The 55,746-nt window shown below is 65.1% G+C and carries 56 protein-coding genes and 1 tRNA gene (1 of these 57 running past the window's edge); 23 read left to right on the top strand and 34 right to left on the bottom strand.

Annotated elements, in window-relative coordinates:
* Window positions 1-126: 126 nt before the first annotated feature.
* A complete protein-coding gene (locus XH83_RS06235) occupies window positions 127-471 on the bottom strand; it encodes a hypothetical protein (RefSeq protein WP_194406160.1) in 345 nt (114 codons plus the stop codon).
* Window positions 472-814: 343 nt separating this feature from the next.
* Here XH83_RS06235 and XH83_RS06230 point away from each other — a divergent pair, with 343 nt between their 5' ends.
* Complete coding sequence (locus tag XH83_RS06230; protein WP_194406159.1) at window positions 815-1,981, top strand: CaiB/BaiF CoA-transferase family protein; 1,167 nt, start codon at window positions 815-817, stop codon at window positions 1,979-1,981.
* A 2-nt stretch (window positions 1,982-1,983) separates the two neighbouring features.
* Window positions 1,984-2,907 (top strand): CoA ester lyase, encoded by a 924-nt coding sequence (locus XH83_RS06225; RefSeq protein WP_194406158.1) that lies wholly within the window; start codon window positions 1,984-1,986, stop codon window positions 2,905-2,907.
* A gap of 48 nt (window positions 2,908-2,955) precedes the next feature.
* Here the strand turns inward: XH83_RS06225 and XH83_RS06220 are convergent, their stop codons facing one another.
* Window positions 2,956-4,095, bottom strand: coding sequence for a helix-turn-helix transcriptional regulator (locus XH83_RS06220; RefSeq protein ID WP_194406157.1), 1,140 nt, complete (start codon window positions 4,093-4,095; stop codon window positions 2,956-2,958).
* Window positions 4,096-4,212: 117 nt separating this feature from the next.
* Here XH83_RS06220 and XH83_RS06215 point away from each other — a divergent pair, with 117 nt between their 5' ends.
* The 3 genes from XH83_RS06215 (at window position 4,213) to XH83_RS06205 (ending at window position 5,849) form a co-directional block, all read left to right on the top strand.
* Complete coding sequence (locus tag XH83_RS06215) at window positions 4,213-4,362, top strand: hypothetical protein (RefSeq protein ID WP_194406156.1); 150 nt, start codon at window positions 4,213-4,215, stop codon at window positions 4,360-4,362.
* Window positions 4,363-4,422: 60 nt separating this feature from the next.
* Window positions 4,423-5,361 carry an AEC family transporter gene (locus XH83_RS06210; RefSeq protein WP_194406155.1) on the top strand — a complete coding sequence of 313 codons (939 nt, stop codon included), beginning with the start codon at window positions 4,423-4,425 and terminating at the stop codon, window positions 5,359-5,361.
* A gap of 101 nt (window positions 5,362-5,462) precedes the next feature.
* A complete protein-coding gene (locus XH83_RS06205) occupies window positions 5,463-5,849 on the top strand; it encodes a nuclear transport factor 2 family protein (protein WP_246776484.1) in 387 nt (128 codons plus the stop codon).
* 37 nt (window positions 5,850-5,886) lie between these two features.
* Here XH83_RS06205 and tenA read toward each other — a convergent pair whose 3' ends face one another.
* Complete coding sequence (gene tenA / locus XH83_RS06200) at window positions 5,887-6,570, bottom strand: thiaminase II (RefSeq protein WP_194406153.1); 684 nt, start codon at window positions 6,568-6,570, stop codon at window positions 5,887-5,889.
* 353 nt (window positions 6,571-6,923) lie between these two features.
* On the opposite strand from tenA, the gene XH83_RS06195 reads away from it, so the two are divergent.
* The gene (locus XH83_RS06195) at window positions 6,924-7,679 is read left to right on the top strand and encodes a DUF5131 family protein (RefSeq protein ID WP_194406152.1); all 756 of its coding nucleotides are present in this window, start codon (window positions 6,924-6,926) and stop codon (window positions 7,677-7,679) included.
* Here the strand turns inward: XH83_RS06195 and tcmP are convergent.
* From tcmP to XH83_RS06180, 3 genes are all read right to left on the bottom strand, one after another.
* Entirely contained in the window at window positions 7,646-8,536 is an 891-nt protein-coding gene (gene tcmP / locus XH83_RS06190; protein ID WP_194406151.1) for a three-Cys-motif partner protein TcmP, read from the bottom strand. The genes XH83_RS06195 and tcmP overlap by 34 nt on opposite strands.
* A gap of 287 nt (window positions 8,537-8,823) precedes the next feature.
* Window positions 8,824-8,900 (bottom strand) — tRNA-His (locus XH83_RS06185).
* Window positions 8,901-9,251: 351 nt separating this feature from the next.
* Window positions 9,252-9,686, bottom strand: a complete 435-nt coding sequence (locus tag XH83_RS06180; protein WP_194406150.1) for a phasin — start codon at window positions 9,684-9,686, stop codon at window positions 9,252-9,254.
* A 578-nt stretch (window positions 9,687-10,264) separates the two neighbouring features.
* On the opposite strand from XH83_RS06180, the gene XH83_RS06175 reads away from it, so the two are divergent.
* Entirely contained in the window at window positions 10,265-13,708 is a 3,444-nt protein-coding gene (locus XH83_RS06175; protein WP_194406149.1) for a PAS domain-containing protein, read from the top strand.
* Window positions 13,709-13,758: 50 nt separating this feature from the next.
* On the opposite strand, the gene XH83_RS06170 is transcribed toward XH83_RS06175, so the two are convergent.
* From XH83_RS06170 to XH83_RS06115, 12 genes are all read right to left on the bottom strand, one after another.
* Window positions 13,759-15,732: a methyl-accepting chemotaxis protein gene (locus XH83_RS06170; protein WP_194406148.1), complete on the bottom strand. Its 1,974-nt coding sequence runs from the start codon at window positions 15,730-15,732 to the stop codon at window positions 13,759-13,761.
* Window positions 15,733-15,935: 203 nt separating this feature from the next.
* Window positions 15,936-17,108 (bottom strand): thiolase family protein, encoded by a 1,173-nt coding sequence (locus XH83_RS06165; protein WP_194406147.1) that lies wholly within the window; start codon window positions 17,106-17,108, stop codon window positions 15,936-15,938.
* Window positions 17,109-17,333: 225 nt separating this feature from the next.
* Window positions 17,334-18,923, bottom strand: coding sequence for a phosphoglycerate dehydrogenase (gene serA / locus XH83_RS06160; protein ID WP_194406146.1), 1,590 nt, complete (start codon window positions 18,921-18,923; stop codon window positions 17,334-17,336).
* A 166-nt stretch (window positions 18,924-19,089) separates the two neighbouring features.
* A complete protein-coding gene (locus XH83_RS06155; RefSeq protein WP_194406145.1) occupies window positions 19,090-20,262 on the bottom strand; it encodes a phosphoserine transaminase in 1,173 nt (390 codons plus the stop codon).
* Window positions 20,263-20,341: 79 nt separating this feature from the next.
* On the bottom strand, window positions 20,342-20,548 hold the full coding sequence (locus tag XH83_RS06150; RefSeq protein WP_194406144.1) for a hypothetical protein: 207 nt from the start codon (window positions 20,546-20,548) through the stop codon (window positions 20,342-20,344).
* A gap of 246 nt (window positions 20,549-20,794) precedes the next feature.
* Window positions 20,795-21,259, bottom strand: coding sequence for a GNAT family N-acetyltransferase (locus tag XH83_RS06145; protein WP_194406143.1), 465 nt, complete (start codon window positions 21,257-21,259; stop codon window positions 20,795-20,797).
* Window positions 21,260-21,276: 17 nt separating this feature from the next.
* Window positions 21,277-21,867 (bottom strand): glutathione S-transferase family protein, encoded by a 591-nt coding sequence (locus tag XH83_RS06140; protein ID WP_194406142.1) that lies wholly within the window; start codon window positions 21,865-21,867, stop codon window positions 21,277-21,279.
* A gap of 75 nt (window positions 21,868-21,942) precedes the next feature.
* Window positions 21,943-22,701 (bottom strand): outer membrane protein, encoded by a 759-nt coding sequence (locus XH83_RS06135; protein ID WP_194406141.1) that lies wholly within the window; start codon window positions 22,699-22,701, stop codon window positions 21,943-21,945.
* 169 nt (window positions 22,702-22,870) lie between these two features.
* Complete coding sequence (locus XH83_RS06130) at window positions 22,871-23,719, bottom strand: outer membrane protein (RefSeq protein WP_246776420.1); 849 nt, start codon at window positions 23,717-23,719, stop codon at window positions 22,871-22,873.
* A 237-nt stretch (window positions 23,720-23,956) separates the two neighbouring features.
* Window positions 23,957-25,216: an MFS transporter gene (locus XH83_RS06125; RefSeq protein ID WP_194406140.1), complete on the bottom strand. Its 1,260-nt coding sequence runs from the start codon at window positions 25,214-25,216 to the stop codon at window positions 23,957-23,959.
* A gap of 140 nt (window positions 25,217-25,356) precedes the next feature.
* Window positions 25,357-26,700, bottom strand: a complete 1,344-nt coding sequence (gene glmM / locus XH83_RS06120; protein ID WP_194406139.1) for a phosphoglucosamine mutase — start codon at window positions 26,698-26,700, stop codon at window positions 25,357-25,359.
* Window positions 26,701-26,922: 222 nt separating this feature from the next.
* On the bottom strand, window positions 26,923-27,090 hold the full coding sequence (locus tag XH83_RS06115) for a hypothetical protein (RefSeq protein ID WP_194406138.1): 168 nt from the start codon (window positions 27,088-27,090) through the stop codon (window positions 26,923-26,925).
* 131 nt (window positions 27,091-27,221) lie between these two features.
* Between XH83_RS06115 and XH83_RS06110 the strand changes: the two genes are divergently transcribed.
* On the top strand, window positions 27,222-28,358 hold the full coding sequence (locus XH83_RS06110) for an alpha-hydroxy acid oxidase (protein ID WP_194406137.1): 1,137 nt from the start codon (window positions 27,222-27,224) through the stop codon (window positions 28,356-28,358).
* Window positions 28,359-28,428: 70 nt separating this feature from the next.
* Here the strand turns inward: XH83_RS06110 and XH83_RS06105 are convergent, their stop codons facing one another.
* The 4 genes from XH83_RS06105 to XH83_RS06090 all read right to left on the bottom strand — a co-directional run bounded on the left by XH83_RS06105 (window position 28,429) and on the right by XH83_RS06090 (window position 32,167).
* The gene (locus XH83_RS06105) at window positions 28,429-29,007 is read right to left on the bottom strand and encodes a hypothetical protein (protein WP_194408180.1); all 579 of its coding nucleotides are present in this window, start codon (window positions 29,005-29,007) and stop codon (window positions 28,429-28,431) included.
* A gap of 104 nt (window positions 29,008-29,111) precedes the next feature.
* On the bottom strand, window positions 29,112-29,951 hold the full coding sequence (locus XH83_RS06100) for a shikimate dehydrogenase (protein WP_194406136.1): 840 nt from the start codon (window positions 29,949-29,951) through the stop codon (window positions 29,112-29,114).
* A 98-nt stretch (window positions 29,952-30,049) separates the two neighbouring features.
* The gene (locus XH83_RS06095) at window positions 30,050-31,792 is read right to left on the bottom strand and encodes a SulP family inorganic anion transporter (protein WP_194406135.1); all 1,743 of its coding nucleotides are present in this window, start codon (window positions 31,790-31,792) and stop codon (window positions 30,050-30,052) included.
* Window positions 31,793-31,894: 102 nt separating this feature from the next.
* Window positions 31,895-32,167: a helix-turn-helix domain-containing protein gene (locus tag XH83_RS06090; RefSeq protein ID WP_026201995.1), complete on the bottom strand. Its 273-nt coding sequence runs from the start codon at window positions 32,165-32,167 to the stop codon at window positions 31,895-31,897.
* 368 nt (window positions 32,168-32,535) lie between these two features.
* Here XH83_RS06090 and XH83_RS06085 point away from each other — a divergent pair, with 368 nt between their 5' ends.
* Complete coding sequence (locus XH83_RS06085) at window positions 32,536-33,477, top strand: IS110 family transposase (RefSeq protein ID WP_194404488.1); 942 nt, start codon at window positions 32,536-32,538, stop codon at window positions 33,475-33,477.
* 111 nt (window positions 33,478-33,588) lie between these two features.
* Here XH83_RS06085 and XH83_RS06080 read toward each other — a convergent pair whose 3' ends face one another.
* From XH83_RS06080 to XH83_RS06070, 3 genes are all read right to left on the bottom strand, one after another.
* On the bottom strand, window positions 33,589-35,637 hold the full coding sequence (locus XH83_RS06080) for an elongation factor G (RefSeq protein WP_194406134.1): 2,049 nt from the start codon (window positions 35,635-35,637) through the stop codon (window positions 33,589-33,591).
* A gap of 200 nt (window positions 35,638-35,837) precedes the next feature.
* Window positions 35,838-36,317, bottom strand: a complete 480-nt coding sequence (locus XH83_RS06075) for a DUF992 domain-containing protein (protein ID WP_194406133.1) — start codon at window positions 36,315-36,317, stop codon at window positions 35,838-35,840.
* A gap of 281 nt (window positions 36,318-36,598) precedes the next feature.
* Window positions 36,599-37,801: a pyridoxal phosphate-dependent aminotransferase gene (locus tag XH83_RS06070; protein WP_194406132.1), complete on the bottom strand. Its 1,203-nt coding sequence runs from the start codon at window positions 37,799-37,801 to the stop codon at window positions 36,599-36,601.
* A 670-nt stretch (window positions 37,802-38,471) separates the two neighbouring features.
* Here XH83_RS06070 and XH83_RS06065 point away from each other — a divergent pair.
* The 6 genes from XH83_RS06065 (at window position 38,472) to XH83_RS06040 (ending at window position 42,360) form a co-directional block, all read left to right on the top strand.
* The gene (locus XH83_RS06065) at window positions 38,472-39,122 is read left to right on the top strand and encodes a glutathione S-transferase family protein (RefSeq protein ID WP_194406131.1); all 651 of its coding nucleotides are present in this window, start codon (window positions 38,472-38,474) and stop codon (window positions 39,120-39,122) included.
* A 159-nt stretch (window positions 39,123-39,281) separates the two neighbouring features.
* Window positions 39,282-39,458: a hypothetical protein gene (locus XH83_RS06060; RefSeq protein ID WP_194406130.1), complete on the top strand. Its 177-nt coding sequence runs from the start codon at window positions 39,282-39,284 to the stop codon at window positions 39,456-39,458.
* 37 nt (window positions 39,459-39,495) lie between these two features.
* Complete coding sequence (locus tag XH83_RS06055; protein ID WP_194408512.1) at window positions 39,496-39,687, top strand: hypothetical protein; 192 nt, start codon at window positions 39,496-39,498, stop codon at window positions 39,685-39,687.
* A 128-nt stretch (window positions 39,688-39,815) separates the two neighbouring features.
* Window positions 39,816-40,625 carry a PAS-domain containing protein gene (locus XH83_RS06050; RefSeq protein WP_194406129.1) on the top strand — a complete coding sequence of 270 codons (810 nt, stop codon included), beginning with the start codon at window positions 39,816-39,818 and terminating at the stop codon, window positions 40,623-40,625.
* Window positions 40,626-40,711: 86 nt separating this feature from the next.
* Window positions 40,712-41,167 (top strand): GNAT family N-acetyltransferase, encoded by a 456-nt coding sequence (locus XH83_RS06045; RefSeq protein WP_194408179.1) that lies wholly within the window; start codon window positions 40,712-40,714, stop codon window positions 41,165-41,167.
* 251 nt (window positions 41,168-41,418) lie between these two features.
* Window positions 41,419-42,360 (top strand): aldo/keto reductase, encoded by a 942-nt coding sequence (locus XH83_RS06040; protein ID WP_194406128.1) that lies wholly within the window; start codon window positions 41,419-41,421, stop codon window positions 42,358-42,360.
* 29 nt (window positions 42,361-42,389) lie between these two features.
* Here the strand turns inward: XH83_RS06040 and XH83_RS06035 are convergent, their stop codons facing one another.
* From XH83_RS06035 to XH83_RS06025, 3 genes are all read right to left on the bottom strand, one after another.
* The gene (locus XH83_RS06035) at window positions 42,390-42,713 is read right to left on the bottom strand and encodes an antibiotic biosynthesis monooxygenase (protein ID WP_194406127.1); all 324 of its coding nucleotides are present in this window, start codon (window positions 42,711-42,713) and stop codon (window positions 42,390-42,392) included.
* 86 nt (window positions 42,714-42,799) lie between these two features.
* The gene (locus XH83_RS06030; protein ID WP_194406126.1) at window positions 42,800-44,017 is read right to left on the bottom strand and encodes a DUF1501 domain-containing protein; all 1,218 of its coding nucleotides are present in this window, start codon (window positions 44,015-44,017) and stop codon (window positions 42,800-42,802) included.
* 2 nt (window positions 44,018-44,019) lie between these two features.
* Window positions 44,020-45,567, bottom strand: a complete 1,548-nt coding sequence (locus XH83_RS06025) for a DUF1800 domain-containing protein (RefSeq protein WP_194406125.1) — start codon at window positions 45,565-45,567, stop codon at window positions 44,020-44,022.
* 114 nt (window positions 45,568-45,681) lie between these two features.
* On the opposite strand from XH83_RS06025, the gene XH83_RS39645 reads away from it, so the two are divergent.
* Complete coding sequence (locus tag XH83_RS39645; protein WP_246776419.1) at window positions 45,682-45,906, top strand: cysteine-rich CWC family protein; 225 nt, start codon at window positions 45,682-45,684, stop codon at window positions 45,904-45,906.
* 52 nt (window positions 45,907-45,958) lie between these two features.
* Here XH83_RS39645 and XH83_RS06020 read toward each other — a convergent pair whose 3' ends face one another.
* The 4 genes from XH83_RS06020 to XH83_RS06005 form a co-directional block, all read right to left on the bottom strand.
* Window positions 45,959-46,900 carry an IS110 family transposase gene (locus tag XH83_RS06020; RefSeq protein ID WP_194404488.1) on the bottom strand — a complete coding sequence of 314 codons (942 nt, stop codon included), beginning with the start codon at window positions 46,898-46,900 and terminating at the stop codon, window positions 45,959-45,961.
* A 287-nt stretch (window positions 46,901-47,187) separates the two neighbouring features.
* A complete protein-coding gene (locus XH83_RS06015) occupies window positions 47,188-47,886 on the bottom strand; it encodes a glutathione S-transferase family protein (protein ID WP_194406124.1) in 699 nt (232 codons plus the stop codon).
* 111 nt (window positions 47,887-47,997) lie between these two features.
* On the bottom strand, window positions 47,998-48,228 hold the full coding sequence (locus XH83_RS06010; protein WP_194406123.1) for a hypothetical protein: 231 nt from the start codon (window positions 48,226-48,228) through the stop codon (window positions 47,998-48,000).
* Window positions 48,225-49,004: a sulfite exporter TauE/SafE family protein gene (locus XH83_RS06005; protein ID WP_194406122.1), complete on the bottom strand. Its 780-nt coding sequence runs from the start codon at window positions 49,002-49,004 to the stop codon at window positions 48,225-48,227. Before XH83_RS06005 ends, XH83_RS06010 begins: the two co-directional genes overlap by 4 nt.
* 35 nt (window positions 49,005-49,039) lie before the next feature.
* Between XH83_RS06005 and XH83_RS06000 the strand changes: the two genes are divergently transcribed.
* The 5 genes from XH83_RS06000 to uvrB all read left to right on the top strand — a co-directional run bounded on the left by XH83_RS06000 (window position 49,040) and on the right by uvrB (window position 53,811).
* Window positions 49,040-49,201 carry a hypothetical protein gene (locus XH83_RS06000; protein WP_194406121.1) on the top strand — a complete coding sequence of 54 codons (162 nt, stop codon included), beginning with the start codon at window positions 49,040-49,042 and terminating at the stop codon, window positions 49,199-49,201.
* A 10-nt stretch (window positions 49,202-49,211) separates the two neighbouring features.
* Window positions 49,212-50,129 carry a LysR substrate-binding domain-containing protein gene (locus XH83_RS05995; protein ID WP_194406120.1) on the top strand — a complete coding sequence of 306 codons (918 nt, stop codon included), beginning with the start codon at window positions 49,212-49,214 and terminating at the stop codon, window positions 50,127-50,129.
* A 109-nt stretch (window positions 50,130-50,238) separates the two neighbouring features.
* Complete coding sequence (locus tag XH83_RS05990; RefSeq protein WP_028134417.1) at window positions 50,239-50,463, top strand: hypothetical protein; 225 nt, start codon at window positions 50,239-50,241, stop codon at window positions 50,461-50,463.
* A gap of 57 nt (window positions 50,464-50,520) precedes the next feature.
* Window positions 50,521-50,751: a hypothetical protein gene (locus XH83_RS05985; RefSeq protein WP_194406119.1), complete on the top strand. Its 231-nt coding sequence runs from the start codon at window positions 50,521-50,523 to the stop codon at window positions 50,749-50,751.
* Window positions 50,752-50,844: 93 nt separating this feature from the next.
* Window positions 50,845-53,811 carry an excinuclease ABC subunit UvrB gene (uvrB, locus tag XH83_RS05980; RefSeq protein WP_194406118.1) on the top strand — a complete coding sequence of 989 codons (2,967 nt, stop codon included), beginning with the start codon at window positions 50,845-50,847 and terminating at the stop codon, window positions 53,809-53,811.
* Between the two features lie 104 nt (window positions 53,812-53,915).
* Here uvrB and XH83_RS05975 read toward each other — a convergent pair whose 3' ends face one another.
* Both XH83_RS05975 and XH83_RS05970 read right to left on the bottom strand, forming a co-directional pair.
* Window positions 53,916-54,302: a hypothetical protein gene (locus XH83_RS05975; protein ID WP_194406117.1), complete on the bottom strand. Its 387-nt coding sequence runs from the start codon at window positions 54,300-54,302 to the stop codon at window positions 53,916-53,918.
* Window positions 54,303-54,442: 140 nt separating this feature from the next.
* Window positions 54,443-54,682: a hypothetical protein gene (locus tag XH83_RS05970; protein WP_194406116.1), complete on the bottom strand. Its 240-nt coding sequence runs from the start codon at window positions 54,680-54,682 to the stop codon at window positions 54,443-54,445.
* 280 nt (window positions 54,683-54,962) lie between these two features.
* On the opposite strand from XH83_RS05970, the gene XH83_RS05965 reads away from it, so the two are divergent.
* The gene (locus tag XH83_RS05965) at window positions 54,963-55,409 is read left to right on the top strand and encodes a nuclear transport factor 2 family protein (RefSeq protein WP_194406115.1); all 447 of its coding nucleotides are present in this window, start codon (window positions 54,963-54,965) and stop codon (window positions 55,407-55,409) included.
* A 233-nt stretch (window positions 55,410-55,642) separates the two neighbouring features.
* On the top strand, window positions 55,643-55,746 hold the 5' portion of the coding sequence (locus XH83_RS05960) for a nuclear transport factor 2 family protein (RefSeq protein ID WP_194406114.1). The gene runs 337 nt beyond the window's last position; 104 of the gene's 441 nt are visible here — the first part of the coding sequence; its start codon is at window positions 55,643-55,645; its stop codon lies beyond the right edge, outside the window.

Here is a 55,746-nt window from a genome sequence, read left to right as displayed (position 1 = left end):
AGCGGCACCCGACTCTTTTCCGTTGCGCCTGTCCGTCAACGCCGCAAGCCTCGCGCCAGTCTGCGCGAACAAAAGGAGTCCGTTACCTTACGAGGTTTCGAAAGAGGAACGCAGGCCCCCCCGCGCTCAGCCGTCGCTGGTCTTCTTCTTCTTGCTCGCCGGCTTGGTGGTCTTCTTCGCCGTTTTGGGCGCGATGTTGGTCGGCCTGCCGGCACGCTGCTCGCCCGGCTCCGGTCCGCGGCGGAAGAACACCGCGCATTGCGGCGAGAGCTGCGCCTTCTTCTTGATCATGCAGGCGGTGATGGCATCGACGTTCGGCACGAACTCGCCGCACAGTCGCATCGCATCCGGCGTGCAGGCCTGCTGCTCCTCCTGGGTGTAGGCGAAGCCGGCACCGGGCTGGACCAGCACGGCCAGGGCCATCCCAAAGGTGACAGCAGCCAAGGATGTCTTGAAGCGAAGCGCCGGCATCTCGTCCCCCACAGGTCGAACAGGAAGCGGATAGTGGGTGAACCGCGGTTGGTTGGCAACCGATGGGAGATGCGAAAGGTCGGAGCTGTGCGGTCTCGGCAACAGGCGGACAGCCTGGCACCAGCAATCGACGGTTCCTGAAGGCCAACCCCAAAAAACGCGAAAACAACCCCATGCACAGTAGCCAAGTGCCGGTAATCCCTCAGCAATTTTTAGGATTAAACGAAGCCACGTTTGACTTGTCGGGCAAAACAGGGGCATCATGTCACATCCAAGAAGATGCGCGTGGGGTGGCTGGCTTGTCTCCTGCGCCGGTCGACAAGCGCACGTGAGGAGAAGTCACATGGAGGGGAATGAGGCGGAGCTGCCGCTCTCGGGCGTCACGGTGGTCTCGCTCGAGCAGGCCATCGCAGCGCCGCTGGCGAGCCGTCATCTGGCCGACTGGGGCGCGCGGGTCATCAAGATCGAGCGGCCTGGCGCGGGCGATTTCTGCCGGGACTACGACCATGTGATGAACGGGATGTCGAGCCAGTTCGTCTGGACCAACCGCTCCAAGGAGAGCCTTGCCATCGACATCAAGAGCGAGGGCGGCCGCAAGGTGCTCGACGCCCTGCTGCCGCAGGCCGACGTGTTCATCCAGAACCTCGCGCCGGGCGCGGCTGAAAGACTCGGCCTCGATGCGGCGTCGCTCCTCAAAAAGCATCCGCGCATCATCGCCTGCGACGTCTCGGGCTATGGCACCGGCGGTCCCTACAGCGACAAGAAGGCCTATGACCTGCTGGTGCAGTGCGAGGCCGGCGTGCTCGCCATCAACGGCACCGAGGCGGAGCCGGCCAAGGTCGGGCTGTCCGTGGTCGACATTGCCACCGGCATGTACATCCTCAACGGCGTGTTGATGGCGCTGTACCGCCGCGAGCGGACCGGCAAGGGCACCGCCTTCCAGGCCTCGCTGTTCGATTCCATCACCGACTGGATGAGCTATCCCGCCTTCTACACACAGAGTACCGGCCGGCCGCTGCCGCGCACCGGCGCAAGGCACGCCACGATCGCGCCCTACGGCCCGTTCCGGGTCGGCGACGGCGCGACCGTCTTCTTCGGCATCCAGAACGACCGGGAATGGCGCTCGCTCTGCCGCATCGTGCTCGGCGATGCCGCATTTGCCGACGACCCGCGCTTCCGCACCAATCCGCTGCGCATGCAGAACCGCGACGAGCTGCAGGCCCATATCGAGCAGCGCTTTGCGTCCATGACCGGCGAAGAGGTGCTGCGGCTGCTGGATGAGGCCGGGGTCGCCAACGCGCATCTGAACTCGGTCGAGGCGTTCCTCGCGCATGAGCAGCTCCATGCGCGCTCGCGCGTGCAAAGCGTGGGCTCGCCCTGCGGGCCGGTGATGAGCTTCCTGCCCGCTCTGACCATTCCCGGCCTCACGCCGCGGATGGATCCGGTGCCCGATGTGGGGCAGCACAACGAGGCCATCATCAGCGAACTTGGCCTTGAGAAGGACGCGTGACGATGGCGCATCAGCAGCCCGTGCGGGCCACCCTCGCCGTCCCCGCGCATCGCGCCCGTCTCGTCGCCAAGGCAGCTAGCTCCATGGCGGATGCGGTGTTCATGGACCTCGAGGACGCGGTGCCGCCGTCCGAGAAGAGCCTTGCCCTGGGCGAAGCCGTGCAATCGCTCGCCGCGTTCGACTGGGGCAGCAAGCGCGTGACTGTCAGGATCAACGCCGTCGACAGCCCGTTCATCGCCGAAGAGCTCCGCGCGCTGGCGGCGCTGCCGCGGCTCGATGCCTTGATCGTGCCGAAGGCCGAGAACCCGAGCGACATCGTGGCGATTGCCGATCAGCTGCGCGCGGCCGCGCCCGATCGCGCCGAACCGGTCGCGTTGGACTTGCTGATCGAGACCGCGCTCGGCCTCGTCAATGTCGACGCGCTCGCCGCGTGCCACGCCAGCGTCGCCGCGCTGCACCTCGGCGTCGGCGATTTCGCCGCTTCCATCGGCGCGCGCTCCTCCGACATCGGCGTGTCGCCGGACGGCTACCGCCATGTCGGTTCAGTGCAGACCGGCTATGCCTCAGCGCCGCTCGACCTGTTCGCCTATCCCATGATGCGCCTGCTGGTGGCCGCCCGCGCGCGCGGCCTCATCGCCATCGACGGCCCCTGCGGCGCGTTCCGCGACGCCATTTTGACCGAGGCCAGCGCGCAGAAGGCCGCGGCGATGGGCTTCGACGGCAAGCAAGTCATCCACCCCGACCAGATCGAGCCGACGCGGCGCGCGTTCATGCCGACGGCCGCGGAGCTGACGCAGGCGCGGCGGATCGTCGAGGCCATGGAGCAGGCGGAGGCGAACGGCCAGGGCGCGGTGACGCTGGACGGCAAGATGATCGACTATGCCAATGTGCGCATGGCGCGCCGCATCATCGGACTGGGATCGTAGCGGCGATTGAAAGCCGTTCCCGACGCCGATCCTCCGAAGGCCGGTGGTTCAGGGCCCGCGCAACACGAGCCGGCCAAGCAGCGCTGCGAGTTCGCTCTGCCTGGATATGCCGAGCTTCTGAAACACGCGCTTCAGCACATTGCGCGCCGTCTCTTCGGCAATCCCAAGCCGCCCCGCAGCTTGTTTCGGCGGAACGCCCGACCCCACCAGCGAGGCGATCCTGGCCTCCCCGAGCGTCAAGCCCAGGATGTCCCGCACGATGGCGGGATCCGGCGGCTCGGCCGATTTCAACTCGATCGCGAGCACGATCGCTCGCGTGCGGGTCAGAAAATGACTCTCCGGGTGTGCGCCGGCGGTGATCGGCAGGAGGTAGATGACGAAACGCCGGCCAGTTGCGCTCGCCTCGACGAGAATGGGTCTCGGCTCGGCCAGCAGATCGCGCGCCTCGGCGCGAAGCGTTTGCGTCATCGCGGTCTCGAACGGCGCCCGGCTCGCTGCCATGCGAACACGCAGACGATCGTTCACGAGGTCGAACACCTCTCCGAGAAGGCTCTCCCCGACCGGATTGGCGAACAGCACACGGGCCGACGAGTCCAGCGCGAACACGCCAATGCCGATCCGCGCGAGTGCGTCGCCAAGGCCCAGATTGGCCAGTTCGGTATCAAGCAGCCGGATCGACAGCCGCAACGATTTCTCGGCATGGCGTCCGAGCGTCGCTATCAGGTCCAGTTCGGCGTCGGAGAACTGCGACTTGGCGAAGGCTCGCTGCACGCTGAGCGCCACGAGGATCCGTGCGTCGGGTGACACCCCGATCGATCCGAACCAGCCCAAACCATGCCTTGCAAGGAATTCCTTGCTGAAGGGATGGTTGAGGTAGGCGTCGTCGATCGGGCCGATGTGTCGATCGGTGAAGGGCTCGCCGCTGACGTAAAGGCCGGACGAAACGCAACGTTCGGCCTTGAAATCATGCTGCGCCCAACGCGCCCCATAGTCGGCGAGCGCAGGCGCGAGGCGTTCGGAGGCAATGGCTCCGAACGCCCCATCGTCCCTTCGCCACTGCAGGATCGCGCCGGTGTCATCGAAGCAGTCGGCGATCTTGCCAAGAGCGGATGGCCAAAGTGATGGGCTCGCTGCGGCATCATAGATCGCTTCGATGGCAGGGAGGAGACGGTCGGCGGCAAGGGCCATGGGTTCCCAATCGATCAGAGAATACATTAGGTTAAAAGAAGCTGCAGGTTACACGAGATTGCCCTTCGGCAATTGCGATCCGGCCGCTCTCCCGAAACTTCCACGGGATTTCTGAGTATGAAATCGATTACGGTGGCGGTGCACAAAATTGTCTTTGGTCGGCCTTGCCGCTATTTTGCACTCGCGTTGCGGGAGTTCCTGTCACCTCTCGCCATCATGGAGCACATCATCGTCATCAGCGGCGGAGACGCTGGAAGGCAGGAATGATTGGCTACTCCCAATGTGCAGATCGCGCGCGGGATCATCGAACTGGGATCGTAGGCGCGCATGGCCACACTGCTGATCGTCGCTCCGGTGTTTGCGCTGATCGCCGCCGGCTATGCCGCGGTGCTGTTTCGCTTCGTCTCGGAAAGCGCGCACAAGGGCATCAGCGAATTCGCCTTCAGCATCGCGATCCCCGCCCTGCTGTTCCGCACCATCGTCGTCTCGGAATTCCCCGATGTCAGCCCCTACCGGATGTGGGGCGCCTATTACGGCGCGCTCGCCCTGACCTGGATCGCGGCGCTTCTGATCTCCGCGCTGATCCGCGCGCGGCGCGAGGACCGCGAGGACGGCGTCGTGTTCGCGATCGGCTCGGTCTACGGCAACATCGTGATGCTCGGCATTCCCCTCGTGCTCTCCGCGCTCGGCAACGAGGCGGCGGGGCCGATGGCGCTGATCCTGTCGGTGAATACACCGCTGCTCTGGCTCTGCGGCATCCTGCAGATGGAGCTGGTCAGCCGCAAGCGCACCGGCTCGGCGCTGTCGGTGATCCGCCCCGTGCTCACCGATCTCGCCCGCAACCCCCTGATGCTGGCGATCGGCTTCGGCGTCATCTGGCGCTTCACCGGCCTTGGCTTCACCCCCGTCATCGACCGCACTATCGAGCTGCTCGCGCAAGCGGGCTCGCCGACGGCGCTGATCGCGCTCGGCATCAATCTGTTCCGCTTCGAGGTGAAGGGCGAGAAGCTGAGCATCCTGGTGATGTGCGCGCTGAAGCTCGCAGTCATGCCGGCCGCCGCCTTCGTGCTGACGCGACTGCTCGACCTGCCCCCAATCGCCGCCGGCGTCGTCGTGCTGTTCGCGGCGATGCCGACCGGTGCGAATGCCTACATCTTCGCGGTGCAGTATCAGCGGCTGGTGAACCCGGTGTCGGGCGCGGTGGCGCTGGGCACGCTGCTGGCGGCGGTGACGCTGCCGGTGGTGGTTTGGGTGGTGGCGCGCTGAGCACCTGCACCATGATCGCGACGTTTTGCCTTTACCCGTAGAGGTCGTTAAGCTGCCCTGATACGTCTTGCAGGGAGGGTGACATGGCAAGCCGCGAAGACATGCTCGCATTGATCAAGGACGCCTACGCCGCGCGCGATGGCGCCGACACCGACAGCCTCATGACGGCCTTTCATCCCGAGGGCGCATTCACGCTGATGGGTGACAAAAGCGCGCTCGAACTGACGGGGCGAATGCAGGGCCACCCGACCCTGCATGCAGCATTCACGCAATTGACCGCCGGCTTCGGTTTCGAGAACCGCGAAATCCTGGCCGAGCTGGTCGACGGCGATCGCGTCGCCGTCCATTGCCGCCTCAACGTGCGATACCATCCGACCGGGAAAACGGTCAGCACCGAGATTTTGGACCTGTTCAGATTCCAGGACGGCAAGATCGCGGAGCTGATCGAGTTCGCGGATACGGCGCAGATCAAGGCGATGATTGGCTGAGGCGGGATGCAGCTCCGCGAGGAGTTACCGCGCATTGTCACCGTAACTCGGCAACAGGCTTGCCCGCGCGCCAGCCCATCTCCCAGAAGTCCGCCTCGAGCCGGGTGGCTTCCTTGAAGATTGCGGTCAGTTCGGCCTCGCGGGCCGGCGTGACGTAGCGATCGGCGAGATGATCCAGATGCGCTCGCGCGTTGGCGGCGACCTCCTGGTACGGCACGCCGGCGTATTCGGCGATCCAAACGCGATAGGCGTTCGTCGCAGCGTCTGCACCGGGCAGCGAGGCGAGCCGGGTTGCGATCTCGGCGTACCCGATCACGCAAGGTGCAAGCGCCACCTTGAGCGCCAGCAGATCGCCGCGCATCCCGGCGTCGAGCACGTAGCGTGTATAGGCCAGCATCTCGGCCGCCGGCGGGGCCTGTTCAAGGTCAGCCGGCGACAGGCCCCAATCGGCACAGAGTTTTACATGCAGGTTCATCTCGACATCGAGAATGGCCGACAGGCCGGAAGCGGCCTCGCGCATGTCGGCAAGCGAGGGCGACTTGTAGACCGCGAGCGCGTAGGCGCGGGCAAACTCGATGAGGAACAGGTAATCCTGAACAAGGTAGTGACGAAATGCAGCTTCGGGGAGCGAGCCGTCCGCCAATCCGTTCGTGAAGGGATGTTCGGTGTAGGCCCGCCACTCACCGGATGCTGCTGTCTTGAGACGCTCGAAGAAACTCACGATGTTGTCCGCCTGGCTTGCTTGTCCATGAACGTCTTTGGCTCGCGATCGATAACGCATTGCGAACGGGGGAGCCACGGTAACAGCGCAGAAAATTGGCTTTGACCAGCGTTGTGAAGAGGCACTTCCCGGGTAGGGCACTCCCTGCGGAGTTTTGTGCACTAGAATGCACCGTAATTCCGAATGTCTTAGAGCTCGATAGGGCGAAGTAGCCGCCGGCGACGCCACCATTTCGGCCGGTGCAGATAGATGGTAGGATGTCGCGAACCAGCCAGTGGGACAATGTGCCAATCATTGGCCGCCAACTTCAAATTTTGATTCCCATGTTCGCGGTCTTCTGATTCAGTGTCTCAATGGCGGAAACTTCAATTGAATGGACCGACGCAACTTGGAATCCCGTTGCCGGGTGCACCGTGCTGACGGCTGGCTGCACCAATTGCTACGCTATGCGAATGGCGGCTAGGCTCGATGCGATGGGGCTCGACAAATACGCCGGGTTGACCCGCAAGAGCGGCGGCCGAGCTGTTTGGACCGGAAAGATCCGGCTGGACGCCAAATCTCTCGAAGCGCCGCATGCCTGGAAGAAGCCGCGGAAGGTATTCGTCAACTCAATGTCCGACCTTTTTCATCCGAAGGTCCCGAAAACGTTCGTTTTGCAGGTGTGGAAGGTGATGAAAGAAACACCGCGGCACACCTATCAAATTCTGACAAAGCGACCTGAGATTATGGCGGAGATGCTTTCAGATTCCCGCTTCAGTGTTTTGCCTAACGTCTGGCTGGGCACAAGCGTTGAAGACACTCGGGTACTCTCGCGACTGGACGCACTGCGAGCCGTGCCGGCGGCGGTGCGCTTCGTTTCCTTTGAGCCCTTAATCGGCTCTGTTGCGGCCGGAGACTTATCCAGCATCGATTGGGCGATTGTCGGTGGGGAAAGCGGACCCCGAGCGCGTGAGATGAAGCCCGAATGGGTGGAGGAGATCGAAGCCATGTGCCAGCGCGCTGGAACGGCATTCTTCTTCAAACAATGGGGTGGCAAAAATAAGAAAGCTGCCGGTCGCCTACTCCACGGCCGCACTTACGACGCCATGCCGCCGGCTTTGAGGATGTGATTCCCAACGCGGCTGGCCAGCCCTATCGCTTTCCGATCATCGTTCGAAACGCAGAAGAACAACGAGAAGCGCTGCGGCCGATCGTGTAGCGGCAACGGCAGTGGCTTGAGTACAGCAGCGAAGATGGTTTCCAGCCGCTTTTTGGCGTACGCCTCAAGGCCGGCAACGTCCGCCGATCGCTGCCGCGGTTCCTCTACGATACCATCAAACAGATCTTCTCGAACTGTCTTTGGGTAGAGTTCTTCTTCCCATGCGTCAGAACCAAACATGCGAGTGAGGGCGGCTCGTTTGTGCTGGTCGATATCGGCCAAGTCGCGCGTAGCTTGGCGGTACAGTCCAGATAACGGAAATAGAAACCAAACATCGATGGCCTTTGTTGCCGCCACCTTTTCGAGGGTCGACCAATCCAACTGCATTCCGTACGGATCAAGGAACAGGACGGCGCGCTTAGAATGCCAGCTGTTACCAGCGATGAGTGATTGGAGCGCATCGTTGGCGTCATCCTTGATCACCGCGATGCGCCTACCCGAATGGATTGCTCTCAATTCTTCCAGAGCCGCAAAATACGTCGGCTTGTTTTCAATGAATACGATAAAGTCAAAGGCCGGTCGCACGTCGATAGCAATCTTGGCAGAGCCGCGGCGACGCTCTACTCTTTCCGGTTCGCCACCGTCTAAGAGGCCAGCCGGCCGTTCTTCATGCCGAACCGTTCGCGAGCCAGTGCCTGCAAAGGCGTCAATATACCAAAGCTCGCCAAACTTTCCTCTCAGCGCCGTAGTGAAGAAGTGCAGATATTTTTCGACTATAGAGAGCTTTAGCTCTGTGTGTTGATCGCCGAACTCGTGATCGACTGGCATCGCGGCAAACTCATTTGGAGCGAAAGATCATTTCAACCACGAGTCGTGGTCTGCCAGCAATACGGCCCATATCTTGGATTCGCCGCAAATTAGCGGAAGCGCATGCCGGAGTTTGGATTGAAGAGTTCGGCTCCTTCCCCTCGGAGGTGGGAAGGGAGGGCGCAGCGCACCTGCATTCAACCAACAAGCCCATGTTGAGCAGCCGCGACCACGGAGCCAACCTGCGAGCATGGTAGCTAATTGGTATCTAGGCCCTACCGCTAAAAAGACCGTCGAACGCTAACCGCTGGTACAGTTGGGTGGGCTCGAACCACCGACCTCCTGTTCCACAGACAGGCGCTCTAACCAACTGAGCTACAACTGCATCCTGGCGAGCCGCCCTCAAGGGGTGCCTGAAAAGGCCTGTTGCCGAGGGGGGCTGGACGGGGCGGAAACTAGGTGCAACGGCCCGGTTTGGCAAGGCCGCATTGGGGTGAAAAACCGGCTGAAATCGCGTTCGGTGCGGGGAAATCGGGTGCGATGGCGGGCATCGGGGTGTTGTGCGCCCGATGCCGCCTGCCGAGGCAGTCCCCGGGCGGTGAGAGCCCTCACCCGTCGCCCGGCGATGCTTCGCATCGTCTGGCGCCGGCCTCTCCCGCAGGCGGGAGAGGCGAAGAAAGAAAAAACCCGGGCCGCTCCGCCCGGGTTTCTCTCAACTCAAATCCGGCCTGACCGCTCAGGCGGCGGGCGGCATGTACTTCGAGGCAGAGGCCTTGATCGGCTCGGCGGTCTCGGCGGCGACGCGCTGGGCGAGCTCGGCCAGCTCCTTGGCCTGGGACTGGAAGGTCTCGAGCTGCTTGCGGGAATGGTTGGTCCACAGCGCGAACGCGTCCGACGGCGACTTCACGCTGAACAGCTCCTGGGCGAAGTCCAGATGCGCGCTGGTGTTGGCCTTCATGAACTCGACCAGCTTGGCATTGTACTCGCTGGCGCCCTTGGAGGCCGAGGTGAACACGGCCTCGACGGTGCCGTTATGGGTCTCGGCCGCGTCCTTGAACTTGGCGTAGTTCTCGCGGGCCTGCGACACGCCCTTTTCGGCGAACGCACGCATCTGCTCGGGAACCTCGAACGGAATGATCGAGGCAGAAAACGGATCAGTCGCACCTGTCATGGTCGTCCCTCACGATAATGAAAAAATGGAGTGAGCCTTCTGGCGCGCCCGCCGGCCAACCGGGGCCTTGTCTCTGCTTTGAAGACTGGCGGGAACGAAGACTGGAAACGCGAAACAACGAGATGGCTCGCCCAGCCCCCATAATATTGCAGCCTATCGTGTCAACATTGTGCAGCGCAATGCGCCTCGAGGGTGCGGCGCGCAAATTTAATCTCGGGCAGGGTGAGGTTCCGGTAAGGGGGAACCGGGGGTTGAGAAAATTCCCCTCCTCGTCATTCCGGGGCACGAGCGAAGCGAGGGAGCCCGGAGTCCATCGGGCAGCAGAGCCGGAGGATAGATGGATTCCGGGCTCGCGCTACGCGCGCCCCGGAATGACGGCGGAGTAAGTCGACCGAATCCCTTGGATGCACCCCGGCTCCGGCTTGCCTGGGTGGCGGGATTAAGGTTATCGCGGCTTTGGGGGTCCTCCCAATGGCGGGGCCGTGGACCTATGCGCGGGTGCGCGCGATACTAACCCTTTCTTAAGGCTGCCATTCCGGCAGCTGCCAGCTGCCAGCGTGAGACTTAAAGCCGGTCGGATGACGAGTTCGGATTTCCAGTTGCGAGGGGTGGGCGATCCGCGGCTGGCCGTGCATGCGACCTCCCCTTTGCCGGCCTGGCTGTGGTCGACCGACGGCGCGCGTGTGCTGTGGGCCAATCCGGTCGGCGCAAGGCTGTTCGGCGCGGCGCATAGCGCGGCGCTGGCGGACAAGGCGTTCGGCCCTGCCGACCCCCATCGCCGCCAGATCGTCAGGCTCGCGCGCCAGCTGCCGGCGAACGGCAGTGTGCGGCTCGAACGCCTGCGCGGCTTCGGCGCCAAGCTCGGCACGCTGATGACCTGCGCCTGCGCCCGGCTCGAATTTGCCGACGGCAGCCATGCGGTGCTCGTCGCCGCGATGGACCCGAGCCTGCGCAGCATGCCGCTGGTCGAGCGGCTGCATCGCCTGGTCGAAGGCGCCGACATGCCGATGGCGGCGTTCGCGCCCGACGGCCTGTTCGTCGGCGCCAGCGCCGCCGCCCGCGCCCTGCTCGGCTTTCGCGATCTCGGCGAGGCCGGCCTCGAGCAGGCGCGCAGCGATGCGCTGCGCGACGGCCGCGTCGAGACGCCGATCGGGATCGGCCACATGGTGCTGCAACGGGTCGGCCGCGGCGCCGATGTCGGCCTGGTCGCGCTGATCGAGCCGACGGCCGCGGCGCAAGAAAGGCCCGTCGAGCAGAGGCCTGCCGAGCCCATGCCCGAGAGCACGGCGGAGAGCACGCGCGAGGCGCCGGTCGAGCCCGCGCAAGACGCGGCGTCCATGCCGAGCGAGCCGCTGCCATCGCAGGACGTCTCGGCCGGAATCTCCTTGTTCGATGCGTTCGCCGAGCCGGTCGAGGCGCCCATAGCAAACGAGACCGCGCCCGAACCGCAAGACACGGTTGAGGACACGGTCGAACAGACCGATCGAGATCCGGTGCGTGACGTGGCCGAGCAGGCCGCCGACATCACGGCAAAGACTCCGGTTGAAAACCCACCGGAAGCCATGGTGTCGCCGCAGGCTGCGCCGATCACGTCTTCCATGGTCGAGCCGCCGCCGGGTCAAGACTTGTCGGGTCAAGAGCCGCCCGCACCGCGTCAGCATCCGCTGCGCTTCCTTTGGCAGACGGATGCCGAGGGCCGCTTTGTGCTGCTCTCCGACGAATTCATCCGCCTGATCGGCGCGCGCACCGCCGGGGGTTTCGGCCGTCCCTGGCACGAGATCGCGGACACATTCGCGCTCGACCCGCAGGGGCGCGTCGCACAGGCGCTGGCGAGCCACGACACCTGGGCCGGGATCACATTGAACTGGCCGGCCGATGGCGGCGCGCTTCTGCCGGTCGAGCTCGCGGGCCTGCCGACTTACGATGCCGCGCGCGAGTTCGCGGGCTTCAAGGGCTTTGGCGTTTGCCGCGATCTCGACGCTCTCAACCGGCTCGATGCGCTCAGGCGCTTCGAGCTGCTGAGCGAGCCGCCGGCGCAGCACGGCCTGGCCACCGAGGTGGTCGAGCCGGAGCCATTGAAAGAGGCCGAGCCGGTGGAAGAGCCCGAGCCGGTGGCGGAGGTGCCGCCTCCACCGATCGAGCCGCCCGAGCCGACCGCCGAAGCCGAACACACCGAACCGACCAGCGACGCGAATTCACAGCCAAAAGATCCGGACAGCCCAGTGGAAACGCCAGTCGAAACCCCTCCCAATGTCGTGCCGTTCCGTCTGGCCGGCGATGCGCGATCGTCGCCGACGCTGACGCCGGTCGAGAACAGCGCGTTCAACGAGCTCGCCCGGCAATTGTCCGAACGGCTGGAGCGCGAGCGCGAGGCGATCGCGGAATCGTCCGAGCCCGCGGCGGAGATCACTGCTGAAGCGCCGGCGCCGGAGCCTGCGCCGCCACCCGCGGCAGAATGGCTGACCGAGCCCGCGCCGCCGCCGCGCGGGATGAGCGCGCGCGACCGCACTCTGCTCGACCTGTTGCCGAGCGGCATCCTGATCTACCGGCTCGACCGCCTGCTCTACGCCAACCCCGCGTTTCTCGCGCGCATCGGCTATGCCGACCTCCATGCGCTGGAAGATGCCGGCGGGCTGGATGCGCTCTATGTCGCGCCCGGCGTGTCCCCGGCGAGCAGCACCTCGCAGGCCGGCACGCCGGTTGCGATCAGCGCGACGGTCGCGAACGGCGAAGCGCCGCTTCCGACCACGGAAGCGCATCTGCACACGATCGACTGGGACGGCGAGAGCGCGCATGCGCTGATCTGCGCGCTGCCGCCGGCGGCGCCCGCCGCCGTGATCGCAGAGAGCGTCGTTGCCGAAGCCATCGTCCCGGAGTCGTTCCCTTACGCGCCCGAGCTCGAGCCCGCGGTCGGCGAAGCCGAGGCGGAAGATCTCGCCGCGATCCTCGACACCACGGCCGAGGGCATCGTCATGTTCGATGCCGAAGGCAACATCCACGCCTGCAACCGCAGCGCGGAAGCGCTGTTCGGCTATGACGGCGAGGCGCTGCTCGAGCAGAACCTCGTGACGCTGTTCGCGCCCGAGAGCCAGCAGATCGTCGTCGACTATCTCGAAAGCCTCAAGAGCCAGGACATTGCGAGCCTGCTCGACCACGGCCGCGAGGTGCTGGGGCGCGAGAAGAAGGGCGGCGTCATTCCGCTCGCGATGATCATGGGCCGCACGCGGCCGGACGGGCCGAACTTCTTCGCCGTGTTCCGCGACCTCAGCCAGAGCAAGCAGGGCGAGAGCGAGCTGACGCAGGCGCGCCGCCTCGTCCACGGTGCGGCCAACGCCAAGGCCGACATGCTGGCGCGGATCAGCCACGAGATTCGCACGCCGCTCAACGCCATCATCGGCTTTGCCGAGGTGATGATCTCCGAGCGCTTCGGCACGCTCGGCAACGAGCGCTACGGCGAATACATGAAGGACATCCGCGCCTCCGGCGAGCGTGTCATCGCGATCATCGACGATTTGCTGGAGCTGTCGCGGATCGAGACCGGCAAGCTCGACCTCAACTTCGCCAACCTCAACCTCAACGACCTCGTCGAAGCTTGCGTGACGGTGATGCAGCCGCAGGCCAATCGCGAGCGCATCATCATCCGGACCTCGCTGGCGCATGCGCTGCCGCAGGTGCATGTCGATGCGCGCGCGATGCGGCAGATCACCATGAATCTGATCTCGAACTCGATCCGGCTCGCCAGTGCCGGCGGACAGGTCATCGTCTCGACCGCCACGACCGACCGCGGCGAGATTGCACTTCGCATCCGCGACACCGGCCATGGCCTTTCCGAGCGCGAGGTCGCCGCCGCCATGGAGCCGTTCCGCACCCCGCCGCCGGGCGATGCCGCGGACAATGCGGCGCTGAACCTGTCGCTGACCAAGGCCCTGGTCGAAGCCAACCGCGCCCGCTTCAACATCAAGAGCGCGGGCCACGGCACGCTGATCGAAGTCGTGTTCGCACCGGCGCTGGCGGGGGCGTGAGGCGCCCACCGTCATTGCGAGCGTAGCGAAGAGGCAGCGCGCCCCTTAGCTCACGCCGCGCGCACCGTCTCCAGGAACCTGCTGACCTCGATCTTCAGCCGGTTGCTGTCGTTCGACAGCGACTGCGCCGCGGACAGCACCTGCGAGGAGGCAGATCCCGTCTCGGTCGCGCCCTGGCGCACGCTGGAGATGTTGGCGCTGACCTGCGTGGTGCCGGCGGCGGCGTTCTGGACGTTGCGCGAGATCTCACTGGTCGCAGCGCCCTGCTCTTCCACCGCGGCCGCAATGGTCGATGAGATTTCGGACAGCCGCTCGATGGTGCCGCCGATGGTCTTGATCGCGCCGACGGAATCCTGCGTTGCGACCTGGATGCTCGAGATCTGCTGGCCGATGTCGCCGGTCGCCTTCGCGGTCTGCTCGGCCAGCGCCTTCACTTCAGAGGCCACCACGGCAAAGCCGCGCCCCGCTTCGCCGGCGCGCGCGGCCTCGATGGTGGCGTTCAGCGCCAACAGATTGGTCTGGCCCGCGATGGCGTTGATCAGCTCGACCACGTCGCCGATGCGTGCGGCCGCCTTCGACAACTCGCTGACGCGGTCGTTGGTCTGCCCGGCCTGGCTGACGGCCTCGCCGGCCATGCGGGCGGAGGCCTGCACCTGGCGGCTGATCTCGTTGACGGAGGCGGTGAGCTCTTCCGCCGCGGACGCCACCGACTGAACGTTGGTCGCAGCCTCCTCGGACGCCGCCTCGACCAGCGTGGCAAGCTCGCTCGACCGGCCGGCCGTCGTGGTCAGAGACGTGGCCGAAGCCTCGAGCTCGTTGGCGGCGGACGATACGGTCTCGACGATCTCGCCGACGGCGCCTTCAAAATCGTCGGCCATCCGGATCATGTCGGCGCGGCGGCGCTCGGCGGCGAGCTTGTCCTGCCTGATCTTCTCTTCCGCCTCTTCCTTCGCCTTGCGCTCGGCATTGATCTTGAACGTCTCGACGGCCTGCGCGATCTCGCCGATCTCGTCGGGACGGCCGAGCCCGGGCAGCACGATGGCGAAATTGCCGTTGGCGAGCTCGATCATCGCCGCGCGCATCGCGGTCAGCGGCTTCGACACCGAGCGGCCGATGAAGATGCCGAGGCCGAGCACGGCGGATGCGATCAGCGCGATCGCGACCGCAATCCAGAACTGGATGCCGCTACGCTCGGCCTCGTTCAGCCGGTCGGCCTCGATGCGAATCTGGTCGACCGACTTCGAGATGTGCTCGATAACGGGCTCGACCGCGGAGAAGGCTTCGGACATCGCCTTCAGCTCGGCCGCGAGCTTCAGCGCGGTCTCCATCCAGGCGGAGAAATCGCGCTGGTAATCGGCGAGCTTCTGGCGAAGCTCGGCTTTCGCGTGGTCAGGAATGGCGCTGGCGTTGAGGGCGGCTGAAAATTCGGTCCCACGCTTCTTGATGTCATCGCCATATCTGGCGTCGCGCCGCAGCATGAAATCCTTTTCGTGCCGGCGCATCATCAGCATGATCACCTTGAGAGAGGAGTCCTGCAGCTGGTCGACCTGGCTCTCGATGCCGTGCACGGAGGCGCGCAGGCGCCCTTCGAGCCCGGATTTCTCGTCGAGGCCGAGCCGCTGCCGTTCCTCGACCACCGCGGCAAAGCGCGCCTGGTAGGTCTTCAGCGATGCGTTCATCGCGTCGATCTTTTGCGCCAGCTCGGGCTTGCCGAGGCCGGAGATCCTGCCGCGAAGCGTGTCGATGTCGAGCGCCACCTGCCGGCTGATCTCGGCCTGGCGCTGGGCCCTGGCCGGATCGCTGCGCAGCAGGAAATCCTTTTCGGCCCGGCGCGCTTCCAGCAGCTCGACCGCGATCCTGTTGTTCAGCTCGAACACCGTGCGCGCCTCTTCGGCGGCGTTGCGATAGGCGGCTATTGCTTTCTCACCGTAGAGGTGAATGCCGCCGATCAGGACGACGCCGACGACGCCGATCACGCCGATCGCGGTGATCTTGTGGGTGAGACGAAGAGAGAGAAGCCGCATCTGACGAAAGACCCGATGGTGACAGATACGGTTGATGAAGCGCTAAGGCATCAAACCTTCCGTTAATTTGCGGGCACGTACAAATACGTGTATTTGTTGCATCACTCGCCTTTGTGCACGGTTGAGTGCACAAACCAATTCCGAAAATGAAACACGGCGCCTCGCGGCGCCGTGCTCGGAATATCGAGGTCGTCGCTTACGGATCAGCTGTAGATCTCGAACAGGCCGGCGCCGCCCTGGCCGCCGCCGATGCACATCGTGACCACGCCCCACTTGGCCTTGCGGCGGGCGCCCTCCTGCAGCAGATGGCCGGTGAGACGGGCGCCGGTCATGCCGAAGGGATGACCGATCGCGATCGAGCCGCCGTTGACGTTGTACTTGGCGGGATCGATGCCGAGCTGGTCGCGGCAATACAGGCACTGGCTCGCAAAGGCCTCGTTGAGCTCCCACAGATCGATGTCGTCGATCTTGAGGCCGGTGCGCTTCAAGAGCTTCGGAATCGCGAACACCGGGCCGATGCCCATCTCGTCGGGCTCGCAGCCCGCGGTGGCCCAGGCGACGAAGCGGCCGAGCGGCTTGAGGCCGCGCTTCTCGGCGTCCTTGGCTTCCATCAGCACCACGGCGGCGGCGCCGTCGGAGAGCTGGCTGGCATTGCCGGCGGTGACGAACTTGCCGGGCCCCTTCACCGGCTCAAGCTTGGCAAGGCCTTCCATCGTGGTCTCGGGGCGGTTGCACTCGTCGCGATCGACGACGTAATCGACGATCGACTCGGCCTTGGTCTGCTTGTCGACGACCTTCATCCTGGTCTTCATCGGGACGATCTCGTCCTTGAACTTGTTCGCCTGCTGGGCCGCCGCCATGCGGCGCTGCGATTCCAGCGAGAACTCGTCCTGGTATTCGCGGCTGAGCTTGTAGCGCTCGGCGACGATGTCGGCGGTGTCGATCATCGCCATGAAGATATCGGGGGCGACCTTGAGCAATTCAGGATCGATCGATTCCTTCGGCGTGCCGCCGCCGGGCATCGAGATGCTCTCGACGCCGCCGGCGACGATGCAGTCCGCGCCATCGGAACGGATCGAGTTGGCGGCCATCGCGATGGTCTGCAGCCCCGAGGAGCAGAAGCGGTTCACCGAGACGCCAGCGGTGGTCTTCGGCATGCCGGCGAGCAGCGCGGCCTGGCGGCCGATGTTCGGCGCGCCATGGGCGCAATTGCCGAGATAGCAATCCTCGACGTAGTCCTTGTCGACGCCGGCGCGGTCGACCGCGTGGTGGATGGCGTGCGCCGCGAGCGACATCGGCGGCGTAATGTTGAACCCGCCGCGGCCGGATTTTGCGAGGCCCGTGCGCGCATAGGAAACGATGACGGCTTCACGCATTGTTTTCTCCCTTGTCGAACGATTGGTACGAAGCGTCCTGGACGCCATTGGTACACAAAGTCGGCAGGCTGCGGGAGAAATAAAAACGCCGCCTCCAGATGATGGAGGCGGCGTTGTTCCGCGGGTCGGAATATATGTTGTTCGTCATTCCGGGCGGCTCGAAGAGCCGAACCCGGAATCTCGAGATTCCGGGTTCTCGCTTCGCGAGCCCCGGAATGACAAGAGCTAGAACGTCAGCGCCTTGGCCTGCTTGACCTGCGGCAGGGCCTGCACCTTGGCGAGCAGGTCCGCCGGCACCGCGCCGTCGACCTCGACGAGGGCGATGGCATCGCTGCCGGGCGCGACGCGGCCGAGATGGAAGGTGGCGATGTTGAGCTTGGCATCGCCGAGCAGGCTCGCGAACTTGCCGATGAAGCCCGGCTTGTCTTCGTTGGTCACGTAGATCATCGACTTGCCGAATTCGGCGTCGACCCGGATGCCCTTGATGTCGACGAGGCGCGGCTTGCCGTCGGCATAGACGGTGCCCGAGACCGACCGCTCCTGCCGCTCGGTGGTGACGGTGACGGTGATCAGGCTCTCATAGTCGCTCTGGGCGGCGCGCACGATCTCGTCCACCACCATGCCGCGCTCCTTGGCGACGACGGGCGCGGACACGACGTTGACCTCGCCCAGCATCGGGCGCAGCAGGCCCGACAGCACGGCCGAGGTGATCGCCTTGATCTTCATCTCGGCGACATGGCCCTCATAGGTGATCTCGACCTTGAGAATGCCGCTCTCGGTGAGCTGGCCCGCGAACGAGCCGAGCTTCTCGGCGAGCGAGATGAACGGCTTCAGCTTCGGCGCCTCTTCCGCCGTGATCGAGGGGAAGTTGACCGCGTTCGAGATCGCGCCGGTGAGCAGATAATCCGACATCTGCTCGGCGACCTGCAGCGCGACGTTCTCCTGCGCCTCGGTGGTGGAGGCGCCGAGATGCGGCGTGCAGATCACGTTGGGATGACCGAACAGCACGTTCTTGTTCGCGGGCTCCTCGACGAAGACGTCGAAGGCGGCGCCGGCGATGTGCTTGGAATTGAGCGCATCCACCACCGCCTGCTCGTCGACGAGACCGCCGCGGGCGCAATTGATCAGGCGCACGCCCTTCTTCATCTTGGCGATCGCGGCCGCGTCGATGATGTTCTTGGTCTTCTCGGTCAGGGGGGTGTGCAGCGTGATGAAGTCGGCGCGCTTGAGCAGATCGTCGAGCTCGACCTTCTCGACGCCGATGTCCTTGGCGCGCTCCGGCGACAGAAACGGATCGAACGCGATCACCTTCATGCGCAGACCGAGCGCGCGGTCGGCGACGATCGAACCGATATTGCCGCAGCCGACGACGCCGAGCACCTTGCCGGTGATCTCGACGCCCATGAAGCGGTTCTTCTCCCACTTGCCGGCCTGGGTGGAGGCATCGGCCTGCGGAATCTCGCGGGCGAGCGCCAGCATCAGGGTGATGGCGTGCTCGGCGGTCGTGATCGAATTGCCGAACGGCGTGTTCATCACGATGATGCCCTTGGCCGTGGCGGCCGGGATCTCGACGTTGTCGACGCCGATGCCGGCGCGGCCGATCACCTTGAGGTTGGTCGCCTTCTCAAGGATCTTGGCGGTCGCCTTGGTCGCCGAACGGATCGCAAGGCCGTCGTAATTGCCGATGATCTCGGCGAGCTTGTCCTTGTCCTTGCCGAGGTTGGGCTGGAAGTCGACCTCGACGCCGCGGTCTTTGAAGATCTGAACGGCGGCGGGAGAGAGCGCGTCGGAAATGAGAACTTTGGGTTTGGTCATGGGATGATCCGTGGTGCGAGCTGCATTTACGGAACGTCACCCGCAGGGCTGAAGCGCGAAGCACGTCTTGGCGCTAGAGACCCGCGGATCCATCTGCCTTGATTGATGGATGGCCGGGTCGAGCCCGGCCATGACGAGATGAGATAACGCGACGAGCGAAGCCTGCTTACGCTGCCTTGGCGAGCGCGGCCTTGGTCTCGGCGAAGGCCCAATCGATCCACTGCGTCAGCAGCTCGACGTCCTTGGCTTCGACGGTGGCGCCGCACCAGATACGCAGGCCCGCCGGGGCATCGCGGTAATAGGCGAAGTCGTAACCGGCGCCTTCCTTCTCGATCAGCGCAACCAGCTTCTTGGAGAAGTCGGCCTGCGCATCCTCGGACAGCGAGGTGATCGCGGGGTCGGTGAACTTGAGGCACACCGAGGTGTTGGAGCGGATCGCCGCGTCCTTGGCCAGGAAGTCGATCCAGGGCGTTTTCGCCTTCCAGTCGGCGAGCACCTTGGTGTTGGCGTCGGCACGCGCAATCAGCGCCTTGAGGCCGCCGATCGACTTGGCCCAGTTCAGCGCGTCGAGATAATCCTCGACGCAGAGCATCGACGGCGTGTTGATGGTCTCGCCGACGAAGATGCCTTCGTTGATCTTGCCGCCCTTGGTCATGCGGAAGATCTTCGGCAGCGGCCAGGCCGGCTTGTAGGTCTCGAGCCGTTCCACTGCACGGGGCGACAGGATCAGCATGCCGTGCGCGGCTTCACCGCCGAGCGCCTTCTGCCAGGAGAAGGTGACGACGTCGAGCTTGGCCCAGTCGAGCGGCTGCGCGAACGCTGCAGACGTCGCGTCGCAGATGGTCAGGCCTTCGCGGGTCGCGCTGATCCAATCGGCGTTCGGCACGCGCACGCCTGAGGTGGTACCGTTCCAGGTGAAGACGACGTCGGACTTCGGATCGACCTTGGAGAGATCGGGGATTTCACCATAGGCTGCGTTCAGCTTGGTGACGTCCTTGAGCTTCAATTCCTTGACGATGTCGCTGACCCAGCCCTCGCCGAAGGATTCCCAGGCGAGCGTGGTGACGGGCCGCGCACCCAGCAGCGACCAAAGCGCCATCTCGACCGCGCCGGTATCGGAGGCCGGCACGATGCCGATGCGGTAATCGGCGGGCACCTCGAGCACCTCGCGTGTCAAATCGATCGCGAGCTTGAGCTTGGTCTTGCCGACCTTCGCGCGATGCGAGCGGCCGAGCGCTGCGTCCTTGAGATTTTGGGCGTTCCAGCCGGGGCGCTTGGCGCAGGGGCCGGAGGAGAAATGCGGCACGTTGGGCCGCGAAGCGGGCTTCGCTACAGTCATAATCTACCCTTCCAGATAGTAAGCCTCCCGTTGGGGGGAGGTGTCCCGCTGCGGCTGATACGGGAATCGGGAAGGGCAGTCAAGGAAGTTCCGGCGTCTCACGCTGGAGTGAAGGCGCTTCCGCTGCGATATCAGGGGATTGCACGACCGCCAGTGCATTCAGCAAGCCCGTGGCTTCGCTGATCAATTGCGCGGCCCGGCGGCGGCTGCCGACTTTCAAAATGCATTTGTCGTTGGCCTGCACGACATAGTCGTTGCCGACCTTGATGATTGAATAGCTTGTCATCGAAATCCCCGAACCGACCGAGCCCGGTTTCTGACGCTGCGTAGCACCGTTCGTTCCCGCGGGAACATGAACGAAGGACGGGTAGTTTATCAGCCCTTAAGATGAACGAACGTGCGATCCGATTCTGCTGATCAAGCAACGCATGCGGTCAGAGGCCCATTCCGATACATCGCGGGGGCTGTGGATTTCCTGATTGACGCGTTTTCTTCCGCGAACCGGTATCCGCTTCGCGCGAGGACATCTGCGTCAAAAGCGGACAGTCATACCGACGTGGCTCGCTGTGAATCCGAGCCGCGCGTAGAAGCGCTGCGCGTCGGTTCGCGTGTGGTGCGTCAGCAATTCGACCAGATTGCAGCCGCGTGCCTTTGCTTCCGTCACCGCCCATTGCACCAGCTGCTCGCCGATGCCGCGGCTGCGGCAATCAGTGGCAACGCGCACGTCTTCGAGCAGGCCGCGACTGCCGCCTTGCGAGCTGATGCCCGGCAGGATCGCGAGTTGCAGGCAGCCGACCACCCTGCCCTCGCTCTCGGCCACCACGAGCGTGAGATTAGGATCGCGCTCGACCCGCGCGAAGGCATCGTAATAGGCAGCCGGCAACGGATCCTCCACGCGCTCGCGCGCGCGGCCGAGATGATCGTCGGCCAGCATCGCCACGATGGCGGGAACGTCGTCGCGGCGCGCGATGCGAATGGAGACGGATACGGCGTTCATGCCAGGCAACTCCAACCTCAGCGCGCCGGCGGAAGACCGAGAAACGCCTCAGTTTCGCCGATCCAGCGGCGGACGGAAGCATGGCGGCCGAGATCGAAGCCGCCCTCATGCGCCAGGCGGGTATAGGCGAGCAGCGAAACGTCGGCGAGCGAAACCGCCTCACCGGCGAAGAAGCGGCTGGCCGAAAGATGCTGCTCCATGCGGTCGAGCGCCGCATAGCCGCGCTTGACCTTGTCGGGATCGAGCTCGGAGACGTGCTTGCCGAGATAGACGAGGAGGAAGCGGCACACCGCGACATAGGGCTCGTGGCTGTACTGTTCCCAGAACAGCCATTCGTCCATCTTCGCGGCTGTAAAGGCGTCGCGCGGAACCAGCACGCTGTCGCGGGCGAGATAGCGGATGATGGCGTTGGACTGCGCCAGCGTGCGGCCGTCGTCGAATTGCACAGCGGGCACCTGGCCGGCGCCGTTCATCGCAAGGAATTGCGGGGTGCGCGTCTCGCCCTTGCGCGTGTCGATCTCGATCCACTGATAGGGCACTGCGAGATGATCGCAGACCCATTTCACCTTCAGGCAGTTTCCGGAATTGCTGTCGCCGTAGATCTTCATCGCTGCCGCCCCGCCATGGAGCGACAGAGCATCAGGACGGATGAGAACTGTCAACCGCGGCGCGGCTGCCCCGTTTCAGAACTTGTAGCCGAGGCCGGCGCGAACGGAGTGGATGTTCGATTCGATGTCCGCCGTCACGCGCTGGTATTCATATTCGGCACGGGCGAACAGTCCCCCGACCAGCATGACGTCGACGCCGGCGCCGGCCGAATAGCCATAAACCAGCTTGGTCTTGGTAGCGAACGTCGTCGCCGGCCGTGCCGGCGAGGGCCATGCCGCGGCGTAACGGTCGACGGTCTGACTGCCGAGGCCACCGCCGAAGAAAGCGTAGGGCAGGAAGCATCCCCAGGCATAGCCGGCACGCATGCGCAGCGAGCCGAAGTCCGGTATCGCGACGACCGCGGAGACCTTCGTGGTGGCGGCGACGGTATTGTTGTCGAACGCCAGTCCCGTCGAGCTCGAGGTCGACTTGAAGCCGCCATGGATGTAATTCGCCTCGATGCTGAGAACCACGTCGTCCCATTGCCCGTTATATCCGGCAAACACGCCGTAACCGGCCGTGCTGCTCTGCGCGGCGCCAAGCGGCTGCCAATTGTAGCCTGGCCCGGGAGTGACGAAAGTCGATTGCAGATCGCTGTTGATCGTCGAGGAGACTTTCGAGGTGATCGTGCCGTAGTCACCCTGACCACCGACGTAGTAGCCCTGCCAATTCGGCCGGGCATTGGTCAGGCCGTCGGTGAAGCTGCCGCGCAGGATCGGCAGATCCGGCATGTCGGCCGCGTGCGCAGCTGACACCGTCCCCAACATCACTGCTGCCAACAAAAGCCCACGCATCGCAACGCTCCATCGAACTCGAACTTTTCGCTCGTGATCATGGCTCGTTAACCTTAACCAATGGTTGCGTAAGCCGCCTTCGCCGCCACTCGCCATGAAAAATACGCAAAGCAAAACGGCGCGGGATGATCCCGCGCCGTTAAGAGAGTTTAACCGGTGAGGCTGCTGATCAGCCCTTGGTGACGAGCGGCGGCGGCGCGTAGGCCGGCGGGCTGTCGAGGTTCCAGCGCACGCCGAGCTTGAGGTCGTGCGAGGTGATATCCTTGAATTTGAAGACGTTGTTGGTCGTCGCGCCGGTGTAATCCGACAGCACTCCGGTCTGGCCCGGGCCCAGATCGACATAGCTGTAGGCGAGTTCGAGGACCAGGTTCGGATTGACCTTGTAGGCAAGACCCGCATGAGCCGCCCAGGCGAAATTCCACTGCGAGCCGGTCGGAGCCGTGGCGAAGCTCGTGGTGGAGAACGGCAGGCTGTTGGTGCCCGTGTCGGTGAAATTCGAGATCGAGACCCGCGCGCCGCCGACGCCGGCGCCGACGAACGGCGTGATGCACCACCACGTACCGAGATCGACATACGCGTTGGCCAGGACCAGCCATTCGGACTTGCTGGCGCCGTAGTTGTCGATTCCGTTATAGGCAACACCGCCCGCGGTGCCGGTGAAACGATCCGTGCCCTTGAAATTCGAGTTGCCGCGATATTGTCCGGTCACGTCGGCGCGGAACCAGTTGTTGAAGCGGTAGCCGACGCCCACGCCGTAGATGCCGGCGGTATCGAACGACGTCTTCTGATCGAACGACGTGAGCTGCGAATAGGCGGACTCGCGACCGTAGTGAAGATCACTGGTCTTCTGATTGCTGAAGCCGATGTCGCCGCGCAGATACCAGCCTCCGAAGTCGGCGGGCGGAGCCGGCGGCGCGTACATGGGAGGGGGCGCCGCGATCGGCATATCGGCGGCGAACGCCATCGACGAGATCAGGGTTGCCGCACCCGCGGCAAGGAGAGACTTAACGCTACGCATTGGCTTCGTCCTTTTGGCCGGTGAGGCAAATACGCAGGCCTCACGTTCTGGAAACTCACGGAGCGGACGATGCCAGCAAATGTTTAAGCGCCACTTAACCCTAATTTTTAAGGTTGATTTTTTCTGACTGCTCGCGCGCGCGGCGCGTGAGCGTTGCAGGAATGCCGCATCAATTGCGACGCCCCGGCCGCAATTGCTAACGATCCGTGAAAGTGCGCTGCAGCGAGAGAGGAAGTGTTAACGCGTGTGCCGCGGCAGCCTGGGCAGAAACACCGCAAGCAGGCCGATCGCCGGCAGATAAGCGCAGACCTGATAGACGAACTCGATCGAGGTGTGGTCTGCGAGCTTGCCGAGCACGGCGGCCCCGAGGCCCCCGATGCCGAAGGCGACGCCGAAGAACACGCCGGAGATCATGCCGAAACGGTGCGGCACCAGCTCCTGCGCGAACACGATGATCGACGACGTCGTCGAGGAGATGATGAGGCCGATAATCACGCTGAGCACTGCGCTCGCATGGAGCCCGGCATAGGGCAGCGCCAGCGTGAACGGCAGCGCGCCCAGGATCGAAATCCAGATCACGATCTTGCGGCCGAAGCGGTCACCCAGGGGCCCGCCGAGAAATGCGCCGACCGCATTCGCCGCGAGGAAGATGAAGAGGTAGATCTGCGCGGCCTGCGTCGACACGCCGAAGCGGTCGATCAGATAGAAGATGTAGTAGCTGGACAGGCTCGAGACGTAGAGCTGCTTCGAGAACAGCAGCGCGACCAGCACGAGCAGTGCGACGACGACGCGGCGCGAGCTCGGCGCGTCCGGATGGGCCTGCACCGCCGCCATCTTCTTTGCCTTGATCTGCGGTGCGTACCAGCGGCCGATGCGCCAGAGGATGACGATCGCGAGGAACGCGATCGAGGAGAACCAGGCGATGCTGCCCTGCCCGAACGGCACCACGATCAGCGCCGCCAGCACCGGCCCCATCGAGGTGCCGAAACTGCCACCGAGCTGAAACACCGATTGCGCAAAGCCGTAGCGGCCGCCTGAGGCGAGCCGCGCGATGCGCGCGGACTCCGGGTGAAACACCGCCGAGCCGAGACCGACGAAGGCCGCAGCGACGAGGATGACGAGATATTGCTGCGCGACGCTGAGCAGCAGCAGGCCGAAGAAGGTCGAGGCCATGCCGATCGCCAGCGAGTAAGGCTGTGCCTTCTTGTCGGTGTAGTGCCCGACCACGGGCTGCAGCAGCGAGGCGGTGAACTGGAAGGCCAGCGTGATCATGCCGATCTGCGCGAAATCGAGCGCGTAGGTGTCCTTCAGGATCGGATACACCGAGGCGATCAGCGACTGCATGGTGTCGTTGAGGAAGTGCGAGACGCTGATGCCGGCGAGCACGATGTAGGCCGGGCCTGCCGCCTCGGCAGCTGACTTGGCGCCGGGTGCGACGTCAGCGACGACGACGGGCTCGGTCAGCGTTTCCTCTGAGACGACGACAGGCTTGTTCAATGCAGCGATCCCGGCAGGCGCGGCGAACCGCCGCATCCGCTCATTACGATGCAAGCGGATGCGGAACCAGCGTCAATCGCAAATGGCTGGGATGCGCGGGCGCTCTCGTCGCTTACCCTCCAGGGGAGGGTAAGAAAGTCTTACGCCGCCGCCTGGCCCAGCGCCGTAACGATGGTGTCGACGACGTCCTCGACCAGGATGCGGTCCTCGCCCTCGCCCATCACGCGGATCACGGGCTCGGTGCCGGAGGAGCGGATCAAGAGGCGGCCGTGGCCGTTGAGCCGCTTCTCGCCGTCGGAGATCGCCGACTTCACATCGGTATCGTCGAGCGGCTTGCCGCCCTTGTGGCGGACGTTCTTGAGGATCTGCGGCAGCGGATCGAAGCGATGGCAGACCTCGGATACCGGGCGGCGCAGCTTCTGCACCACGGCCAGCACCTGCAACGCCGCCACGAAGCCGTCGCCGGTGGTGGCGTAGTCGGACAGGATGATGTGGCCGGACTGCTCGCCGCCGAGATTGTAGCCGCCGTTCAGCATCTGCTCGAGCACGTAGCGGTCGCCGACCGGCGTGCGGACGAGATCGAGCCCCTGCCCTTTCAGGAAGCGCTCGAGGCCGAGATTGGACATCACGGTGGCGACGATGCCGGGGCGCGACAGCCGACCGTCTTCCTTCCAGCTCTGCGCGATCACCGCCAGCAGCTGGTCGCCGTCGACGACATGGCCGCGCTCGTCGACCAGGATGACGCGATCGGCGTCACCGTCGAGCGCGATGCCGATGTCGGCGCGCATCTCGCGCACCTTCCGCGACAGCGCTTCCGGCGATGTCGAACCGCAATCCTTGTTGATGTTGAAGCCATCGGGCTCGACGCCGATCGGCACGACGTCCGCGCCCAGCTCCCACAGCGCTTCCGGCACCACCTTGTAGGCGGCGCCGTTGGCGCAATCGATCACGACGCGCAGGCCGTCGAGCGAAAGGTCGCGCGGCAGCGTGCGCTTGGCGAATTCGATGTAGCGGTCATGCACGCCGTCGATGCGGCGGGCGCGCCCCAGGCTCGCGCTCTGTGCGAGCCGCTTGTCGATGGGCTCGTCGAGCAGCTGCTCGATCTGCCGCTCGACGTCGTCGGAGAGCTTGAAGCCCTGCGGGCCGAACAGCTTGATGCCGTTGTCCTCGAACAGATTGTGCGACGCCGAGATCATGACGCCGAGATCGGCGCGCATCGACTTGGTCAGCATGGCGACCGCCGGCGTCGGCATCGGGCCGACCAGCAGCACGTCCATTCCGACCGAGGTGAAGCCGGCGACCATCGCGTATTCGATCATGTAACCGGAGAGGCGGGTGTCCTTGCCGATCACGACACGGTGGCGATGGTCACCGCGCTGAAACGCAAGGCCTGCGGCCTGGCCGACCTTGAGCGCGAGCTCCGGCGTGATCAGTCCGTTGGCGCGGCCCCGGATCCCGTCCGTCCCGAAATATTTGCGGCTCATATCGTCCCCCAACGCAACAATCAGGGACTCCCCTGAGACAACCACGGGGTGCCCGAACAGACCCCGCATCCCTGATTTGCTGGGGTCTTATAATGCCTGCGCGGCTAACTTGGCTTCAAAAAATATGATGAATCATTACGGAACCGGGCCGGCCGCCATTCAGATAAGATGTTGTTAACGCTTCATTTCCCGCCATGGCGCCGGAGTCGGGCGGAACCTGCCCTAGCTGCTCCGCTTCACATGGCTGTCGCCGCGGCTCGGCGCCGGCTGCGTGACGTTGACGGGATCGGACCCCGGAAAGGTCTCTTCCAGCCCCTCTTCCAGGGCTTCCTCCAGATCATGCTTTTCCTTGATCTCTTCCGGGGACGGTGCGGCGTGCGGCCTCGTCATGGCGCTCTCCTGCAAAACGTTCTGCAAACGATTTGGCTGTGCATCCAACCATGCTAGATGACCTCAAAATGTTCTGATGCAAGTCTCTTGAGACAAGAACTCTTGAGACAAGACGGCCGGGGGACACGAGCATGAAGCATATTACCTGTATCGACGATCTTCGCGCCCTGCATAAGCGCCGCGTGCCGAAGGCGTTCTTCGACTATTGCGACCGCGGCTCCTATGCCGAGGAGACGCTGCGCGCCAACCGCGAGGACATGCAGGCGATCAAGTTCCGCCAGCGTATCCTGGTCGACGTCTCCAAGCGCGACACCTCGACCACCATCCTCGGCGAGCCCTCGACCATGCCGCTGATGCTGGCGCCCGTCGGCCTGCTCGGCATGCAGCATGGCGACGGCGAGATCCACGCCTGCCGCGCGGCGCAGGCCGCGGGTATCCCGTTCACGCAATCGACCATGTCGATCTGCTCGATCGAGGACATCGCCGCCAGCGTCGAGAAGCCGTTCTGGTTCCAGCTCTACGTCATGAAGGACCGCGGCTTCATCAAGGAATTGATCCAGCGCGCGATCGCGGCCAAGTGCAGCGCGCTGGTGTTGACCGTGGACCTGCAGGTGATCGGCCAGCGCCACGCCGACATCAAGAACGGCATGACGGTGCCGCCCGAATGGTCGCTGTCGAAGCTTTTGGATTTCGCCAGCAAGCCCGCCTGGGTCTCCGGCGTGCTGCAGGGCAAGCGCCGCACCTTCGGCAACATCGCCGGCCACGTGAAGAACACCGAGGATCTCAACCGCCTCGCCGAATGGACGGCGTCGCAATTCGACACCTCGCTGAGCTGGAAGGACGTCGAGTGGGTCCGCAGCATCTGGCCCGGCAAGCTGGTCATCAAGGGCATCCTCGACGTCGAGGACGCCGAGGAAGCCGCCAAGACCGGCGCGCAGGCCCTGGTCGTCTCCAACCATGGCGGCCGCCAGCTCGACGGCGCGCCGTCCTCGATCGAGGTGCTGCCGGAGATCGCGGACGCCGTCGGCGACAAGATGGAGATCATGTTCGACGGCGGCATCCGCTCCGGCCAGGACGTGATGCGCGCGCTCGCGCTCGGCGCAAAATCCTGCATGCTCGGCCGTGCCTATGCCTATGGCTTGGGAGCCGGCGGCCAGGCCGGCGTCGCCAAGGCCATCGACATCATCCAGAAGGAGCTGCTCACCACCATGGGCCTGTGCGGCGTCAACCGGATCGACGAGATCGACGATCATATCATCGCGGTGTAGCCGCAAGAGCGGTGCCGTAGGGTGGGTTACGGCTGCGCCTAACCCACCCTCCGGGTTCGGTGCCTGGTCCTCACATCGGCGGCATAATTCCGTCCCGCCCCACATTCACCCGGTTCGCTTCCAGCGAGCCGTCGTCCTTCTTCGCCGCGCCGAAGATGATCAGCTTGGCGCCCGGCTTCACTTCCGACTTGTCGCCGGCGACGAAGGTGACGATCGGCGTGTCCGGCGGCACCACGACCTTCTTCTTGCCGTCCTTGTATTTGACCGTGATGTTCTGGCCGTCGGTGCCCTTCACCGTCTGCGCCACGGTGGCGTTGGTCATGGTCGAGTTGGCGCGGGCGTCCCACGGGCGAAAGCCTTCGGCGGCGCCGCGCTGGTTCTCCGGGAAGATGTGCACCGCGATCGCCTTCTGGGTGCCGTCGGGCTCGGGCAGGCCGGTAACGCCGATATAGGAGCCTTCCTTGATCTCGGACAGCTGTGTCTTCACCACGGCGAACACCGCGACATTGTCGGTCATCTTCACCTTCACGTCGCCGCCTTCGCGCGTCTTGATGGCGAGCGTGTTGCCGTCGACGCTCTCGATGGTGCCGCGGATGCGCACCGTCGGCGCCTGTTGCGCGATTGCGCCGCCGATTGACAGAGCCACCATCGCGACGGCGATCAGCGGACGTGTGAAAGTTGCACGTTGAACAGACATGACGGTCTCCGATTGTCCCCACGAATGGAGAACTCCGGAAGACCTGCGCTATTCTCTCAAGTCTTTGTGAGATCGGCCTCGACCAATGCGCGCAGCTCGGCCGTGACCTCCGGCCGCCGGCCGAACCACAGCTCGAAGCCGCGCACCGCCTGATGCAGCAGCATGCCGAGCCCGTCGGCGGTCCTCAGACCCCGCGCCGTCGCGGCGGCGAGCAGCGGCGTCACCAGCGGAACATAGACGAGATCGGCAACCACTGCCGCCGGCGACAGGCGTGTGACATCGACCTCGAGCGACGGCTGGCCGTGCATGCCGAGCGAAGTCGTGTTCACGAGAAGTTTTGCGCGCGGCAGCGCGTCGTTGATCGCGTCCCATGCCAGCGGATGCACGCTCGGCCCAAACTGGCTTGCCAGCGCCTCGGCCCGCGCGGTGGTGCGGTTGGCGAGATGCACGCGCTTGATGCCGCGTTCGAGCAGCCCGAACACGACCGCCCGCGAGGAACCGCCGGCGCCCAGCACCAGCGCCTCCTCGACCGCCTCCCAGCCGGGCGCGCTGGCGTCGAGATTGCCGATGAAGCCTTCGACGTCGGTATTGGTCGCGCGCAACTCGCCATCGGCGAACCACAGCGTGTTGGCCGCGCCCACGGCCTTGGCGCGGGCGTCGGGCACCGACAGCGCCAGCACGCCCTCCTTGTGCGGGATGGTGACGTTGGCGCCGACGAAGCCGCGCAGCGACAGCCGCAGCACGAAATCCCTGAGGTCCTCGGGCGGCACCGCCTCGATGACGTAGCCGCCTTCGATGCCCAGCGTGCGCAGCCAGTAATGATGGATCAGCGGCGAGCGCGAATGCGCGGCCGGCCATCCGATCAGACAGGCTGCAGGCGTCTTGAGCGCGGTCATCTTTCCCTCGGAGTCGTCTTCCCGAGGCGATCCATTTCGCGTCACGCCCGCTCTGTCAAGCGCGCGGGCGCCGCGGTGGCGGCTGGAGAACGGCCCCCTCAGCCCGCCGCAGCCTCCTCGCTTGCGCCGCCCTTGATGTCGGCGATCGCGCGCTCGAGGCTCGTGCGATAGCGCGCGCGAGGCGGCGTCACGCCATGGGTGAGCAGCGCGCGGCGGACCGCGGGCGAGGCCCCTGTGATGAACAGCTTTATGCCCTGGCGGTGCGCCTTGGCGGCGACGCGGCGGAGCACGTTGGCTGCCGTCGAATCCAGGAACGGGACCGCGGCGAAATCGACCACGAAGGCCTTGCGCTTGTCGGCGACCTCGTCGAGCACGCTTCCGATGGCGGAGGCCGCGCCGAAGAAGAACGCGCCGGTGATGCGATAGACCAGCACGTCACGATCGACCGCCAGCGCGGGATCGTAGGGCACGCGCTCGCCATTGCCGTCGTCGGGACGATCGGCCGCGACCAGCGGCGAGCGTTCCTCGATGCCCGTCATCTCCGCCATGCGATGGATGAACAGCACCGCGCCGAGCGCGAAGCCGACCAGGATGCCTTCCGTCAGGTCGCGGAAGACCGTCAGCAGGAAGGTCGCGAGCAGCACGACGGCATCGCCCCAGGACGAGCGAAGCAACGTGCCGAACTCGTGCTTCTCCGCCATGGTCCAGGCCACCACGACCAGCACCGAGGCGAGCGCGGCGAGCGGGATGTAGCTGGCCAGCGGCGCCGCGATCAGCATGAACAGCAGCAGGAAGACCGCATGCAGCATGCCCGCGAGCGGCCCGCGAGCGCCGGCGCGGATGTTGGTGGCGGTACGCGCGATCAGCCCGGTGACGCAGATGCCGCCGAACAGCGCCGAGCCGATATTGGCCGCGCCTTGCGCCACCAGCTCGCAATTGGAGCGGTGACGACGCCCGGTCATGCCGTCGGCGACCACCGCGGACAGCAGCGATTCGATGGCAGCCAGCAGCGCGAACGCGATCGCGTCCGGCAGCACGGCGGTCGCCTTCGCGAGCGAGAACGCCGGCAACGCCGGCGAGGGCAATTCGCGCGGAATGCCGCCGAAGCGCGAGCCGATGGTCTCGACCGGCAGCGCGAACACCGCACAGACGACGGCCGCGAACACCACCGCGATCAGGATCCCCGGCCAGGACGGCCGCCAGATCCGCAAGGCCGCGATGATGGCAATGCTGACGATGGCGACTGCGACGGCGGACGGATTGATGGTGTTGAGGCCGCCGGCAAGCGCCAGGAGTTTCGGTACGAATTCGCTGGGCTCCTTGCCCGCGAGCGTGATGCCGGAGAGATCGCGGAGCTGGCTGGCGAAGATGATCACGGCGATGCCGGCGGTGAAGCCGACCGTCACCGGATAGGGAATGAACTTGATGTAGGTCCCGACCCTGAGCAGGCCCGCCGCGATCAGGATAAGGCCCGCCATCAGGGTGGCGAGGATGACGCCGTCGACGCCATGGCGCTCCGCGGTCGCCGCGACCAGGACGATGAACGCGCCGGCAGGGCCGCCGATCTGGAACCGGCTGCCGCCGAGCAGCGAGGCAATGAAGCCGCCGACGACCGCGGTGTAGAGGCCGCGGTCCGGCGTCACGCCCGAGGCGATCGCGATCGCCATCGACAGCGGCAGCGCCACGATCGCAACCGTCAGGCCTGCAAAGACGTCGGCGCGGAAATCCTCGAGCCCGTAGCCTTCACGCCAGACGGTGACCAGCTTCGGCAGATAGAGTTCGGCAAAGCTCGGCCGACGCAGCTGGTGCAGCCGGCTCGTGTGATCGCTTGTGATGCTCATCAGCAAAGTGCCCCACGATGCTCCGATGCATCGTGCGTCCCGTGTTGCCGAGGTGCGACGATGCGCTAGCCCATTTTGATCCCGGGCACGATCACCGGCTGATCATGCTCCGACGCGGCGCGGCGGCCCGGGCTCCTTGAGGCGAACGCCACGCCCGCCGCTGTCGCTGCGGACCTGCTCGCCGATCAGCTCGACGCCGGCCCGGTCGAACGCCTCGACCACCTTGATCAGGGTCTCGACCACGCCACGCACGTTGCCGGTCGAGGCCTCCATCCGCTGGATGGTCGGCAATGACACGCCGGCAAGCTCGGCCAAGGTTTTCTGGTCAATGCCAAGCAGCGCGCGGGCTGCCCGCATCTGGAATGACGTAATCACCGCGGCCTCACTTACCAGAACTGATAAATGATATTTGAGACATATACAATGATGTAAAATACATCATTCCGCGGTAAGTGCAAGGGCCGCGTCCGTGATGCAGTTGTGCGTGGAAACACCGCTGTCGTGTCCCGGACGCGGCGCAGCACGAAGTGATGCGCTGCAGAGCCGGCCCAAGCAGCGGCGAACTCCGTGGTTTTCTGGGTCCCTGTGTATCGAAATCCTGTCATGGTGGAGTGGGCGGGAAGCCGTTGGGTCCTTGGCGCTTGACGCCGTGAGCCGGCTCGGTCTCCCGCCCGTTCCATCTATCAACCTGAACAGTTGCACGAGGCTGCGCCAACAGACCTCGCATCACAGGGACAGGCACCATGATCATACGCCCTCGTTACGTCGGAATCGACGTCTCCAAACGATATCTCGATATCTTCGATGAGAGCCTGGGCGTGCCGGAGCGCATCGCCAACGCGCCGCAGGCCATCACACAGATCGCGGCGCGTTGGCGATGCGATGTGCTGGTCGTCTTTGAAGCCACGGGCGTCTATGACCTTGAGCTTCGTGAGGCGCTCAGCCAGGCCGGCATCCGCTTTGCCCGGATCAACCCGGCCCGGGCCCGGGACTTTGCGCGCGCCAGCGGCCAGCTCGCCAAGACCGACCCGATCGATGCCCGGATGCTGGCGAGCTTTGCCCGGGCCATGCAGCCTGCCGCTGAGCAGGCTGCCAATCCTGCCCGCAATGCCCTGGCGGGGCTTGCAAAACGGCGGGATCAACTGGTTCTCATGCGTGCCCAGGAGAAGAACAGGCGCAGCGAGGCCGAGGACCGCGCCATGGCCGATCGCATCGGTCGGCTCATTGAAGTCCTCGACAATGAGATCGCCGCAATCGAGGCCGATATTAGCGCACTGATCAAGACTGAGCCGGAGGTCTCCGATGATGCGCAGTTGATGCGGTCACTTCCCGGCGTGGGCCCCGTAACCTGCATGCAGCTGATCGCGCAGATGCCGGAACTCGGAAAAGTGGGACCGAAGCAGGTGGCCGCGCTCGCCGGCCTGGCTCCCTTCAACGTCGACAGCGGCGCTTACCGCGGCAAGCGGAAGATCGTCGGGGGCCGAAAGCGCGTCCGCGATGCCCTCTACATGGCCGCTCTCAATGCGGTCCGCCGGGCCGATCCATTCAAGGCCTTCTACGCTCGACTGCGACAGGCCGGTAAACCTGCCAAGCTCGCTCTCATTGCCGTTGCCAGGAAGCTGTTGACGGTCCTCAACGCCATCATCCGCGATCGAAAGCCGTACCTGTACACTAGGCCAACATAACAGTTGCCGGCTCTGCGCAGCAATGCTGCGCATTGCAGCGCGTCCGGGACACGCTGCAGGGATCATCGCAGCCTCCCCCCGCGAGCGCAGAGAGAGTTGCGTCTCGACAGCTCACGCCGCGTGCTGATGCGCGGCGATGATCTGGTCGGCAGCACGGCCGGTGACTTCGGCCATGTGGTCGAACTGGCGCGTGAAGCTGCCCGCACCAGCCGTTGCCGAACGCAGCTCGACGATGAGCTCGCCGATCTCGGCTTCCGGCATCATGGCGCGGACGCAGTCCCAGCCGCTCCAGCCATCGCGGGTGTCGAAGCCGAGGATCTGGCCGCGCCGCGCCGACAGGATCGCGTTGATCTTGGCGGTGGCCTCGGTCGGGCAGACGATCTCGACCACGTGGATCGGCTCCAGCAGCACGGGCTGGCATTGCGGCAGGCCTTCGTTGAGCCCGATCCGCGCCGCCGTGCGGAAGGCGAGGTCGGAGGAGTCGACGCTGTGATAGGAGCCGTCGGTCAGCGTCACCTGCACGTCGGTGACGGGGAAGCCGAGCGGACCGCGCGCCAATCCGTCGACGACGCCTTCCTCCACCGCGCCGATGTAGTTACGCGGCACGGCGCCACCCACCACCTTCTCCGTGAATTTGAAGCCGTCGCCGCGCGGCAGCGGCTTGATGTCCAGCACGACGTCGCCGAACTGGCCGTGGCCGCCGGACTGCTTCTTGTGGCGGCCGCGCTGGGTGATCGGCTTGCGGATGGTTTCCTGATAGCCGATCCCGGGCGGATGCGAGGTGAGCTTGATACCGAAGCGGTCGCGCAGCCGCTCGCTGGCGACGCGCAGATGCATCTCGCCCTGCCCCCACAAGACGGTGTCGTGGGTCTGGGCGTTCTGCACGACGATGAGCGAGGGATCCTCCTCGTGCAGCCGGGCCAGCGCCTGGCCGAGCTTGACGTCGTCCTTGCGGTCGGTGGCGGCGATCGAGATCGCAAGCACCGGCGGCGTCGGCTCCGTGACGGCCAGCGCGGCCGGCGGAGCCTTGCCGTTCGAGACCGTGTCGCCGGTCTTGACGGGATCAAGCTTGGCGAGCGCCACGGTGTCGCCGGCCTCCGCCGCGGCACGCTTGGTGTCGTAGGCGCCGTTGACGGCGAGGATGCCGGAGATGCGCCCGGAGCCGCCAGAGGCGGATTGCAGCGTCGCACCGTCGTCGAGATGGCCGGCAAGCAGCCGCGTCAGCGACAGCTTCCCGCCATGCTGCGAATGCAGCGTCTTGAAGACGTAGCCGAGCGCATCCTTGGTTTCGGGCACACCGAGACGCTTTGCGGTCTCAGCGATGCCCGGCGCCTCGTGACGCAGCGCCTTCATCAGGCGCAGCACGCCGTTCTCGCGCGCCGCGGCACCCAACAGCACGGGACAGATCAGCCCGTCGCGCAATTCGCGGGCGAGATCGTCGAACACGGCATCGCGCGGCGGCTGGATGTCTTCGAGCAGCTGCTCCATCAGCGCATCGTCGTGATCGGCGAGCTTCTCCAGCATCGAGAAGCGGGCTTCCTTCTCGCGATCGAGATTGCCGCCTTCGAGCGCGACCACTTCGGAGGCTCTGTGCTCGCGATAGACAAAGGCGCGCTCCAGCGCGAGATCGACGAAGCCCTCGATCAGGTCGTCCTTCCAAATCGGGATCTGACGCAGCACCAGCGGCACGCGCGAGGCGGGCTGCAGCATCGCGAGCGACTCGCGGATACGCTGGCTCGCCCGGTCGATCTTGTTGAGGAACAGGAAACGCGGGATCTTCAGCTCCTCCAGCTCGCGCAGGATGATCTGGAGCTGGGGCAGCTTCTTCTCGTCGGCCTCGCAAACCACGATCGCCGCGTCGACCGCGGGCAACGCGGCGCGCATGTCATGGGCGAATTCGACGGAACCGGGACAATCAAGGAAGGTGTAGCTGTCGCCCATGAAACTCGTGGTGGCGGCAGTCAGCCCGACGGTCATCTTGTGATGACGGGCCTCTGGCGCGGCGTCGCCGACGGAAGTTCCGGCATCGACACTGCCGGCGCGGGGGATTGCGCCCGTTCGCGCCAGTATTGCTTCGAGAAGTGTGGTTTTACCGCTTTGGAAAGGGCCCACCAGCGCGATGCACCGTGGACCTCGGGGACTTCTGACGTCTTGTCCCATTCGCCGCCTCCTTGGTGTGGAGCTCGGCCCATGATTGGGTCGGCAAACGCAGATGCTCTGCCCGTCGCCGAGATTTGGCAAGCGTCAAACGTCGCTGCGGTGCGTCGTCAGTTAGATCAAGTCTTATAATTCCACGGCTTGTCGGCTCGGCGTTCCACCTCACCAAAGGGAGAGGTGGAACGAGAGTTCGTCTCACATCGTTAGCGGCCCGGGCGAAGTTCCAGGCTCTCGAGGCCGGCGGCGACGTTGAGACCGACCTGGCCCTGCACGCTGAGCGGCTGCAGCGCGATCGAATTGTTGGAGCCGCCGACCAGCACGTTGCCCCCCAGGCCGACACCGACCGAGGCGCTGCCCTGCGCGCCGGCATAATTACCGGAGAGGTCGCCCGGGCCGAGCCGGTCGACCGGTGCGAACACGCCCCACGCCAAAGCCGTCTCCTGCGTGATGCCGATGTCGAGACCCACTTTCCGGATCGTGGCGACGTAGCGATCGTCGGGCAGGCCGTCGGCGCGCAGCACGCAGCCGAGATGGGTCACCGATCCGACGATGAAGCCGACGCTGGCGCCGCCGCGGCATTCGAGCACGCCGACCCGCGCCATCCGCTGCTGCGCGCTGCCGCCGACGCTGGAGGCAACGAGGCTGGCAGCGGCGAGCCCGGCGAAGATGAACGAACGACGCATGACATATCTCCGGCGATGATGTGATGCGAGCAGAGAGAGCGCCCCACCCGCGTTGCGCGTCTATGCCACAAGAGCCGTGGTCGTGCCAGATCGTGCACGGCGGTTGGCCTGCAAACAAGAAAAGGGCCCGCCAATGGCGGGCCCTTTCGCAGAGGTCGCAAGGTGGGCAAAGCGAAGCGTGCCCACGCTTTTTTCGCGATCGACGGAGTGGCGGGCACGGCGCAAGTGCGCCTTTGTATACCCTACGATTCCCGACGCGCGGAGAGAACTCGGCTTGCCGCTTAGCGCAGATTGCCACAGAAGCGCTGGATGCGCTTGCAGGCGTCTTCGAGATCCGAGGTCTTGGTGGCATAGGAGATGCGGAACGCAGGTCCAAGGCCGAAGGCCGAACCCTGCACCACCGCGACGCCTTCGGTCTCCAGCAGCTCGGTGACGAAGTCCTCGTCATTGGCGATGACCTTGCCCGACGGCGCGGTCTTGCCGATCGTGCCGGCGCAGGACGGATAGACGTAGAAGGCGCCCTCGGGACGCGGGCACTCGATCCCCTTGGCCTGGTTGAGCATGGAGACGACGAGGTCGCGCCGCTCCTTGAACACCTTGTTATTGGCGGGGATGAAGTCCTGCGGACCGTTCAGCGCTTCCACCGCGGCCCATTGCGCGATCGAGGACGGGTTCGAGGTCGACTGCGACTGGATCGTCGACATCGCCTTGATCAACTGCGCGGGGCCGCCGGCATAGCCGATACGCCAGCCGGTCATGCAATAGGCCTTCGACACGCCGTTCACGGTGAGGGTGCGGTCGTAGAGTTTCGGCTCCACTTGTGCGACCGTGGTGAACTGGAAATCGTCATAGACGAGGTGCTCGTACATGTCGTCGGTCATCACCCAGACGTGGGGATGCTTGACCAGCACGTCGGTAAGCGCCTTCAGCTCGGACTTCGTGTAGGCCGCACCGGTCGGGTTCGACGGCGAGCACAGGATGACCCATTTGGTCTTCGGCGTGATGGCGCGCTCGAGCGCCTCGGCCTGGAGCTTGAAACCGGTCGCGGCGGTGCAGACCACCGGCACCGGCTCGCCACCTGCGAGCGCCACCATTTCGGGGTAGCTGACCCAATACGGCGCGGGAATGATCACCTCGTCGCCCGGATTGATGGTGGCCATCAGCGCGTTGTACAGCACCTGCTTGCCGCCGGTGCCGACGATGATCTGGTTCGGCTTGTAGGTGACGCCGTTCTCGCGCTGAAACTTGGCGATGATCGCCTCCTTCAGCTCGGGAATGCCGTCGACCGCGGTGTATTTTGTCTTGCCGGCTTCGATGGCGCGGATCGCCGCCAGCTTGATGTTGGCGGGCGTGTCGAAGTCGGGCTCGCCGGCACCGAGGCCGATGACGTTGCGGCCCGCCGCTTTCAGCGCACGTGCTTTATCCGTGACCGCGATGGTCGCGGACGGCTTCACACGGTCGAGCGCAGCGGCAAGGAAGGACATCGTCATCTCCTGACAAGCGTCGTGAAACCTTTCGTCTCACGACTCCGATTGTGGGAATGCAGCCACCCTAAAACGTGAGCCGCTGCACCGCAAGAAACTTCGGCCCGATCCCGCAAAAGTTTACGAATTTGGCGCGGTCCAGCCGCGCATTCCGGCAATTTTCCGCAAACTTGCCGCGCAAACCCCTCATATCCGGCAAGCCTTGTCCTCGGAGCAATTTTACGCGCTCAACGGTCTCAACATGAGGGGGCGTCATGCCCGCGCTTGCCGTCTTCGCTGAAGCTTCGCCGGCCCGACATCGAGTACCCGGCGTAGCTTTGGCGTAGCCCGGTCCCGGGCATCCACGCTCTTGTGCCGCAGTTAAGACGCGGACGGATGGGTCAAGCCCGGCCATGACGACGTGCAGATTTGAGCGGCCGTCTTACTGCCGTCAGCCTGCTGTCAGGTCTTCACACAAACGCATGCCGCGATACGTACGCTCGTTGACGCAAGCGTGATCTGATTTGCCTGGCCACGCAGAAATGATCTTCCGCCGCATTGCAATGCGGTAGGGTTTTCGAGTTTTTCTATTGGCTGGCTCTTGCGGCGGATTCGCATCGGCATCATTGTTTAGCCGCGCTGCGGGGCAGCGAGCGCCGCGTCTTCCCGTCCTCGGAATCGAACTCCTGGAATGTACAAGCTCTATTCGATGCAACGCTCGGGCAACAGCTACAAGGTCCGCCTTGCGCTGGCGCTGCTCAACGTGCCCTACGAAGCGATTGAGGTGGACATTTTGCGGGGCGAGAGTCGCACGCCGGATTTTCTGAGCAAGAATCCGTCGGGACAGGTGCCGCTGCTCGAGGTCGGCGGCGACCGTTATCTGGCCGAGTCCAACGCCATCCTTTGGTACGTCGCCGTCGGCACCCCGCTTGCGCCCGAGAATCGCATCGATCGCGCCGAGGCGCTGCAATGGATGTTCTTCGAGCAGCACGCGCTCGAGCCGAATATCGGCGCCGCCTATTTCTGGCTGTCGCTGGTCAAGGGCGGCCGCGACCTGCAGACCCATTCGCTGGAGGATTGGATGGAGCGCGGCTATGCCGCTCTGCAGGTGATGGAGAACCACCTGAAGACCAACGCCTATTTCGCCGCGCGCCAGCTCACGGTCGCCGACATCGCGCTGTACGGCTACACCCATCTGGCCGAGCGCTGCGACTTCGACCTCCAGACCTTCCCGGCGATCCGGGACTGGCTACAGCGGGTGGAAGCCGCGCCCGGCTTCGTGGCGATGGACTGGCGGCCGGCCGACATCGACGACCCCGCCAGCATCGCTGCCGGCGCATGACCCGGACCGCGCCCCGTTATGGGGAATAGCGGGTATAAGGTAATATTTGCCGCATTCTGGCCATTTTCAGCGCGGTAGCCGCCGCAATGTTGCCGGTTGAAACTGGGAAATTCTGGAAAGTCGCGGGTGATTCGCTCGCGTGTTGAAGGATTTAGACCAATGACACGGGCGTTCGGCACGGCAGGCTTTCAGGGCCATCCCGCTACCGTCGCGTCTTCCCGGCTGACCAATGCGGTCGCGGCCTCGCTCGCCGTCGCCGCGCTCTCGCTGTGCCTGATCGTCACCCTGACGGTGCTGTCGACCAAGGCAACCATGGCGATGGGTCTGCCGGTCTGATTCCCGTTTCATCCCGGACCAGCCTTCAAGGCGCCGCATGCCCCGCGTCGGCCGGCATCGCGACAGGACGTCGATGAAATCACCTGTGGTAGTCGTTGCAATCACCCTGACTGCGGCCATTCTGGTCGCGGCGTCCCTGTTGATTGTCGTCACGCGCAAGGGCCCGGGCATTTCGACGCTGAATGCGCCGGCGCTGCGACAGCCCCTCAAGCACGCGCACTTGGTTTAAAATCATTCGAAAGCCTTAGGCTTGCACGCAGGCGCGCCTTAAGCACGCCGCGCAAAAGCGCATCGCAATGGCGCAACGATCAGTCAGAGTTGCGGTCTTACCTCGTTCGGGAGGAGCGAGACTGGTCCATGCGGTTCGGATGGCGCGCCATCTCCGGTCCGGTACTGACGGCAGCAACTCTGCTGCTGGCGATGCTCTTCGATCGCGTGATCCCCATGCCCTCGCCGGCGCCGCTGCTCGTCGGCATCGTGGCGCTCGCCGGCGTGTTGTCGGGCCTCGCCTCCGCCGTCACGACCGCAGCCATTGCGGTGATCGGTGCGACGCTGTTCCTGCTCAGCCGCCACGGCGTGTCCCCCTCTTTCGCCGATCTGGTCCAGCTCGGCCTGCTGGCCATCACCGCTGCCGGCACCGCCGGCATCACCGGCCTGATGCGGGAGCGGCTGCTCGGCACCTTCGCGGCCGAGCGCCGCAGCCACGCCACCGCCGCGCGGCTGTCGGCCGCGCTCGACCAGGTCGATATCGGCATCGTGCTGCTCGATGCCGAAACACGGGCCGAGTTCATCAACCGCGCGTTTCGCGACTATTTCGGCCTGCCGGACGAGATCGCCGACGGCAAGCCGCCTTTCATCGCGCTGATGTATCACGGCCGCGACACCGGCGCGTTCGAGCTGCCCGAAGACGAATTGGGCACCTTCATCGCGCAGCGCATGGAGATGGTGCGGACCGGCGATGCCACGCCGATCAACATCGCCCTGCGCACCGGCGAGGTGCTGCGCTTCGTCTGCGCCGCGCTGCCGGACGGCGGACGGATGCTCAGCTACACCCCGGTGACCGACCTCGTGCGTCACACCGACGCGCCTGCAAGCGCCGACTACTACCGCTCGCTACGCGACCCCGCGGGCCGCGGGCTGATCCGGTATCTGCGCGTCGCGGAGTGATGTCACGGCGCGATTGATCGGCAATGCGATCATCACGTATGAAGGAGATCATTTCGTCGTGCAGCACCGAGATCGCGGAAATCCACATGTCGCTCACCGTTCGCTCCGTCACCAAGCAGGACTATGATCAATGGCTGCCGCTGTGGGACGGCTACAATGCCTTCTACGGCCGCTCCGGCCCGACCGCGCTTGCACCCGAGATCACGCACATGACATGGCAGCGCTTCTTCGATGCCTATGAGCCGGTGCACGGCCTCGTCGCCGAGAGCGAGGGCAAGCTGCTCGGCATGACGAACTATCTGTTTCATCGCAGCACCACCGCGATCGAGCCGTCCTGCTATCTGCAGGACCTGTTCACGCTCGAGGCCGCGCGCGGCAAGGGCGTCGGCGCGGCGCTGATCCATGGGGTGTACGAGCGGGCGAAACTGGCGGGATCGCCGCGCGTCTATTGGCAGACGCACGAGACCAACCTCACGGCGCAGCGCCTGTACGACAAGGTCGCCGAGCGCTCCGGCTTCATCGTCTATCGCAAGCTGTTTTGATCCCCGCGCGCATCCTGTGGATAACTTCCGCTGTCACCCGCGCGTAACATAGCGGGACTAGGCTGCACCTGCGTCTGATCAGGCCCCCCGTCACCGATCAAGCGCCCCAAAGCGGTCCCCGTCAGTCGCCGCGTCTGACTGGGGCCGCGTTTTTTTGTCCGCCTTGCCGGCATGGCAGCAGCGCGGCGCGGGCCTTGCTGCTGCGGCGCACGGTGGTCAGAATGCCGCCCTCATCGCTGACAGGATCTTCCATGGAAATTCGCAATCTCGGCGCCTCCGGCCTTCGCGTGTCCGCGGTCGGGCTCGGCTGCAACAATTTCGGGCAGCGCACGGACCTGGAGACCTCCCGCAAGGTCATCCATCGCGCGCTCGACCTCGGCATCACGCTGTTCGACACCGCCGACATCTATTCGAACATGGGAGGCTCGGAGACGGTGCTCGGCACGGTCCTGGGCGATCGCCGCAAGGACATCGTGCTGGCGACGAAATACGCCAAGCCCATGGCGGAAGACGGCACCAAGCAGGGCGCCTCGCGCCGCTACATCATGGCGGCCGTGGAAGCGAGCCTGAAACGGCTGAAGACCGACTACATCGATCTCTATCAGCAGCACGATTACGATCCGCTGACGCCGATCGAGGAGAGCCTGCGCGCACTGGACGATCTCGTCCGCCAGGGCAAGGTGCGCTACATCGGCAATTCCAACTTTCCGGCCTGGCGCATCGCGGAAGCGGAGTACGTCGCCCGCGCGATGAACGTGAGCCGCTTCGTCTCCTGCCAGGACGAATATTCCCTCGTCATGCGCGACATCGAGAAGGATCTGCTGCCGGCCGCGACCGAATACCAGCTCGGCCTGTTGCCGTTCTTTCCACTCGCGAGCGGACTCCTCACCGGCAAATACAGGAAGGGCGAGGCCGCGCCCGGCGACACCCGCTTCGGCCAGACGCCGCGGCTGCGCGACCGCTACGTCACGCCGCGCAACGAGGACATGGTCGAGAAGCTCCAGGCCTTTGCCAAAGCACGCGGCCACAGCATGCTCGAGCTCGCCTTCTCCTGGCTCGCCGCGCGCCCGCAGGTGTCGAGCGTGATCGCCGGCGCCACCCGCGTCGAGCAGATCGAGCAGAACGTGAAGGCGATCGCCTGGAAGCTCAGTGCCGAGGACATGGCGGAGATCGACAAGATCACGCTGGGCTGATTTTCGGCGCAGATCTCCGAGGCGCGGCGCTATTTGGCGCCGCGTCCGACCGTCTGCATCACCTCGAAACCTTCGAACTGGGGATGACCGAGATAGGCCGGCTTGGTGTCACCGGCCCGCGCATGCGCCGCGCGAAACGCCTCCGACTTGGTCCAGGCCTCGAACGCCGCGTAGTTCGTCCACACCGTATGCGAGGCGTAGAGCGTGTGGTCCTCGGCTTCCGGCCCGCGCAGCAGATGGAATTCGACGAAGCCCGGCACCTTGTCCAGATGCGTGTCGCGCGTGAGCCAGACCTGCTCGAAGGCGGCCTCGGAGCCCTTGGCGACGCGGAAGCGGTTCATGGCGATGTACATGGGGATTCTCCTGATGCTCGGCCCATTATCTCGTCATTCCGGGATGCGCCGCAAGGCGCGGGCCCCGGAATGACGGCGCTTGTGGGTTAGGCAACCAGCCCCTTCATCGGCTTCGCGCTGGCGCTATCAGGGAACACCGTCTGCGCCAGCACGCGGTCCGACAGCCCGAACTGATCCTGCAGCACGCCCTTGATCACCGAGCGCAGATCGGCGGTGGGCTTGAGGTCGCGGCCTTCGTGGAGGTTGGCGAGCTTGAGGCCCGGCCAGTCCGAGATGACGCGGCCGCCCTTCACGGCGCCGCCGGCGAGCAGTGCGATCGTGCCAGTGCCGTGATCGGTGCCGTCGGTGCCGTTGATGCGCGCGGTGCGGCCGAATTCGGTGGCGACGACGACGACGGTGTCGCGCCAGCGCTCGCTGAGGCCGCTTTCGAATTCGGCGAGCGCGCCGTCGAGCCCGCCGAGCAGGAAGGCGAGACGGCCGACCGGGCCGCCTTCATTGGCATGCGTGTCCCAGCCGTCGAAGGCGAGCGCGGCGATGCGCGGGCCGTCGTCCGCCGCCATCAGTTTTGCGGCGCCGCGTGCCACCTGGCGCATCTGTGCGACGGCGTTACCGGGCTTGCGTTTCATGTCGTCGCCGCTCGCGGCCTTCTCGAGCTGCAACCCTTGCGACAGCGCCGTCGCCAGCGCGGGGTCGCGGTGACGGTAGAGATCGACGAGGCGCATCGCGGTGTCGTCATCCGCCTGCGGCAGCGCCACCGGCGCCCAGCCGACGGTCGGCGCATTGCCGCGCAGCACCAGCGGCGTCGTGGGCCCGATCGCAAGGCCGCTCGACACGCGCTCGCCGCGCGGCAGCGCTTCCAGCGCGCGGTTGAGCCAGCCGGATTGGACGCGGCCCGGCCCGGCATAGCCGCTTTCGAGCACGTCCTGGCCGTCGAAATGCGAGCGGTCGCGATAGGGCGTCGCCACCGCATGGATCACCGCGGCGCGCTTGTCGCGGTACATGCGCGAAAATTCCGGCATCGCCGGATGCAACGCGAAGAAGGAATCGAGCATGATCGCGGGATGGGCGCCGTCACTCGCGAGCGCGATCGAGCCGTGCAGGCCGGCATAATCGGGGTCACCGACCGGGGCGACGGTCGCAAGCCCGTCGAGCGCGCCGCGCAGGATCACCACGACCAGCCGGGGATCGCGCCCATCGGCCGCGCGCGCGAATTTCGGCAGGTAGGCCCAGGCCGCGAACGAGGCGCCGCCGAGCAAAAGACCGCGGCGCGAGGTGAGGAGCCGGTTCTCGACACAGTCGATCATCATCATCTCCTCTGCATTTCCGGTGACATCAGGAGCAGCGCGAGCGCCTGCTGCCGCGACTCCGCACGCTCGATGGTTCGCCGCGTCTCGATCGAGGCCGCATCGGCCGCCGCGAACTCCAGCAGGTCGAGCGGATCGATGTTATTGCCGAGCCGCGCGCCCATCTGCGCGGCGATATCGAGCCTGAGCTTCATGCCTTCCGGCGCAGCCCAAGCCGCGCTGGTGTCCGGGAAACCGTTTGGCCCTGCCGGCGACCACAGCGGCTGGCCCAGCAGATTGAGATTGTTGAGGTAGGCGCCGGGATCCTCCGGCACGCGCGCGAGCAGCCGGCCGCTCGCGACGAGGAAATCGTAAGGGCTGCGCATCTTGGTCAGCGGCGCTTTCCACGCTTCATCGGAATCGACCAGCGTGGTCGCCATCGCCTTGAGATCGCCGTCGGTCTTGACGAAGACATCGCGCAGCCGCGCAACCAGCGCCGGCGGCGGATCGTCGGCCACGAAGTGGCGGACGAATTTGGTGGCGATGAAATTCGCGGCGGACGGATGCCGCGCGATGTCGGCGAGCGCGGCCTCGCCCTGCGCGAGTCCCACTGGCTCGTAAGTCTTGCCAAGCAGCGTTTGCGGCCCGGGCTGATGCGCATTGGCGTTGAACACGAAGGAGCCGGGAGGGCCCAACTGCCCTTGCCTGCCGGCGAAGGTCCAGCCCGTGATGATGCGCGCGAGCGAGGTGACGTCGTCCTGCGTATAACCGCCGCCGACGCCGAGCGTATGCAGCTCCATGATCTCGCGCGCGAGATTCTCGTTCAGCCCGCGCTTGCGGTTTTGCCCAGCGCGCGAGTCCGGCCCGAGCGATTGCTGGTTGTCGAGGAAGAACAGCATCGCCGGATGCTGCTCGACCGCTTTCAGCATGTCGGCGAAGCGTCCGAGCACGTGCGGCCTGATCGCCTCGCGCTCGAACGCGCCGGCCCAGATCCGCGCCAGTTCGCCCTTGCTCGCGGAGATGCAGAAATGGTTGGACCAGAACACGACGAGCCGCTCGGTGAAGCCGCACGTGGTCAGCGTCGCGCGCTGCAGCCGCGCCAGCGCTTCAGCGCGGAAGGTCTTCTGGATCACGTTGAGCGGCTGCGGCGCGGCCTTTGCCGCCGGCGCGGCAACGCCCGGCTGCATCGTCTCGAGCTTCGCTGCATTGTCGGCCGGTTTGCCATCGGTCATCTGGCCGGCGATCTCGGTCGCGACCGCGTTCAGCGAGAGATTGCGGCGGAGCGCTGGCTTCTGTTCGGCCGGCGCCGGCGGGTCGGCAGGTGCGGCAGCCTTCGCCGCCTCGCGCGCCTGCTTGACCTGATCCTGATAGGCGAACACGGCCTGCCCGAGTTGCTGCGTCGATTGCAGGCCGGGCGCCTCGAGCAGCACGCCGCTGGGCCGCGCAAGCTCCGCCTTCACGAAGCCGCGCGGATCTGAGCTTGCGTTGATCAGATCGCCCGAGGCACCACCGCGAGCACCGAAGCCAAAACGGTTGAGCGCAATGAGCGCGGCTTGCGAATCGCGGGCCATCGATTTGTCCTTGGCGTGCCTGGAGCCGCTTTCCGAGTCCGCGCGCGACGCCTAATATATCGCAACGACCGATGAACCCGACATGAAAATCACGGCGAAGCTTCGACGCAAATCATGACAAATCCGCAAGAAACCTCGACCCCGGAACCGCGCCGCCTGACCTGCTCACGCTGCGGCGCCGAGTTCGGCTGCGATCTCTCGGGCAATTGCTGGTGCGCGGAGGAAACAGCAAAGCTGCCGATGCCGGTCGAGGGCGAGGACTGCCTGTGCCGCGAGTGTCTGAGGAAAGCGGCGGCGGAGGCAGTGAGCGCAGCGGATAGGATGCAACACCGTGGGTGATGGCAGAACCCTTGCCGCACTCTCAGTGTCGTCCCGCGAACGCCGGCAACTGTTATGTTGGCCTAGTGTACAGGTACGGCTTTCGATCGCGGATGATGGCGTTGAGGACCGTCAACAGCTTCCTGGCAACGGCAATGAGAGCGAGCTTGGCAGGTTTACCGGCCTGTCGCAGTCGAGCGTAGAAGGCCTTGAATGGATCGGCCCGGCGGACCGCATTGAGAGCGGCCATGTAGAGGGCATCGCGGACGCGCTTTCGGCCCCCGACGATCTTCCGCTTGCCGCGGTAAGCGCCGCTGTCGACGTTGAAGGGAGCCAGGCCGGCGAGCGCGGCCACCTGCTTCGGTCCCACTTTTCCGAGTTCCGGCATCTGCGCGATCAGCTGCATGCAGGTTACGGGGCCCACGCCGGGAAGTGACCGCATCAACTGCGCATCATCGGAGACCTCCGGCTCAGTCTTGATCAGTGCGCTAATATCGGCCTCGATTGCGGCGATCTCATTGTCGAGGACTTCAATGAGCCGACCGATGCGATCGGCCATGGCGCGGTCCTCGGCCTCGCTGCGCCTGTTCTTCTCCTGGGCACGCATGAGAACCAGTTGATCCCGCCGTTTTGCAAGCCCCGCCAGGGCATTGCGGGCAGGATTGGCAGCCTGCTCAGCGGCAGGCTGCATGGCCCGGGCAAAGCTCGCCAGCATCCGGGCATCGATCGGGTCGGTCTTGGCGAGCTGGCCGCTGGCGCGCGCAAAGTCCCGGGCCCGGGCCGGGTTGATCCGGGCAAAGCGGATGCCGGCCTGGCTGAGCGCCTCACGAAGCTCAAGGTCATAGACGCCCGTGGCTTCAAAGACGACCAGCACATCGCATCGCCAACGCGCCGCGATCTGTGTGATGGCCTGCGGCGCGTTGGCGATGCGCTCCGGCACGCCCAGGCTCTCATCGAAGATATCGAGATATCGTTTGGAGACGTCGATTCCGACGTAACGAGGGCGTATGATCATGGTGCCTGTCCCTGTGATGCGAGGTCTGTTGGCGCAGCCTCGTGCAACTGTTCAGGTTGATAAATGGAACGGGCGGGAGACCGAGCCGGCTCACGGCGTCAAGCGCCAAGGACCCAACGGCTTCCCGCCCACTCCACCATGACAGGATTTCGATACACAGGGACCCATAACCACAGGAAGAATTTTGGCGAAGGCCCATCGTTCCGGTGCTGCGACCACCAACACTCGATAATCACGCGGTATGGGTCCCCCGCGTTCGCGGGGACGACCCGAGGAGATGTCGCGCCCTACACTTGATGCCCCGGCGACTTCCGCGCCATGGCGTCGAATGCGTCGAGCAATTTTTCCCGCCAGGCGTAGACCGGATCGTCCGCTTCCAGCAGCTTGAACGGGCTCACCACGCGCGCCCATTGGAAGCCGCCGAACACGATGTAGTCGGCGTAGTTCGGCGCCTCGCCGCCGAGATAGGGCTGCTTCTTCAGCGTCTGCCGCATCACCTCGAGCGACTTGCGGAACGTGACCACGCCGGTGTCGCGGCTCGCCATCACCTCTTCCAGGCTCTTGCCGCCAAAGCGCGCCTCGCGCGATTTGCGGAAATAGGCGGCGTCGATTTCGGCGAGATTGTTCGGGATGTCGGCGACGATCAGCGGGAAGATTCCGCCGACGATGGCGATGTCGCCGAAGGCGTTGATCATGCGCGCCATGGCGCGGCCGCCCTCGCCGCCGAACAGCGACGGACGGCCCGGGAAAGTGTCTTCGAGATAATTCGCGATCGTCCAGGAATCGACCACCGGCTTGTCGTCATGCAGCAGCACCGGGACCTTTTCCGAACCGTGCGGCGCAAGCGCGCTCTTCTCGGTGAAGCGCCAGGGAAACGATTCCGCCGACAGGCCCTTGTGCGCCAGCGCCATCCGCGTGCGCCAGCAATACGGGCTGAACGGGCGCGAGGGGTCGGTGCCGACGAGTTCGTAGAGTTTGAGCGACATATGCTGTTCCGTCATTGCGAGCGCAGCGGAGCAATCCAGACTGCCGCTGCGAAAGACATTCTGGATTGCTTCGCCGGCGCTCGCAATGACGATGTGGAGCGGAAGTGCCGGTCACCGCCCGTTGGTGCGCAGCAACCTCTCGCCATGCTCCGTCACCGCGATGACGAGCCCGAGGCCTGGCAGTGTCTCACGCGTGACAAGCCCGCGCTCGCTGGCGTCTTCCCAGATGGTGAGGCGCGGGCACGAGGTTTTCCAGGTCGCGACCACCTCGGCATAGGCGCGCGGCTCGCGCGCGACCCATTCGACGAAGTCTAGCACCAGCGGATCGGCAGTTTCGCTCATTGCAAACCTCCCTTGTCGAAGGCGGCCAGCACCGGCGCACGCAGCAACAGCCAGCCGCCATAGGCGATGTAGTAGCAGGCAATGGTGGTGATCAGCTTGTTCGACCAGGCGACGAATTGCTGGTCGGTCATGGCTTCCAGGATGCGCCGCGCCAGCGTGGTGCCGAGCATCGAGGCTGCGATCGCAACGCCGGCGAGCACGGGATCGAGGCTTGCGGCCTGATCGATGATGCCGCCGAAATAGATCAGCTTGGTGAAATGGCTGACGAGCTGGCACATCGCTTTCGTCGCCACCTTCTCGCGCCGGCCGAAATTGCCGCCAAGGAAGAAGGTGTCGAGCAGCGGGCCGGAGACGCCGGTCATCAGCATCAGGCCCATGCAGATCGTGCCGTAGACCGTGCCCTGCCAGAGCCTGTCAGGGTCCGGCTTGATGTTGGCGGGCAGCAGCCGCGCCATGAACGGAGTGATGCCGAGCAGCAGCAGCGCCATCGGCTTGTCAGGCACGTAGCGCGTGAGCGACCAGGCCGCGAGCGCGACGGCAGCGCCGACCATGTAGTTCGCAACCGGCCGCCAGCGGATATGCGCCCGCCACAGGAACGCGCGCCAGCCGTTCGAGGCCATCTGCGTGATCGCGTGCAGCACCATCGCGGTCGGCAGCGGCATCAAGGCGAGCAGCACACCGATCAGGATCAGCCCGCCCGCCATGCCGAACAGCCCCGACAGGAACGCGGTGGCGACCATCAGCAATCCGAGGGCAGCGATCATGATGGGCGTCACGTGAGGTTCTCCTGCCGGCAGGTAAGGGATGCGAGATGCCGATTTTGCCCGCCCACTTGCGGGGAAAAGCAAAAGAAGCCGCGCCCGCGTTCAACAAATCAGCCCAAATCTACATCGCAAAACCTGCCTCGCTTGCCGCCGCCGCGCAAACTGAGTTATCTTGCCCTGGCCTCAGCTTTCCTGAGGGTCTGGCGTAGGGATCTGCATTTGCGGCGGCTGCTGTTTCTCAACGGCATCAAGGCATTCGAGGCGGCGGCGCGGACCGGCAGCTTTGCCGCGGCCGGGCTCGAGCTGAGCGTGTCTGCGGCCGCCGTCAGCCGCATGGTGCATCTGCTCGAAGAGCGGCTCGGCGTCGCGCTGTTCGAGCGCAAGGCCAATCGCCTGGTGCTGACGCAGGCCGGCCGCGCCTATCAAAGCGGGCTGACGCCGATCTTCGACGCACTGGCCAGCCTCACCGCGCAGGTGACGGCGCCTGCAAGCGTCCGCGTGCTCACCATCGGCGTCGGCCACACCTTTGCGATGCGCTGGCTGATCCCGCGGCTGTCGGAATTCCGCAACGAGGAGCCCGATATCGAGGTGCGCTTCACCACGGGCGGCGCGTCGGTGCCGTTCGGCGAGGACTGGAACTGCGGCATCAAGCTCGGCACCGGCGACTGGCCGGGCCTTGTCGCCGAGCCGCTGTTCGCCGGCGACCTCACGCCGGTCTGCGTGCCCCGCCTCGCGAGCGGCCTGAAGCGCCCGGCCGACCTGAAAGGCCCAAGCCTGATCCGCGTCGCGCATTCACCTGAAGACTGGCCGATCTGGCTGAAGGCGGCGGGCGTTGCGCGCGTCAGCGCGCGCGGGCCCGAGTTCCAGTTCTACGGCCAGGCGCTGCAGGCCGCCGCCGACGGGCTCGGCATCGCCATGGGCATCCGCCCCTATATCGACGACGACCTCGCCGCCGGCCGGCTGGTCGCACCGTTCGACCTATCGGTGCCCAAGGGCATGCGCTGGTACCTGCTCTATCGCAGCTTCCAGACCGAGCAGCGCGACTTCGCCGCGTTCCGCCGCTGGATCATGCGCGCGGCGGCGGAACCCGCCGCCCGGCCGGTGAAGCGGATCGGCCGTACGGCCGCGCGGAACTGACGCGAGAGCAAAAAAGCCGGCCGCTTGTGAACGGCTTCACATCCCGAAATCCGCAAACGTGGTCCCCTGACTCTCCAACAAGACACGTACGGAACACTCGGGGACGACCATGACGACGCTCTACGACGGTTTTGACATCGAATCCTTCGAGGCCGGCAAAGGCCTCTGGCACGCCCGCATCCGCCGCGCCGATCTCAGCCCCCTCGCCATCGACGGCGTGCTGTTTCCGGCCATGGAAGTCGGTTTTGCCTGGCCCGATCAGAACGCCGCGATCGCCGACGCCAAGCACCACATCGACCGCTTCCGCCGGCGGACCGACAGCGACGACGAATAGACGGGCAGGACGCCAAGCGAAGCAGGGACAGCACAGCGCAAAAGGGGGCAACCGGTCATGTCATTCATCGAATTCGAGGATGCATCGCGGCCGAGGATCTACAGCCGCACGGTGCTGTCGAATTGCCCGGAATGCGACGGCGATCTCGCCGTGCTCCGCGTGATCGGCGGGCGCGCCGGAAGCGAGTACTGGACCATGCGCTGCACCGATTGCGGCGGCATCCATCTCGACATCCTCACGCCAAATCAGGCGGGCGAGGACGACGAGGGTCCGCCGCCGGCGGCGTGAGGCCCTACCCTGCTGCCAACCTGCTGTCAGCAGCCTGCATAGCGGGAGGCATTCGCCCTTTATTGCGCGACTGACTCGTCCCATATTCGCCCCATGGCGAAGAAACCTGCATCCTCCGAAAAATCCGGCAAATCCCCCAAGACCAAGGCCCCGAACTCGAAGGCGCACCGCCCTGACGTGCAGCCGATCGGGCCGGCGCTGGCCGAATTGCTCAATCCCGCGATCAACCGCGGCGATGCCGGGCTGGGATCCGGCACCGGGCTGCAGCCGCCGCCGGATAATTCGCGCGACCGGCGATCCGGGGGCGAGGCCGCCGCGCATCGCGCGCGGGCTTCGACGCCGAAGGAGTTTCCGCAGGATGCGGCGCGCCCGATGCCGCTGCGGCCCAATCCGCAGCCGCCAGGCGCTCGGGCGTCGACCGAGGGTTTCGACGAGGCGCCGCAGGCCAATTACGGCACCGCGGCCACCATCCCGACGCTCGATCCGGAACTGGCGCGGCAGCTTGGCCTGCCCACCGAGGAGGACGATGCCGAGGCGCTGGCGCGGCCGCCGCGCAGCAAGATGGAAGCGCTCGGCGTCAAGGCGACCGCGGACGCGCTGGAATCGCTGATCCGCGAGGGCCGGCCTGAGTTCCGCAAGAATGACGGCTCCACCAAGGTGTGGACGCCGCACCGGCCGCCGCGCCCGGAAAAGTCCGAAGGCGGCGTGCGCTTCGAGATCAAGTCGCACTATCAGCCCAAGGGCGACCAGCCCACCGCGATTGCGGAACTGGTCGAAGGCGTCCAGCGCAACGACCGCACCCAGGTGCTGCTCGGCGTCACCGGCTCGGGCAAGACCTACACCATGGCGCAGGTGATCGAGAAGACGCAGCGCCCGGCGCTGATCCTGGCGCCGAACAAGACGCTCGCCGCCCAGCTCTACGGCGAGTTCAAGAACTTCTTCCCGGACAACGCGGTCGAATATTTCGTCTCGTATTACGACTACTACCAGCCGGAAGCCTATGTCCCTCGCACGGACACCTACATAGAAAAGGACTCCTCGATCAACGAGCAGATCGACCGCATGCGCCACTCGGCGACGCGTGCGCTGCTCGAACGCGACGACGTCATCATCGTCGCCTCGGTGTCCTGCATCTACGGTATCGGCTCGGTCGAGACCTACACCGCGATGACCTTCGCCCTGAAGAAGGGCGAGCGCATCGACCAGCGCCAGCTCATCGCCGACCTCGTCGCGCTGCAATACAAGCGCACCCAGGCCGATTTTACCCGCGGCACCTTCCGTGTCCGGGGCGACGTCATCGACATCTTCCCGGCGCACTATGAGGACCGCGCCTGGCGGGTGAATTTGTTCGGCGACACCATCGAGACCATCGAGGAATTCGATCCGCTCACCGGCCACAAGCAGGACGAGCTCGAATTCATCAAGATGTACGCCAATTCGCACTATGTTACGCCACGCCCGACGCTGGTGCAGGCGATCAAGTCGATCAAATCAGAGCTGAAGCAGCGGCTCGACCAGCTCAACAACCAGGGCCGCCTCTTGGAAGCGCAGCGTCTGGAGCAGCGTACCACCTTCGACCTCGAGATGATGGAGGCGACGGGAAGCTGCGCCGGCATCGAAAACTATTCGCGCTACCTCACCGGACGCCGGCCCGGCGAGCCACCGCCGACGCTGTTCGAATACGTGCCCGACAACGCGCTGATCTTCGCCGACGAAAGCCACGTCACCATCCCGCAGATCGGCGCCATGTTCCGCGGCGACTTCCGCCGCAAGGCGACGCTGGCCGAGTACGGCTTCCGCCTGCCCTCCTGCATGGACAATCGCCCGCTCCGCTTCGAGGAGTGGGACATGATGCGGCCGCAGACGGTCGCGGTGTCGGCGACGCCGAGCGGCTGGGAGCTGAACGAGAGCGGCGGCGTGTTCGTCGAGCAGGTCATTCGCCCGACAGGCTTGATCGATCCGCCCGTCGATATCCGCCCGGCCCGAACCCAGGTCGACGATCTCGTCGGCGAGGTGCGTGCCACCGCGCAGGCCGGCTATCGCTCGCTGATCACGGTTCTCACAAAACGCATGGCGGAGGACCTCACCGAATATCTGCACGAGCAGGGCATTCGCGTCCGCTACATGCACTCCGACATCGACACCATCGAGCGCATCGAGATCATCCGCGACTTGCGGCTCGGCGCCTTCGACGCGCTGGTCGGCATCAACCTGTTGCGCGAAGGCCTCGACATTCCCGAATGCGCGCTGGTCGCCATTCTCGACGCCGACAAGGAAGGTTTTCTGCGCAGCGAGACCTCGCTGATCCAGACCATCGGCCGCGCCGCGCGCAACGTCGACGGCAAGGTGATCCTCTATGCCGACCAGATGACGGGCTCGATGGAGCGCGCCATCGCAGAGACCAACCGCCGCCGCGAGAAGCAGGTCGAGTACAATACCGCCAACGGCATCACGCCGGAGAGCGTGAAGAAACAGATCGGCGACATCCTGAACTCCGTCTACGAGCGCGACCACGTGCTGGTCGAGGTCGGCGGCCACGACATGACCGACGACGTCATCTCGATCGGCCACAATTTCGAAGCCGTGCTCGGCGATCTGGAAACGCGGATGCGCGAGGCCGCGGCCGATCTGAATTTCGAGGAAGCCGCCCGCCTGCGCGACGAAGTCAAGCGCCTGCGCGCCACCGAGCTGGCCGTGGTCGACGATCCCACCGCAAAACAGCGAGCGGTCACGGGCAAGGCCGGCGCCTATGCCGGCACCAGGAAGTACGGCGACTCGGCGAACCTGCCGGTCAGCGCCATGAAGAACAAGAGCGCCGCAACCGCGCTCAAGGCCGGCGGCGGCAAGGGCTCACGCGTGCACAAGCCGCATCTCGACGAAATGCACGGCCCGGAATCGCTGCCCTACCGCGAAGGCCGCGCGTTGCCGTCAAAGCCGTTCGGCGGCGAGAGCCGGATCATCCAGCCGACGGACTCAAGGCAGTCGGGGCCGGAGTTCGGGCCGGCGCCGAAGTCGACGGGAGGGATGCCGGGACGGCGCGGGGGGTGGAAGAAGCGGTAGGGGCGGCGTCGCTGTTCATTTCCGTTCGGGGTTATGGATTCTCGGATGCGCAATTGCGCATCATAGCTCGCCGCTTTGCGGCGCCCCGGAATGACGAGAGCCCCTCACCCCACGCTCGCCGTCACCACCGCCATCACCGACAGCAGCAGCACGATCGTCACCAGCTGCAGCGAGGCGACGGGCTGGGTGCGCCAGGCCGTGATCTTGTCGGACAGCGACAGATGGGCCTCGAAGAACTTCGGCTCGTAGACGGTCTTGAAGAACGCCGGGAAGCTCGGGCCGAAGCTCACCGCGAACATCGCGTGGGCGAGCGAGGCGATCGCGACGAAGATGGCAACGCCGGGATCGCCGACGAGATCGTGGTTGCCGCAGAGCTTGAGCAGGAAGGCGGCGGCGGCGAAGGTCGGGAAGCTCTGCAGGATCGCGGTCAGCGCGAGGCCTTCGATCGCGTTGTGCAGGCGGGACTTTCTGACGGTGGCGATGGCAGCCATGGCACGTCTCCCTGATGACATTGGGATGACGATAGCTGCGCCGGGACGGGCGTGATGTGAGATGGGTCACGCGCCTATTTGGCACCGGCCCAAGGGGCAGGATGGCGCCGGGTTCGCGGCTTCGCGGCGTCCCGGAACGACTACAGCTTCCCCTGCCCGTTCATCTGGCTCTGCTGCTGCTGCCGCTGCTTCTCCTGTTCCTTGGCGTGGTGCCGGCCGTAGAGGCAGCCGGCGGCAGCGCCGAGCGCGCCGTGATGGCCGGCATAGTGGCCGGCAACGCCACCGACGATGGCGCCCTTGATGCAGCCCTTGGCATTGGCCGCGGTGGTCGCGCCAAGCATGAGCAGTGCGGCGGTCACGGCGAGAAGCGGCGATTTCATGGATCGATGTCTCCAGATGCGATGTCGGACCTTCAACGATTGCGGGCGGGTCCGGGTTCCAGCACCTGGGCAAGGCGCGCCTCGCAGGTAAGCATGCGGCGTCATCGCCAATCGAAAAGCGCGCACCCAAGCCAGCAGCGCCGCCCGCGCTTGCACCCCATGAACGCGGCATGGCGTTCGCGCGTCATAGTTGGCAAGCACCCTGTGTTTTTGCGGATTGATGGACCCGCGAGGCCCGCGGTAGCGTTTGCAATCCACGGCCGACGAGGGCGGGAGCAGCATGACGGTTGAATCGCTGAACAGGCAACGCGTGCTGCATCTGCTCGACGCCTTCGCGCGTGGCGACATTGAAGCCGCGCTCGCGGGCTGCACCGACGACGTCGACTTCCTCACCCATGCGCCGATCGACGTGCTGCCGCATCTGGTGCCACGCCACGGCAAGGCCGAGCTGCGTGAACTCTGGCAGACGGTCTGGTCGCGCTATTCGGAGATCCGCTACAAGGCGCCGCACATCCTGGCCGAGGGCGAAACGGTCGCGACCTACATGCAGGCCTATTTCAAAAAGCGCAGCAACGACCGCATCGTGCAGTTCGACGTGGCCGTGTTCTACACCTTCCGCGGCGGGCTGGTGGCGGAGATCCGCGAGATCATCGATTCCTACGATCTGGTGCAGCAGGTGCTGGAGCGCGAAATCGGGCCGTTGATCACCGGCGCGCGGACGGATTAAGCCTGATCTCGGCGCGAGGACCCCATTGGGGTTCGCGCCCAACCCCGGAAAATTACGGGATCTTGTTGCAAATCTCACATTTCGCAATCAATTGTGCATTGCGAAAACGTGAATTGCGTTTTGGCCAAAACGTCCTATTTTGTTCGTATACAAACGATTTGAGCCCCCGGCGCCTGACTGCGCATGGGGTTGTTTTCCGTTTTTTTCGCAAGCCAGCTTCAGGACTGCCCAAAATGACAGAGCATAGCCTCTGGCGTTTCTCGCGCGCGTTGCACCGCGCGATCAACGACCGGCATTTCCAGGACATCGAAGCCCTGATCGACGACGACGTCGAGTG

Source organism: Bradyrhizobium sp. CCBAU 53351, assembly GCF_015291745.1.
Classification (GTDB): domain Bacteria; phylum Pseudomonadota; class Alphaproteobacteria; order Rhizobiales; family Xanthobacteraceae; genus Bradyrhizobium.
The sequence above is the reverse complement of the archived record's forward strand: the minus strand, read 5'-3'. Positions and strand labels throughout refer to the sequence as shown.

Coding starts and splice junctions, on each gene's coding strand:
- XH83_RS06235 (WP_194406160.1), bottom strand. CDS start 471: ATGCCGGCGCTTCGCTTCAAGACATCCTTGGCTGCTGTCACCTTTGGG.
- XH83_RS06230 (WP_194406159.1), top strand. CDS start 815: ATGGAGGGGAATGAGGCGGAGCTGCCGCTCTCGGGCGTCACGGTGGTC.
- XH83_RS06225 (WP_194406158.1), top strand. CDS start 1,984: ATGGCGCATCAGCAGCCCGTGCGGGCCACCCTCGCCGTCCCCGCGCAT.
- XH83_RS06220 (WP_194406157.1), bottom strand. CDS start 4,095: ATGGCCCTTGCCGCCGACCGTCTCCTCCCTGCCATCGAAGCGATCTAT.
- XH83_RS06215 (WP_194406156.1), top strand. CDS start 4,213: ATGAAATCGATTACGGTGGCGGTGCACAAAATTGTCTTTGGTCGGCCT.
- XH83_RS06210 (WP_194406155.1), top strand. CDS start 4,423: ATGGCCACACTGCTGATCGTCGCTCCGGTGTTTGCGCTGATCGCCGCC.
- XH83_RS06205 (WP_246776484.1), top strand. CDS start 5,463: ATGCTCGCATTGATCAAGGACGCCTACGCCGCGCGCGATGGCGCCGAC.
- XH83_RS06195 (WP_194406152.1), top strand. CDS start 6,924: ATGGCGGAAACTTCAATTGAATGGACCGACGCAACTTGGAATCCCGTT.
- tcmP (WP_194406151.1), bottom strand. CDS start 8,536: ATGCCAGTCGATCACGAGTTCGGCGATCAACACACAGAGCTAAAGCTC.
- XH83_RS06180 (WP_194406150.1), bottom strand. CDS start 9,686: ATGACAGGTGCGACTGATCCGTTTTCTGCCTCGATCATTCCGTTCGAG.
- XH83_RS06175 (WP_194406149.1), top strand. CDS start 10,265: ATGACGAGTTCGGATTTCCAGTTGCGAGGGGTGGGCGATCCGCGGCTG.
- XH83_RS06170 (WP_194406148.1), bottom strand. CDS start 15,732: ATGCGGCTTCTCTCTCTTCGTCTCACCCACAAGATCACCGCGATCGGC.
- XH83_RS06165 (WP_194406147.1), bottom strand. CDS start 17,108: ATGCGTGAAGCCGTCATCGTTTCCTATGCGCGCACGGGCCTCGCAAAA.
- serA (WP_194406146.1), bottom strand. CDS start 18,923: ATGACCAAACCCAAAGTTCTCATTTCCGACGCGCTCTCTCCCGCCGCC.
- XH83_RS06155 (WP_194406145.1), bottom strand. CDS start 20,262: ATGACTGTAGCGAAGCCCGCTTCGCGGCCCAACGTGCCGCATTTCTCC.
- XH83_RS06150 (WP_194406144.1), bottom strand. CDS start 20,548: ATGACAAGCTATTCAATCATCAAGGTCGGCAACGACTATGTCGTGCAG.
- XH83_RS06145 (WP_194406143.1), bottom strand. CDS start 21,259: ATGAACGCCGTATCCGTCTCCATTCGCATCGCGCGCCGCGACGACGTT.
- XH83_RS06140 (WP_194406142.1), bottom strand. CDS start 21,867: ATGAAGATCTACGGCGACAGCAATTCCGGAAACTGCCTGAAGGTGAAA.
- XH83_RS06135 (WP_194406141.1), bottom strand. CDS start 22,701: ATGCGTGGGCTTTTGTTGGCAGCAGTGATGTTGGGGACGGTGTCAGCT.
- XH83_RS06130 (WP_246776420.1), bottom strand. CDS start 23,719: ATGCGTAGCGTTAAGTCTCTCCTTGCCGCGGGTGCGGCAACCCTGATC.
- glmM (WP_194406139.1), bottom strand. CDS start 26,700: ATGAGCCGCAAATATTTCGGGACGGACGGGATCCGGGGCCGCGCCAAC.
- XH83_RS06115 (WP_194406138.1), bottom strand. CDS start 27,090: ATGACGAGGCCGCACGCCGCACCGTCCCCGGAAGAGATCAAGGAAAAG.
- XH83_RS06110 (WP_194406137.1), top strand. CDS start 27,222: ATGAAGCATATTACCTGTATCGACGATCTTCGCGCCCTGCATAAGCGC.
- XH83_RS06105 (WP_194408180.1), bottom strand. CDS start 29,007: ATGGTGGCTCTGTCAATCGGCGGCGCAATCGCGCAACAGGCGCCGACG.
- XH83_RS06100 (WP_194406136.1), bottom strand. CDS start 29,951: ATGACCGCGCTCAAGACGCCTGCAGCCTGTCTGATCGGATGGCCGGCC.
- XH83_RS06095 (WP_194406135.1), bottom strand. CDS start 31,792: ATGAGCATCACAAGCGATCACACGAGCCGGCTGCACCAGCTGCGTCGG.
- XH83_RS06085 (WP_194404488.1), top strand. CDS start 32,536: ATGATCATACGCCCTCGTTACGTCGGAATCGACGTCTCCAAACGATAT.
- XH83_RS06080 (WP_194406134.1), bottom strand. CDS start 35,637: ATGGGACAAGACGTCAGAAGTCCCCGAGGTCCACGGTGCATCGCGCTG.
- XH83_RS06075 (WP_194406133.1), bottom strand. CDS start 36,317: ATGCGTCGTTCGTTCATCTTCGCCGGGCTCGCCGCTGCCAGCCTCGTT.
- XH83_RS06070 (WP_194406132.1), bottom strand. CDS start 37,801: ATGTCCTTCCTTGCCGCTGCGCTCGACCGTGTGAAGCCGTCCGCGACC.
- XH83_RS06065 (WP_194406131.1), top strand. CDS start 38,472: ATGTACAAGCTCTATTCGATGCAACGCTCGGGCAACAGCTACAAGGTC.
- XH83_RS06060 (WP_194406130.1), top strand. CDS start 39,282: ATGACACGGGCGTTCGGCACGGCAGGCTTTCAGGGCCATCCCGCTACC.
- XH83_RS06055 (WP_194408512.1), top strand. CDS start 39,496: ATGCCCCGCGTCGGCCGGCATCGCGACAGGACGTCGATGAAATCACCT.
- XH83_RS06050 (WP_194406129.1), top strand. CDS start 39,816: ATGCGGTTCGGATGGCGCGCCATCTCCGGTCCGGTACTGACGGCAGCA.
- XH83_RS06045 (WP_194408179.1), top strand. CDS start 40,712: ATGTCGCTCACCGTTCGCTCCGTCACCAAGCAGGACTATGATCAATGG.
- XH83_RS06040 (WP_194406128.1), top strand. CDS start 41,419: ATGGAAATTCGCAATCTCGGCGCCTCCGGCCTTCGCGTGTCCGCGGTC.
- XH83_RS06035 (WP_194406127.1), bottom strand. CDS start 42,713: ATGTACATCGCCATGAACCGCTTCCGCGTCGCCAAGGGCTCCGAGGCC.
- XH83_RS06030 (WP_194406126.1), bottom strand. CDS start 44,017: ATGATCGACTGTGTCGAGAACCGGCTCCTCACCTCGCGCCGCGGTCTT.
- XH83_RS06025 (WP_194406125.1), bottom strand. CDS start 45,567: ATGGCCCGCGATTCGCAAGCCGCGCTCATTGCGCTCAACCGTTTTGGC.
- XH83_RS39645 (WP_246776419.1), top strand. CDS start 45,682: ATGACAAATCCGCAAGAAACCTCGACCCCGGAACCGCGCCGCCTGACC.
- XH83_RS06020 (WP_194404488.1), bottom strand. CDS start 46,900: ATGATCATACGCCCTCGTTACGTCGGAATCGACGTCTCCAAACGATAT.
- XH83_RS06015 (WP_194406124.1), bottom strand. CDS start 47,886: ATGTCGCTCAAACTCTACGAACTCGTCGGCACCGACCCCTCGCGCCCG.
- XH83_RS06010 (WP_194406123.1), bottom strand. CDS start 48,228: ATGAGCGAAACTGCCGATCCGCTGGTGCTAGACTTCGTCGAATGGGTC.
- XH83_RS06000 (WP_194406121.1), top strand. CDS start 49,040: ATGCCGATTTTGCCCGCCCACTTGCGGGGAAAAGCAAAAGAAGCCGCG.
- XH83_RS05990 (WP_028134417.1), top strand. CDS start 50,239: ATGACGACGCTCTACGACGGTTTTGACATCGAATCCTTCGAGGCCGGC.
- XH83_RS05985 (WP_194406119.1), top strand. CDS start 50,521: ATGTCATTCATCGAATTCGAGGATGCATCGCGGCCGAGGATCTACAGC.
- uvrB (WP_194406118.1), top strand. CDS start 50,845: ATGGCGAAGAAACCTGCATCCTCCGAAAAATCCGGCAAATCCCCCAAG.
- XH83_RS05975 (WP_194406117.1), bottom strand. CDS start 54,302: ATGGCTGCCATCGCCACCGTCAGAAAGTCCCGCCTGCACAACGCGATC.
- XH83_RS05970 (WP_194406116.1), bottom strand. CDS start 54,682: ATGAAATCGCCGCTTCTCGCCGTGACCGCCGCACTGCTCATGCTTGGC.
- XH83_RS05965 (WP_194406115.1), top strand. CDS start 54,963: ATGACGGTTGAATCGCTGAACAGGCAACGCGTGCTGCATCTGCTCGAC.